Annotated in this window: 50 protein-coding genes and 1 pseudogene (1 of these 51 only partly in view); 29 read left to right on the top strand and 22 right to left on the bottom strand. The window is 70.9% G+C overall.

The annotated features are described in order from the left end of the window. The first annotated feature begins 38 nt into the window (after window positions 1–38). The 4 genes from EDD92_RS11110 (at window position 39) to EDD92_RS11095 (ending at window position 5,504) form a co-directional block, all read left to right on the top strand. Entirely contained in the window at window positions 39–1,385 is a 1,347-nt protein-coding gene (locus EDD92_RS11110; protein WP_123964141.1) for an ABC transporter ATP-binding protein, read from the top strand. Window positions 1,386–1,573: 188 nt separating this feature from the next. Beyond that, entirely contained in the window at window positions 1,574–2,962 is a 1,389-nt protein-coding gene (locus EDD92_RS11105) for an aldehyde dehydrogenase family protein (RefSeq protein WP_123964140.1), read from the top strand. Between the two features lie 11 nt (window positions 2,963–2,973). Beyond that, window positions 2,974–4,056, top strand: coding sequence for a Zn-dependent alcohol dehydrogenase (locus tag EDD92_RS11100; protein WP_123964139.1), 1,083 nt, complete (start codon window positions 2,974–2,976; stop codon window positions 4,054–4,056). A gap of 125 nt (window positions 4,057–4,181) precedes the next feature. Then, window positions 4,182–5,504, top strand: coding sequence for an MFS transporter (locus EDD92_RS11095; RefSeq protein ID WP_123964138.1), 1,323 nt, complete (start codon window positions 4,182–4,184; stop codon window positions 5,502–5,504). On the opposite strand, the gene EDD92_RS11090 is transcribed toward EDD92_RS11095, so the two are convergent. The 3 genes from EDD92_RS11090 to EDD92_RS11080 form a co-directional block, all read right to left on the bottom strand. Continuing rightward, entirely contained in the window at window positions 5,496–6,464 is a 969-nt protein-coding gene (locus tag EDD92_RS11090) for a DMT family transporter (RefSeq protein WP_399182525.1), read from the bottom strand. The genes EDD92_RS11095 and EDD92_RS11090 overlap by 9 nt on opposite strands. A gap of 146 nt (window positions 6,465–6,610) precedes the next feature. Further along, on the bottom strand, window positions 6,611–7,333 hold the full coding sequence (locus tag EDD92_RS11085; protein WP_185123988.1) for a helix-turn-helix transcriptional regulator: 723 nt from the start codon (window positions 7,331–7,333) through the stop codon (window positions 6,611–6,613). Window positions 7,334–7,368: 35 nt separating this feature from the next. Next, complete coding sequence (locus EDD92_RS11080; protein WP_123964136.1) at window positions 7,369–8,010, bottom strand: TetR/AcrR family transcriptional regulator; 642 nt, start codon at window positions 8,008–8,010, stop codon at window positions 7,369–7,371. A gap of 79 nt (window positions 8,011–8,089) precedes the next feature. Here EDD92_RS11080 and EDD92_RS11075 point away from each other — a divergent pair, with 79 nt between their 5' ends. The 3 genes from EDD92_RS11075 to EDD92_RS11065 all read left to right on the top strand — a co-directional run bounded on the left by EDD92_RS11075 (window position 8,090) and on the right by EDD92_RS11065 (window position 10,285). Next, complete coding sequence (locus EDD92_RS11075) at window positions 8,090–9,241, top strand: acyl-CoA dehydrogenase family protein (protein WP_123964135.1); 1,152 nt, start codon at window positions 8,090–8,092, stop codon at window positions 9,239–9,241. Window positions 9,242–9,302: 61 nt separating this feature from the next. Then, window positions 9,303–9,590: a YiaA/YiaB family inner membrane protein gene (locus EDD92_RS11070; RefSeq protein WP_123964134.1), complete on the top strand. Its 288-nt coding sequence runs from the start codon at window positions 9,303–9,305 to the stop codon at window positions 9,588–9,590. A gap of 71 nt (window positions 9,591–9,661) precedes the next feature. After that, a complete protein-coding gene (locus EDD92_RS11065; protein WP_123964133.1) occupies window positions 9,662–10,285 on the top strand; it encodes a TetR/AcrR family transcriptional regulator in 624 nt (207 codons plus the stop codon). Window positions 10,286–10,301: 16 nt separating this feature from the next. Here EDD92_RS11065 and EDD92_RS11060 read toward each other — a convergent pair whose 3' ends face one another. After that, a complete protein-coding gene (locus EDD92_RS11060; protein ID WP_123964132.1) occupies window positions 10,302–10,763 on the bottom strand; it encodes a MaoC family dehydratase in 462 nt (153 codons plus the stop codon). Between the two features lie 123 nt (window positions 10,764–10,886). Between EDD92_RS11060 and soxR the strand changes: the two genes are divergently transcribed. Next, the gene (soxR, locus tag EDD92_RS11055; protein WP_123964131.1) at window positions 10,887–11,357 is read left to right on the top strand and encodes a redox-sensitive transcriptional activator SoxR; all 471 of its coding nucleotides are present in this window, start codon (window positions 10,887–10,889) and stop codon (window positions 11,355–11,357) included. A gap of 301 nt (window positions 11,358–11,658) precedes the next feature. On the opposite strand, the gene EDD92_RS11050 is transcribed toward soxR, so the two are convergent. Beyond that, the gene (locus tag EDD92_RS11050; RefSeq protein ID WP_123964130.1) at window positions 11,659–12,726 is read right to left on the bottom strand and encodes an RNA ligase (ATP); all 1,068 of its coding nucleotides are present in this window, start codon (window positions 12,724–12,726) and stop codon (window positions 11,659–11,661) included. 384 nt (window positions 12,727–13,110) lie between these two features. On the opposite strand from EDD92_RS11050, the gene EDD92_RS11045 reads away from it, so the two are divergent. Beyond that, a complete protein-coding gene (locus tag EDD92_RS11045) occupies window positions 13,111–13,641 on the top strand; it encodes a hypothetical protein (RefSeq protein ID WP_260326487.1) in 531 nt (176 codons plus the stop codon). On the opposite strand, the gene EDD92_RS11040 is transcribed toward EDD92_RS11045, so the two are convergent. Together EDD92_RS11040 and EDD92_RS11035 are read right to left on the bottom strand one after the other, a co-directional pair. After that, window positions 13,587–14,324: a 3-keto-5-aminohexanoate cleavage protein gene (locus EDD92_RS11040; protein WP_123964129.1), complete on the bottom strand. Its 738-nt coding sequence runs from the start codon at window positions 14,322–14,324 to the stop codon at window positions 13,587–13,589. The genes EDD92_RS11045 and EDD92_RS11040 overlap by 55 nt on opposite strands. A gap of 128 nt (window positions 14,325–14,452) precedes the next feature. After that, entirely contained in the window at window positions 14,453–15,055 is a 603-nt protein-coding gene (locus EDD92_RS11035) for a hypothetical protein (protein ID WP_123964128.1), read from the bottom strand. Between the two features lie 221 nt (window positions 15,056–15,276). On the opposite strand from EDD92_RS11035, the gene EDD92_RS11025 reads away from it, so the two are divergent. Then, entirely contained in the window at window positions 15,277–18,057 is a 2,781-nt protein-coding gene (locus EDD92_RS11025) for a penicillin acylase family protein (protein ID WP_123964127.1), read from the top strand. A gap of 94 nt (window positions 18,058–18,151) precedes the next feature. Here EDD92_RS11025 and EDD92_RS11020 read toward each other — a convergent pair whose 3' ends face one another. Then, window positions 18,152–19,486, bottom strand: coding sequence for a serine-threonine protein kinase (locus EDD92_RS11020; RefSeq protein WP_123964126.1), 1,335 nt, complete (start codon window positions 19,484–19,486; stop codon window positions 18,152–18,154). Between the two features lie 81 nt (window positions 19,487–19,567). Beyond that, window positions 19,568–20,806: an exo-beta-N-acetylmuramidase NamZ domain-containing protein gene (locus EDD92_RS11015; protein ID WP_123964125.1), complete on the bottom strand. Its 1,239-nt coding sequence runs from the start codon at window positions 20,804–20,806 to the stop codon at window positions 19,568–19,570. Between the two features lie 187 nt (window positions 20,807–20,993). On the opposite strand from EDD92_RS11015, the gene EDD92_RS11010 reads away from it, so the two are divergent. From EDD92_RS11010 to EDD92_RS11000, 3 genes are read left to right on the top strand one after another with little or no spacing between them, the layout of a single operon-like run. Next, window positions 20,994–21,767, top strand: a complete 774-nt coding sequence (locus EDD92_RS11010) for an SDR family oxidoreductase (RefSeq protein WP_123964124.1) — start codon at window positions 20,994–20,996, stop codon at window positions 21,765–21,767. Continuing rightward, complete coding sequence (locus EDD92_RS11005) at window positions 21,764–23,431, top strand: class I adenylate-forming enzyme family protein (RefSeq protein WP_123964123.1); 1,668 nt, start codon at window positions 21,764–21,766, stop codon at window positions 23,429–23,431. The genes EDD92_RS11010 and EDD92_RS11005 overlap by 4 nt, the downstream gene beginning before the upstream one ends. A gap of 47 nt (window positions 23,432–23,478) precedes the next feature. Then, window positions 23,479–24,072 carry a TetR/AcrR family transcriptional regulator gene (locus tag EDD92_RS11000; RefSeq protein WP_123964122.1) on the top strand — a complete coding sequence of 198 codons (594 nt, stop codon included), beginning with the start codon at window positions 23,479–23,481 and terminating at the stop codon, window positions 24,070–24,072. A 67-nt stretch (window positions 24,073–24,139) separates the two neighbouring features. On the opposite strand, the gene EDD92_RS10995 is transcribed toward EDD92_RS11000, so the two are convergent. The 3 genes from EDD92_RS10995 to EDD92_RS10985 all read right to left on the bottom strand — a co-directional run bounded on the left by EDD92_RS10995 (window position 24,140) and on the right by EDD92_RS10985 (window position 26,837). After that, entirely contained in the window at window positions 24,140–25,354 is a 1,215-nt protein-coding gene (locus EDD92_RS10995; protein WP_123964121.1) for an acyl-CoA dehydrogenase, read from the bottom strand. Between the two features lie 6 nt (window positions 25,355–25,360). Beyond that, window positions 25,361–26,383, bottom strand: coding sequence for a phosphotransferase family protein (locus EDD92_RS10990; protein ID WP_123964120.1), 1,023 nt, complete (start codon window positions 26,381–26,383; stop codon window positions 25,361–25,363). Window positions 26,384–26,540: 157 nt separating this feature from the next. Continuing rightward, complete coding sequence (locus EDD92_RS10985; protein ID WP_123964119.1) at window positions 26,541–26,837, bottom strand: hypothetical protein; 297 nt, start codon at window positions 26,835–26,837, stop codon at window positions 26,541–26,543. Window positions 26,838–26,952: 115 nt separating this feature from the next. On the opposite strand from EDD92_RS10985, the pseudogene EDD92_RS52400 reads away from it, so the two are divergent. Beyond that, a pseudogene (locus tag EDD92_RS52400) lies at window positions 26,953–27,613 on the top strand (zinc-binding dehydrogenase). A 28-nt stretch (window positions 27,614–27,641) separates the two neighbouring features. On the opposite strand, the gene EDD92_RS10970 reads toward EDD92_RS52400, so the two are convergent. From EDD92_RS10970 to EDD92_RS10955, 4 genes are all read right to left on the bottom strand, one after another. Continuing rightward, window positions 27,642–27,965, bottom strand: a complete 324-nt coding sequence (locus EDD92_RS10970; RefSeq protein WP_123964118.1) for a DUF202 domain-containing protein — start codon at window positions 27,963–27,965, stop codon at window positions 27,642–27,644. Next, window positions 27,962–28,354, bottom strand: a complete 393-nt coding sequence (locus tag EDD92_RS10965) for a YidH family protein (RefSeq protein ID WP_123964117.1) — start codon at window positions 28,352–28,354, stop codon at window positions 27,962–27,964. The genes EDD92_RS10970 and EDD92_RS10965 overlap by 4 nt, the downstream gene beginning before the upstream one ends. Before the next feature lie 73 nt (window positions 28,355–28,427). Next, window positions 28,428–28,961, bottom strand: a complete 534-nt coding sequence (locus EDD92_RS10960; RefSeq protein ID WP_123964116.1) for an NUDIX hydrolase — start codon at window positions 28,959–28,961, stop codon at window positions 28,428–28,430. A 23-nt stretch (window positions 28,962–28,984) separates the two neighbouring features. Next, window positions 28,985–29,878, bottom strand: a complete 894-nt coding sequence (locus tag EDD92_RS10955) for a DMT family transporter (RefSeq protein WP_123964115.1) — start codon at window positions 29,876–29,878, stop codon at window positions 28,985–28,987. 407 nt (window positions 29,879–30,285) lie between these two features. On the opposite strand from EDD92_RS10955, the gene EDD92_RS10950 reads away from it, so the two are divergent. The 4 genes from EDD92_RS10950 to EDD92_RS10935 all read left to right on the top strand — a co-directional run bounded on the left by EDD92_RS10950 (window position 30,286) and on the right by EDD92_RS10935 (window position 34,287). Then, window positions 30,286–31,236: a hypothetical protein gene (locus EDD92_RS10950; RefSeq protein ID WP_185123986.1), complete on the top strand. Its 951-nt coding sequence runs from the start codon at window positions 30,286–30,288 to the stop codon at window positions 31,234–31,236. A gap of 34 nt (window positions 31,237–31,270) precedes the next feature. Continuing rightward, entirely contained in the window at window positions 31,271–32,812 is a 1,542-nt protein-coding gene (locus EDD92_RS10945) for an APC family permease (protein WP_123964114.1), read from the top strand. Window positions 32,813–32,924: 112 nt separating this feature from the next. Continuing rightward, window positions 32,925–33,677 (top strand): molybdopterin-dependent oxidoreductase, encoded by a 753-nt coding sequence (locus EDD92_RS10940; RefSeq protein ID WP_123964113.1) that lies wholly within the window; start codon window positions 32,925–32,927, stop codon window positions 33,675–33,677. Then, window positions 33,661–34,287 carry a cytochrome b/b6 domain-containing protein gene (locus EDD92_RS10935; protein ID WP_123964112.1) on the top strand — a complete coding sequence of 209 codons (627 nt, stop codon included), beginning with the start codon at window positions 33,661–33,663 and terminating at the stop codon, window positions 34,285–34,287. The genes EDD92_RS10940 and EDD92_RS10935 overlap by 17 nt, the downstream gene beginning before the upstream one ends. Here EDD92_RS10935 and EDD92_RS10930 read toward each other — a convergent pair. From EDD92_RS10930 to EDD92_RS10910, 5 genes are all read right to left on the bottom strand, one after another. Next, window positions 34,225–35,400 (bottom strand): hypothetical protein, encoded by a 1,176-nt coding sequence (locus EDD92_RS10930; RefSeq protein ID WP_123964111.1) that lies wholly within the window; start codon window positions 35,398–35,400, stop codon window positions 34,225–34,227. The two genes, EDD92_RS10935 and EDD92_RS10930, sit on opposite strands and share 63 nt — an antisense overlap. A gap of 109 nt (window positions 35,401–35,509) precedes the next feature. Further along, window positions 35,510–36,538 carry an L-idonate 5-dehydrogenase gene (locus EDD92_RS10925; RefSeq protein ID WP_123964110.1) on the bottom strand — a complete coding sequence of 343 codons (1,029 nt, stop codon included), beginning with the start codon at window positions 36,536–36,538 and terminating at the stop codon, window positions 35,510–35,512. A gap of 14 nt (window positions 36,539–36,552) precedes the next feature. Then, window positions 36,553–37,311 carry an SDR family oxidoreductase gene (locus EDD92_RS10920; protein ID WP_123964109.1) on the bottom strand — a complete coding sequence of 253 codons (759 nt, stop codon included), beginning with the start codon at window positions 37,309–37,311 and terminating at the stop codon, window positions 36,553–36,555. Between the two features lie 10 nt (window positions 37,312–37,321). Beyond that, a complete protein-coding gene (locus EDD92_RS10915; RefSeq protein ID WP_123964108.1) occupies window positions 37,322–38,719 on the bottom strand; it encodes a GntP family permease in 1,398 nt (465 codons plus the stop codon). Window positions 38,720–38,784: 65 nt separating this feature from the next. Next, entirely contained in the window at window positions 38,785–39,312 is a 528-nt protein-coding gene (locus tag EDD92_RS10910) for a gluconokinase (protein ID WP_123964107.1), read from the bottom strand. A 149-nt stretch (window positions 39,313–39,461) separates the two neighbouring features. Here EDD92_RS10910 and EDD92_RS10905 point away from each other — a divergent pair, with 149 nt between their 5' ends. Next, window positions 39,462–40,163 carry a FadR/GntR family transcriptional regulator gene (locus EDD92_RS10905; RefSeq protein ID WP_123964106.1) on the top strand — a complete coding sequence of 234 codons (702 nt, stop codon included), beginning with the start codon at window positions 39,462–39,464 and terminating at the stop codon, window positions 40,161–40,163. Between the two features lie 9 nt (window positions 40,164–40,172). On the opposite strand, the gene EDD92_RS10900 is transcribed toward EDD92_RS10905, so the two are convergent. Next, complete coding sequence (locus tag EDD92_RS10900; protein ID WP_123964105.1) at window positions 40,173–40,634, bottom strand: YchJ family protein; 462 nt, start codon at window positions 40,632–40,634, stop codon at window positions 40,173–40,175. Between the two features lie 374 nt (window positions 40,635–41,008). Here EDD92_RS10900 and EDD92_RS10895 point away from each other — a divergent pair, with 374 nt between their 5' ends. The 10 genes in view from EDD92_RS10895 to EDD92_RS10850 are tightly spaced (at most 49 nt apart) and all read left to right on the top strand, a layout consistent with a single transcriptional unit that may run on beyond the window. Beyond that, complete coding sequence (locus tag EDD92_RS10895; RefSeq protein ID WP_123964104.1) at window positions 41,009–42,871, top strand: phage tail sheath subtilisin-like domain-containing protein; 1,863 nt, start codon at window positions 41,009–41,011, stop codon at window positions 42,869–42,871. 34 nt (window positions 42,872–42,905) lie between these two features. Beyond that, window positions 42,906–43,430, top strand: coding sequence for a phage tail protein (locus tag EDD92_RS10890; protein ID WP_004003113.1), 525 nt, complete (start codon window positions 42,906–42,908; stop codon window positions 43,428–43,430). Window positions 43,431–43,462: 32 nt separating this feature from the next. Further along, the gene (locus tag EDD92_RS10885; RefSeq protein WP_123964103.1) at window positions 43,463–44,191 is read left to right on the top strand and encodes a hypothetical protein; all 729 of its coding nucleotides are present in this window, start codon (window positions 43,463–43,465) and stop codon (window positions 44,189–44,191) included. Then, a complete protein-coding gene (locus tag EDD92_RS10880) occupies window positions 44,184–44,912 on the top strand; it encodes a hypothetical protein (RefSeq protein WP_123964102.1) in 729 nt (242 codons plus the stop codon). The genes EDD92_RS10885 and EDD92_RS10880 overlap by 8 nt, the downstream gene beginning before the upstream one ends. Before the next feature lie 49 nt (window positions 44,913–44,961). Then, the gene (locus tag EDD92_RS10875; RefSeq protein ID WP_123964101.1) at window positions 44,962–45,849 is read left to right on the top strand and encodes a DUF4255 domain-containing protein; all 888 of its coding nucleotides are present in this window, start codon (window positions 44,962–44,964) and stop codon (window positions 45,847–45,849) included. Window positions 45,850–45,881: 32 nt separating this feature from the next. After that, window positions 45,882–48,233, top strand: a complete 2,352-nt coding sequence (locus tag EDD92_RS10870) for an ATP-binding protein (RefSeq protein WP_260326482.1) — start codon at window positions 45,882–45,884, stop codon at window positions 48,231–48,233. Continuing rightward, a complete protein-coding gene (locus EDD92_RS10865; protein WP_123964100.1) occupies window positions 48,224–48,544 on the top strand; it encodes a hypothetical protein in 321 nt (106 codons plus the stop codon). Before EDD92_RS10870 ends, EDD92_RS10865 begins: the two co-directional genes overlap by 10 nt. After that, window positions 48,541–54,990: a DUF4157 domain-containing protein gene (locus tag EDD92_RS10860; protein ID WP_123964099.1), complete on the top strand. Its 6,450-nt coding sequence runs from the start codon at window positions 48,541–48,543 to the stop codon at window positions 54,988–54,990. Before EDD92_RS10865 ends, EDD92_RS10860 begins: the two co-directional genes overlap by 4 nt. Continuing rightward, window positions 54,987–56,210, top strand: coding sequence for a hypothetical protein (locus EDD92_RS10855; protein WP_123964098.1), 1,224 nt, complete (start codon window positions 54,987–54,989; stop codon window positions 56,208–56,210). The genes EDD92_RS10860 and EDD92_RS10855 overlap by 4 nt, the downstream gene beginning before the upstream one ends. A gap of 32 nt (window positions 56,211–56,242) precedes the next feature. Beyond that, window positions 56,243–56,340 carry the 5' portion of a hypothetical protein gene (locus EDD92_RS10850; RefSeq protein WP_123964097.1) on the top strand. It continues 589 nt past the right edge of the window, so 98 of the gene's 687 nt are visible here — the first part of the coding sequence; the start codon lies at window positions 56,243–56,245; its stop codon lies off the right edge, out of view.

The following is a 56,340-nucleotide window of genomic DNA, read 5'->3' as shown; positions in this document are numbered from 1 at the left end:
CATCAGGACTCGCTCAGTACGCCCCCGGGGGCAGTGCCATGACACGCGCCATCTCTCTGCACGACGTGAGCAAGACCTATACGCGAGGCGTTCGCGTGGTGGACCGGCTGTCGCTGGACATCCACCCCGGCGAATTCCTCGTCCTGCTCGGGCCGTCCGGCTGCGGCAAGTCCACCGTGCTCCGGATGATCGCCGGGCTGGAGGAGATCACGGAGGGCCGGCTGCTGCTGGACGGCGAGCACTCCAACGAACTGCTCCCGTCCGAGCGGAACATGGCGATGGTGTTCCAGAACTTCGCCCTGTACCCGAACATGACGAGCCGCGGCAACATCGGCTTCCCGCTGCGCGTCGAGAACCCCGGTGAGGACCCGCGCCCGCGCGTCGACGCCACCGCCCGCATGCTCGGCATCGAGGACCTCCTCGACCGCTTCCCCAGCCAGCTCTCCGGCGGCGAACGCCAGCGCGTCGCCATGGGCCGCGCCATCGCCCGCCATCCCTCCGCCTTCCTGATGGACGAGCCGCTGTCCAACCTCGACGCCAAGCTCCGCAACCACCTGCGGGCCGAGATCTCCAAGCTCACCCGGGAACTGGGCGTCACCACGGTCTACGTCACCCACGACCAGGCCGAGGCCATGTCGCTCGGCGACCGGGTCGCCGTCCTGCGCGGCGGCGTCCTGCAGCAGCTGGACACCCCGCGCGTGGTGTACGCCCTGCCCCGCAACGTCTTCGTCGCCGCCTTCATCGGCACCCCGCGCATCAACCTGCTGCGCGGCCTGGTCCGCGCCCCGCTCGACGGCGCGATGACCATCAGCCTCGGCAAGCAGTACCTGCGGCTGCCCGAACCCCTCTCCCTGGACCACCAGTTGCTGCGGGTGCAGCAGGGCCGGGAGGTGATCGTCGGGCTGCGCTCGGAGGCCATCCGCATCGCCAAGCCCGCCTCCGCCCGCCCCGGCGAGGTGGCGCTCACCGGTCTCGTGGAACATGTGGAGTTCCAGGGCCACGAGGTCCTCGTCCACTTCAACACCGGCTCCCAGCCCGCCGTCGTACCGGACCTGGAGGCCCCGCGTCTTGCTTCCCGCCCGTCCCGGCGCCGCCGCCGGGAGGGCGGCCCGACCGTCCTGGAGCGCCTGCGGGACCGCGCGGGGGCCCTGCGGGCCGGGCCTGTGGTGGTCATGGACGACCCGGCGGACGCCAACCCGGCCGAGCCGGTGTCCGCCGAGGCCCGCCTCCCGGGTGATCTGGTGGTTCGGACCACGCCCGACATTGAGCTTCGGCATGGCATGCAGGTGCCACTGCTTGTCGACATCGCCCATCTGTTCGTCTTTGACCAGCATGGGGAGCGGATCTGTCCGGCGCCCGCGCGGTTGCCTGACCTCGATGAGTGAGAGGTGCTCCGCAGGGGGTGCCGGCTTGGGTTGTTCGGAGTCTGCTACTCCGTTGTGGCTGGGCGCGCAGTTCCCCGCGCCCCTTTGGGGGCGCTGTGGTGGCTGGCGGGTGAAAACTATCGGCGCTAGTTTATATGCCTGTCGGTAGGTTTTGACGCGGACGACGCATCCCGCCTCGGAGGAGCACCATGAAGGCACACGACGGCATGTACATCGACGGCGCCTGGCGGCCCGCCGCGAGCGGGGAGGGCATCGATGTCGTGAACCCCGTCGACGAGCAGGTCATCGGCCGGGTGCCGGCCGGTACCGCCGTGGATGTCGATCACGCCGTACCGGCCGCCCGTGCCGCCTTCCCGGCCTGGGCTGCGACCTCGCCAACCGAGCGGGCCGCTCGCCTGGCCGCCCTGAGGGACGTCCTCGTGGCCCGCAAGGACGAGATCGCCGAGACGGTCACCGCCGAACTCGGCTCACCCCTGCCGTTCTCGCAGAACGTCCACGCCGCCGTGCCGATCGCGGTCGCGGGCTCCTACGCCGAGCTGGCGGGGACGTACTCCTTCGAGGAGAAGGCCGGAAACTCGACCGTCTACCTGGAGCCGGTCGGCGTGGTCGGTGCGATCACCCCCTGGAACTACCCTCTGCACCAGATCGTCGCCAAGGTCGCCCCGGCCCTCGCGGCGGGCTGCACCGTGGTCCTGAAGCCCGCCGAGGACACCCCGCTCACCGCCCAGCTCTTCGCCGAGGCGGTCCACGAGGCGGGCGTCCCCGCGGGCGTCTTCAACCTGGTCACCGGGCTCGGGCCGGTCGCGGGCCAGGCCCTCGCCGAGCACCCGGGCGTCGACCTGGTCTCCTTCACCGGCTCCACGGCCGTCGGCCGGCAGATCGGCGCGACGGCGGGCGCCGCGATCAAGAAGGTCGCCCTGGAGCTGGGCGGCAAGTCCGCCAACGTCATCCTGCCGAGCGCCGACCTCGCCAAGGCGGTCAATGTCGGCGTCGCCAACGTCATGTCCAACTCCGGGCAGACGTGCAGCGCCTGGACCCGCATGCTCGTCCACCGGGACCAGTACGAGGAGGCGGTCGGGTTGGCCGCCACCGCCGCCGCCAAGTACGGCGACCGCATCGGCCCGGTGGTCAACGCCAAGCAGCGGGCGCGGGTGCTCAGTTACATCGACAAGGGTCTGGCAGAGGGCGCGCGGCTGGTCGCCGGCGGCACCGAATCCCCGCACGAGCAGGGCTACTTCATCTCCCCGACGGTCTTCGCCGAGGTCACCCCCGAGATGACCATCGCCCAGGAGGAGATCTTCGGCCCGGTCCTGTCCATCCTCCGCTACGAGGACGAGGAGGACGCCCTGCGCATCGCCAACGGCACGGTCTACGGCCTCGCGGGCGCCGTCTGGGCGGGCGACGAGACCGAGGCGGTCGCCTTCGCGCGGCGCCTGGAGACCGGCCAGGTCGACATCAACGGCGGCCGCTTCAACCCCCTTGCCCCCTTCGGCGGTTACAAGCAGTCGGGCGTCGGCCGGGAGCTCGGCACGCACGGGCTGTCCGAGTACCTCCAGACCAAGTCCCTGCAGTTCTGAGGAGCGTATCCATGGTTCGCGCAGCAGTCCTTCCCGCCGTGGGCGCCCCGCTGGAGATCACCGGCATCGACCTCCCGGACCCCGGCCCCGGCCAGGTCCGCGTCCGTCTCGCCGCCGCCGGGGTGTGCCACTCCGACCTCTCCCTGTCCAACGGCACCATGCGGGTGCCGGTCCCCGCCGTCCTCGGCCACGAGGGCGCCGGCACGGTCGTCGCCGTCGGCGAAGGCGTCACCCACGTCTCGCCCGGAGCCGAGGTCGTCCTCAACTGGGCGCCGTCCTGCGGCAGTTGCCACGCCTGCACGCTCGGCGAGGTGTGGCTGTGCGCCAACGCCCTGAACGGCGCCGCGGACGTGTACGCCCACCGCTCCTCCGACGGCTCCGACCTCCACCCCGGCCTGAACGTCGCCGCCTTCGCCGAGGAGACGGTCGTCTCGGCGGGCTGTGTCCTGCCCCTCCCGGAGGGGATCCCCCTCACGGACGCCGCCCTCCTGGGCTGCGCGGTCCTCACCGGCTACGGCGCCGTCCACCACTCGGCGCAGGTCCGGCCGGGCGAGACGGTGGCGGTGTACGGCGTCGGGGGAGTGGGCCTGGCCGCGCTCCAGGCGGCCCGGATCGCGGGCGCCGCACGCATCGTGGCCGTCGACGTCTCCCCGGAGAAGGAGGAGCTGGCGCGCAGCGCAGGCGCCACGGACTACGTCGTCGCGTCCGAGACGACGGCCCGGGAGATCCGTGGACTGACGGACAAGCAAGGCGTCGACGTGGCGATCGAATGCGTGGGTCGTGCGTCGACGATCCGCACGGCCTGGGACTCCACCCGCCGCGGCGGCCGCACGACGGTGGTCGGCATCGGCGGCAAGGACCAGCAGGTCACCTTCAACGCCCTCGAGATCTTCCACTGGGGCAGGACCCTCGCGGGATGCGTGTACGGCAACTCGGACCCGGCGAAGGACCTCCCGGTGCTGGCCGAGCACGTCCGGGCGGGCCGTCTGGACCTGGGCGCACTCGTGACGGAACGGATCGGCCTGGACGGCATCCCGGCGGCGTTCGAGAACATGCTGGCGGGCAAGGGCGGCAGGGCGCTGATCGTCTTCTGATGCAGGAAGGTTGCCCGGAACCCTGGGTGCTCCGGGCAACCTTCGCGCACGACCGTTGACCCCATACCGTCCGGTCAGTATGTTCGCCGCCAACGTCCCCACCGCACCCACCGGAGTGTGCACGCATGGACATGGCCCCCTCCGCTCAATCCGCTCCCACGACCGCCCTCCCCACGGTCAACCGCCGCCGCGTCGCCACGGCCGCCGCTCTCGCCTCCGCTGTCGAGTGGTACGACTACTTCATCTTCGGCATCGCGGCCGCCCTCGTCCTCGGCGATCTGTACTTCCCGGCGGCCAGCCCCACCGCCGGAGTCCTCGCGGCCTTCGCCACCTTCGCCGTCGGCTTCCTGGCCCGTCCGATCGGCGGCATCGTCGCAGGACAGCTCGGCGACAAGCGGGGCCGCAAGCCGATGCTCGTCCTGGCGCTGACCCTCATGGGCGTGGCGACCACCGGCATCGGCCTGCTCCCCACCTACGACACGATCGGCGTCGCCGCCCCGATCCTGCTGGTCCTGCTCCGCGTCGTGCAGGGCGTGGCGGTCGGCGCGCAGTGGGGCGGCGCGATGCTGCTGGCCACGGAGTACGCCCCCGAGGGCAAGCGCGGTGTCTACGGCAGCGTCGTCCAACTCGGCGTCCCGATCGGCGTGGTGACCGCCAACACGGTCTTCCTGCTCGCCGGCGCGTTCACCGCCGGCTCGGCGTTCGCGGCCTGGGGCTGGCGACTGCCGTTCCTGGTCGGCCTGTTCGTACTCGCGCTCGCCTGGTACATCCACCGGCACGTGGAGGAGACACCCGAATTCCGCGAGGCCGAACGGGAGTTGGCCAAGAAGGAGAAAGCAGAGCAGAACTCGCCCCTGCGCACGATCCTGCGCAACCACCTCGGCACGGTCCTCCTCGCCGGCGGATCCTTCGCCGTGAACACCGCGACCTTCTACATCCTCATCACCGGGGTCCTCGACTACACGACCCGCGACCTCGGCATGAAGCGCGACGCGGTGCTCACCGTCTCCCTCTGTGTCAGCCTCACCCAACTCGTCCTGATCCCGGCCGCGGCCGCCCTCTCCGACCGCATCGGCCGCATCCGGATCTACGCGTTCGGCGCGGCCGGCATCGCCCTGTGGGCCGTACCGATGTTCCTGCTGATCGACACGGGCTCACTGCTGTGGCTGGCGGTCGGCACCTTCGTCGCCGGCTGTTTCCTCAGCATCATGTACGGCCCCCAGGCCGCCCTGTTCGCCGAACTGTTCACGCCCGAGATGCGCTACACGGGCGCCTCCCTCGGCTACCAGATCGCGGCCGTGCTCGGCGGCGGTCTCGCGCCCTTCGTCATGGTCCTGCTGCTGGAGGCTACGGGCACCTCGATGGCGGTGTCCGGCTACATCATCGCCCTGTCCGTGATCGCCCTGCTGTCCATCAAGGTCCTTGCGGGCAGGGTGCGTTCAAGCTGATTCCGAGGCGCCCTCGGGCTGCGGTTCCGGAGTGCTCTCCGGCGCCGTAGCCCGCACGGCCGCAGCCCTCGGCCGCGAGCGGGAAACCGCGACGCCCGCCAGGCACAGCACACCGCCGCCCAGCGTGAGCAGCCCCGGCACCTCACCGAGCGCCAGCCACGACATCAGCACGACCAGCGCGGGCACCGCGTACGTGGTCGCCCCCATCCGGCTGGCGGTCGTACGAGCCAGGGCGTACGCCCAGGTGGTGAAGGCGAGAGCGGTCGGGAACACGCCCAGATACACCATGTTGAGCGTCGCCGACAGCGGCGCGTCGGCCGCCTCGCCCACCAGCTGCCCGGCGAACGGCAGACACCCCACCGCCCCGACGAGACACCCGAACGTCGTCACCTGCAGGGCACTGGCCTTCGCCAGAGCGGGCTTCTGCGCGACGACACCCCCCGCATAACCGACCGCCGCAAGCAGACACAGCACCACCCCGAGCACCGACGACCCACCGCCCCCCGACATCGACAGCCCGACCGCCACCGCCCCCGCGAACGACACCGCCATCCCCGCCAGCAGCCGCGGTGGCATCGGATCCCCGAGCAGCCGCGCACCGAGCAGGGCGATGAGGATGGGCCCGATGTTCACCACCAGCGCCGCCGTACCGGCGTCGACCTGCTGCTCCCCCCAGTTCAGCACCACCATGTAGAACCCGAACCAGAGCACCCCGGATATCGCGATCCCCCGCCAGGCGCTTCGCGGCGGCAGTCCCTCCCGCCGGAGCAGACAGATCACCCCGAGCGAAACGGCTCCGGCGGACAACCGCCCGAGCGCCAGCGCCCCCGGCGAATACGCATCTCCCGCACTACGGATCGCTACAAAGGCGGAGGCCCACAGAACGACGGTGACGACTGCGGCTGCGGCGGCGAACAACTCTGCACGGCGAGCGGTTCGGGCAGGGGAGATGTTCATCATGCTCCAGAGGCTAGATGGGAAGCGAGACATGGGCTCGCGGATTTCAGACGGGGTACTGCAGTGCCCCTTAAGGGGCGCGGGGCTGTATCGAAATGCGGCTCCGCCGCGTGGGCGCGACCAGCCACAACCCACCCGCAGGTGCACAACTAGCGCAGTGAATCGGCGTTGATGCCCAGCAGTTCATGCAGCGCCAGCCGACCCGACGGAGTCACCTTGACCGCCCGCTCGGACCCGATCCGCACACACCACCCGGCAGTCAGGGCATGTCGGCACAACGCCGCACCCGCGACCCCCGCGAGGTGCGGCCGCCGCTCGGTCCAGTCAAGGCACGCTCGGGCCAACGGCCGCCGCCCCTTGCGGTCGAGGGAGATATCGGTGGCGTCGAACCACCGAACCCCCGCATCCGTCAGTGCAAACCCCGTGTCCTGCCGCAAGAGCCCACGCAGCGTCATCGCATCGGTGATCGCGATCCCGAGCCGCCCCGCCAGGTGGTCGTAACAAGTCCGCCCCCGCGCCATCGCCGACCCGGCACTCGACTCCCGGAGCCCCCGCGGCCGTACGGCATCCCCCGGCCCCACCTGCGCGGCCAGGTCCTCCACCAGTTGTGCCACCCGCGCGTCGGCAAGGCGCACATACCGGTGCCGGCCCTGTCGCTCCTCCGCGAGCAGGCCGCCCGCGACGAGCTTGCCCAGATGTTCGCTCAGCGTCGACGCGGCGACCCCCGCATGCCGCGCCAGCTCACTCGCGGTCCACGTCCGCCCGTCCAGCAGCGCCAGCAGGCAGGTGGCCCGCGTCTCGTCGGCGATCAGCCCGGCGAGCCGGGCCAGCTGAGGTGCCTGGGGTTCCCTGGTGGTCATGCACCCCAGCATGGGACACGGACAGTTCGGCGGACGCCGAACTGTCGCTAGACGGCTCGCTTCACCTGCTCGTACTGCTGCACCAGGCCGTCGAGGAGAGCCGTGAGGCCCGTCTCGAAGGCCCGCTCGTCGATCTTCTCCTGCTGCTCGGCGAGCAGATGCGCCTGGCCGAGGTGCGGATAGTCGGCGGGGTCGTACGCGCTCTGGTCGTCCACGAAACCCCCGGCGAAGGAGCCGAGCGCGGAGCCCATGATGAAGTACCGCATCAGCGCGCCGATGGAGGTGGCCTGCGCCGGCGGCCAGCCCGCGTGGACCATCGCGCCGTAGACGGCGTCCGCGAGGCGCAGCCCGGCGGGACGGCGCCCCGGCCCCTGGGCGAGCACCGGGACGATGTTGGGGTGGTCGCGCAGTGCGGCCCGGTAGGAGACGGCCCAGTCGTGCAGCGCGGTCCGCCACTCGCGGCCGTCCTCGAACATCGACAGGTCGACCTGCGCGCTCACCGAGTCGGCGACCGCCTCCAGGATCTCGTCCTTGGTACGGAAGTGGTTGTAGAGCGAGGGCCCGCTCACCCCCAGTTCCGCGGCGAGCCGACGCGTGGAGACGGCCGCGAGGCCCTCCGCGTCCACCAGTGCGCGTGCCGTCTCGACGATGCGGTCGGTGCTGAGCAGGGGCTTGCGCGGTCGGGCCATGGCGCACATAGTAGGGCTGCGCGAGCGAAACTAGCAGTGCTAATTTAAATGGGCAGTATCTCGAGTGGGGTGACCGGTCATGAATCTGGAGCTCAGTGACGAGCAGGAAGCCGTCCGGCGGCTCGCCAAGGACTTCGTGGACCGCGAGATCGCCCCGAACGTCATCGCCTGGGACCGGGCCGAGGAGGTCGACCGGTCCATCGTGAAGAAGCTCGGTGAGGTCGGCTTCCTCGGTCTGACCGTCGACGAGGAGTACGGCGGCTCGGGCGGCGACCACCTCGCGTACTGCTTGGTCACGGAGGAGCTCGGGCGCGGTGACTCCTCCGTGCGCGGCATTGTGTCCGTGTCGCTCGGGCTGGTCGCCAAGACGATCGCCGCCTGGGGGAGCGAGGATCAGAAGCGGCAGTGGCTGCCCGGCCTCACCTCCGGCGAGTACGTCGGCTGCTTCGGCCTCACCGAGCCGGGCACCGGCTCCGACGCCGGCAACCTCACCACGCGTGCGGTGCGCGACGGCGACGACTACGTCATCAACGGCGCCAAGATGTTCATCACCAACGGCACCTGGGCCGATGTGGTGCTGCTGTTCGCCCGTTCCACGGACGCCCCCGGCCACAAGGGTGTCTCGGCCTTCCTGGTGCCGACCGACACCCCGGGGCTGACCCGCCGCACCATCCACGGCAAGCTCGGCCTGCGCGGCCAGGCGACCGCCGAACTGATCCTGGAGGACGTCCGCGTGCCCGCCTCGGCGATGCTGGGGGACGAGGGCAAGGGCTTCTCGGTCGCCATGTCGGCCCTGGCCAAGGGGCGGATGTCGGTCGCGGCGGGCTGTGTGGGCATAGCCCAGGCCGCGCTGGACGCGGCGGTGAGGTACGCGGGCGAGCGCGAACAGTTCGGCAAGTCCATCGCGCACCACCAGCTCGTGCAGGAGCTGATCAGCGACATCGCCGTCGACGTGGACGCGGCCCGCCTGCTGACCTGGCGGGTCGCCGACCTGATCGACCGCGGGCAGTCCTTCGCCGTCGAGTCCTCCAAGGCCAAGCTCTTCGCCTCGGAGGCCGCCGTCCGCGCCGCCAACAACGCCCTCCAGGTCTTCGGCGGCTACGGCTACATCGACGAGTACCCGGCGGGCAAGCTGCTGCGCGACGCCCGCGTGATGACCCTCTACGAGGGCACCAGCCAGATCCAGAAACTGCTCATCGGGCGTGCGCTGACCGGGGTTTCGGCGTTCTGAGTACCTGAGCTGAGTATCTCGGCGGATGTGGCGCGGGCCACGCCCGGCGACCCTTGATCGCATGAGTGACACACCGGTCAAGCAGCAGAGCACGGCCGCCTTCTACGGCCAGGCCGTCGCCTCCTTCGCCCTCGCCATGATCGCCACGGCCGTCGGCATCTTCCGGCTGGACGCCAACGCCTGGGTGCGCGGCTTCCTCGCCATTGCCGTGCTGTACCTGGTCACCTCCGCCTTCACCCTCGCCAAGGTGATCCGGGACCGTCAGGAGGCAGGTCAGATCGTCAGCCGCGTGGACCAGGCGAGGCTGGAGAAGCTGCTCGCTGAGCACGACCCCTTCGAAAAGCTCTGAGCGGGCAGGCTAAGCGCTCGCTCACCTTCGGCGGTATGGTGGGGTTCTGTCGGCGAGAGGGGCAATGAGCGATGAGTACGGCGGAGGAGACGGCCGGCGGCGAGACGTCCGCGTGGGGCGAGGTCACGCCCGACGCGGCCCGACGGCTGCTGATCGCCGCGGTGGAGGCCTTCGCCGAGCGCGGGTACCACGCCACGACGACCCGTGACATCGCGGGCCGCGCCGGCATGAGCCCTGCCGCGCTCTACATCCACTACAAGACCAAGGAAGAGCTGCTCCACCGGATCAGCCGGATCGGCCACGAGAAGGCCCTGGAGATCCTGCAGACGGCTGCCCGGCGCGAGGGCACCGCGACCGAGCGGCTCGCCGACGCCGTGAGCTCCTTCGTCCGCTGGCACGCGGGCGGCCGGACGACCGCCAGGGTCGTGCAGTACGAACTGGACTCGCTCGGCCCGGACGCCCGCGAGGAGATCCTCGCGCTGCGCCGCCAGTGCGACGCCGAGGTGCGGGGGATCATCGAGGACGGCATCGCGTCCGGCGAGTTCGACGTGCTGGACGTCAAGGGCACCACCCTCGCCGTCATGTCCCTCTGCATCGACGTGGCCCGCTGGTTCAACGTCGACGGGCCCTGGACGCCCGACGAGGTCGGCGCGCTCGACGCCGACCTCGTGCTGCGCATGGTGGGGGTCAAGTAGCCCGCCGGGCCACTGCTCAGACGTAGAAGCGGGCCACCGACTCGGCCACGCAGACCGGCTTGTCCCCGCCCTCGCGCTCCACGGTGTAGGCGACGGCCAGCTGGACGCCGCCCGGGACGTCCTCGACGCTGCTGATCTTCCCGGTGGCGCGAAGGCGCGAGCCGACCGGCACGGGGGCGGGGAAACGGACCTTGTTGGTGCCGTAGTTGACGCCCATCTTCACGCCCTCGACGCTCATCAGCTGAGGGCCGAAGAGCGGCAGCAGGGACAGGGTGAGATAGCCGTGCGCGATCGTGGTCCCGAAGGGACCCGCCGCGGCCTTCTCCGGATCGACGTGGATCCACTGGTGGTCGCCGGTGGCCTCCGCGAAGAGGTCGATTCGCTTCTGGTCGATCTCCAGCCAGTCGGTGTGCCCCAGCTGCTCGCCCACCGCCGCCTTGAGCTCGTCGACGGACGTGAAGATCCTCGGCTCTGCCATGTCCCGGCCTCCCATGCCTCGCTCATGTCCTGAACATCATGTCTAAGCAACTGCTTAGCATGGTCGCCCGCGAACCCCATGTCAACGGACAACGGCCGGGTACGGATGGGTAGGCTTCGAGGGGTGCCCCAGATTCCAGAGAAGATTCACGAGCTCACGGTCGGCCAGCTCGCCGAGCGCAGCGGCGCCGCCGTCTCCGCCCTGCACTTCTACGAGTCCAAGGGTCTGATCAGCAGTCGGCGGACCGCGGGCAACCAACGCCGTTACCACCGCGACACGCTGCGCCGGGTCGCCTTCGTGCGGGCCGCACAGCGCGTCGGCATCCCCCTGGCCACCATCCGCGAGGCGCTCGCCGAGCTCCCCGAGGAACGCACCCCCACCCGGGAGGACTGGGCCCGCCTCTCCGAGGCCTGGCGCTCCGAACTCGACGAACGCATCAGCCAGCTCAACCGCCTCCGCGACCACCTGACGGACTGCATCGGCTGCGGCTGCCTCTCGCTCGACGGCTGCGTCCTGTCCAACCCGGACGACGTGTTCGGCGAACGGCTCACGGGGTCGCGCCTGATGGTAGAACGACGGCAAAAGCGCGCGTAGCAGCCTACGGCCACCGAGGCCCGGGCAGCCTGCGGGCGGCGAGGCTCGGGCAGCCTGTGGGCACCGAGACCCGGGCAGCCTGCGGTTGGCGAGGCCCGGGCAGCCTGTGGCCACCGAGGCCCGCGCAGACTGCGGCCGGCGAGGCCGGGGCAGACTGCGGCCATCGAGGCCCGCGCAGACTGCGGGCAGTCGTGCCGCTGGGGCGGCTCCCGACCCAAAGAAAGCGGACCCCCCGGGCGCGGGTGAGTGACACCCCCGCCCGCCCGCAGCAGCACCAGCACCGGTCACAAGCCACCCCCGTTCACTCGTACTCCGTGCCGCCCTTCCGCGTCAGATACGCCGGACTCACTGCTTTCGCGATCGCCCGACCCCCGGTCACGGGGCTGTACCGCTCCGCCGCGGGCCGGATCACGACCCCCTCCCGCAGATGCAGCCCCCGCCCCGACACGGTCTCCCGCCCGCTCGCAACCTCCAGCACGCGATCGATGTCGTACGCCCCCTCGAACAGCCGCGGCACCAACGGCAGCTCCCCGCCCAGCAGTTCGGCCGCATCCAGCCACCGCACAGTGCCGTCGATCTCCGCGGAGACGTCGAACACGGCGTACCCCAGGCTCTCGCGCCGCCCGTCCGCGCCGTACGTCAGGTCCTGGACCCCCGCGCCGTACACCTCGCCGAAGATCCCGACCCGGCGTGCCCCCAGCCGCACGGCGAGCCGCGCGGCGATCTCCGTGACGCTGTGACCGTGCACCGCCCGCCAGTACAGATTGCGCGGGTCCTCCTTCAGGGCAAGGGACTTGGCGCCGAAGCCCTTGGAGGACACGTACAGCCGGTCCTCGTCGGCGACATACGTCAGCAGGCAGGCCGAGCCGTGCAGCTTCTCGGTCAGGACCACAGCCTCGCCCGGTGTGAAGATGTCCGGAAACCGCTGGATGTTCTCGATGTCGACCCAGGGCAGCAGTTCGGGCGCGGACTCGACCTCGCCGTCCATCGTGGGCGGGATCGGCGGCACCCACTTGGTGATGCCGAGCAGCTCCGCGAAGTCCGTCCCGTCCAGGGCCGCTCGCGCAAGGTCGACATCGGCCAGCGCCTTCGGCCGGCACACGATGCCCTGCGACAGCTCCCCGCGCAGCCGCACCGCCTTGACCCGGTCCGAATTGCTCCCCGCCAGCCGCCCGGTCAGCCCCAGCTCCTCGATCAGCCCGGTGGGCAGCACGGACTGCTCGGGGATGTACACGGCGGCGTCGCCGGTGCGGTACGCGCCCTTGGCGACGACGGCCCGGTACAGGCCCACCTGGGCCAGCTCGAGCGCATCGGCGTTCGGATGCTCGTGGACGGTCAGCACTTCGGCGGTGACGCGCAGCGTCGACATGGGGACTCCTGGGTTTCCGGGGTCGCTCGGTTCGGTTTCATTTCCTCCCAACTGTCCGGACCAGAAAGGGGTGGAGCGAGCGGATTAGCGGCTGGTAACGTCGCGATCTTCGGCCGGCACGACATGCCGCGCACGGAGTCCTGTCGGGATCAACTCCCATGTCTTCAGCTGCACTTGACGCCGCCCTCGCCGACATCGACACCGTCTTCGACGGGTTCGCCAGCTTCGACGAGACCGGCTGCGGTTACTGCCACGCGCCCGAGGAGACCGCATATCTGCGCACGCCGCATGTGGGGATACCCGTGGACGTGGTGCGCTACTACCTCTTCGAGGTGCCCGACCTCCCCCAGAGGGGGGACCCCCATCGACGACCATGCGGCCGCCATGCGGCGCCTGCTGCCGCAGGCCGCACGGGCGGTGGCCGACGGCTCCCTGGGCGTGATCGGCTACGGAGCCCATGGGCTGACCCGGGTGGACTGGCGCTCCTGGCCGGCCGAGCAGGCGGCCGCTGTCGAGGCGTTCCTGCACGCCTGGTGGCAGGACGCCGTCAGCAAGCCCGACCCGCCCTACGGCATCGACGACATCTTCGACACCTGCGCCACGATCGCCAGAACCGTGACCCCGTTCCTGGACGGTTGGGGCCGGGGCACGGTCGCCGACGCACACCTCGTCCACTGCGCCGAGGTCTGGCTCTACGACCTGCTGTCCGACCTCTCCCGTTCTCCTGGTGGTACGACGGCGGCGAGGACGCCGGCCTCGCAGACCTGCGCAGCTGGCTGGCTGGCCGGCCCCGGCGCCGCCCGCCTGCGTGCGCCGGGCGAGCCCGACCTGGCGATCCGTGCCGAGCTTCTCGCGCTGCCCTACGACGAGCGCTGGGCGCACCCGTACTGGGCCAGCGCTTCGGCGACCAACTGAGCGTTGGACAAGGCCCGTCCCCCGTCCGGCAGGAACAGGGTGTCCTCCAGGCCCGTCCGGGTCGCGAGCCCGAGCCGGCCCGCCAGCCGCAGCACCGGCCACGCGCCGCCGTCCTCGCCGTGCAGCAGCACGGGGCGGCCGGGCGCCGGGCGCAGGTCGGTCAGCAGCGCACGCGCGGTCTCCTCCGCCGTGTCCGCCGAGGTGTCCGTCACCTCGGCGAGCACGCGGAGCACTCTCGGGCCGAGCCGTGAGGCCGCGAACCGTACCGCCCCGTCCGTCCCGGACCAGATACCGGCCTCGACGCCCACGCCCAGGTCGAGCAGCGCGGCGGCGATCTCCTCGGCGCCCAGCTCATGCCAGTTGACCGAGGCGTGGTCGGGTCTGGAGGACAGGCCGGCCCAGCTCCGGATGCGCTCCAGCCGTGCCGCCGGATCCGGTTCCGCCCAGGCGCCCGTGGTCACACCGACCGGGACCGACACCCGCGCCCGTATCGCCTCGAGCACCGGACCGATCACGCGGGGCGACAACGAGTCGTGGCCGCACGGTGTCTTGGGGTGGACGTGGATGTCCGTGGCCCCGGCCGCGACGGCTTGCGCCGCGGACTCGGCCATCGCTTCCGGAGTCAGCGGCACCATCGCACCGTCGGCGGACCCCCGCACTCCGTTGAGACACACCTGCACCATGCCTCAAGCCTGCCGGCCCCCACTGACAACGGCCTCACCGGCAGACAGCCCGTGGACCAGCTCTTTGAAACAGATGGACAAGCTCGTTGAGACAGGGGGTGCGGCATCCCCGGCGCACCCCCGCCGTACTAGGCCGGCACCAGCAGCCTTCCGCGCCTTGCGTCCGCCAGGGCCTCGGGGCTGAGCACGGGCCGTGGCACGAGAATTCCGCAGTGAGTGCAGACCGGACCCGCAGAGGGTTCGTGGTCCAGGTCGTCCTTCCAGATCAGGCGCTCCGCGCCGCACACCGGGCAACCGGCGCCCGGCTCGTGCTCCAGGCCGGAGATCAGCCGGCGCAGCACCTCCGCCAGCGGTTCGCGGGGGTGCACCCGCGGGTCGTCGCACCAGGCGACACCGAAACCGCCCCAGGTCAGCCGGTGCCAGTCGTCCACAGTGCCCGGCCGGCGCAGCCCGTCGTGCTTCTCCTTCTTGCGCCGCTCGGCGAACCCGACCTCGTAGGCCAGCCAGACCGAGCGCGCTTCCTCCAGCTCCTCCAGTGCGGCCACGAGCCGCGCCGGGTCGGGAGAGCGGTCCTCGGGACCGAACCCTGCCCGGGAGCACAAATGGTCCCAGGTCGCCCTGTGCCCGTAAGGAGCAAACCTCTCAAGGCACTTGCGCAGTGAGTAGCGCCGCAGTGCCAGATCGCACCGCGGGTCGCGGACCTGTCTCGCCAGACTCCGGAAACCGGCCATCGCCCTGCACCTCCGTCACACCTGCACCTGTACTTCGGTCACTTCGGCGTCGTCGTACGGACGTCGCCGAATAGACGTATCGACAAGCGATTCGGCTCCATCCGATTTCCGATGACCTCCATAAGCCGTCCCGCCCACTCCAAAACTTGACGCATGTTCATCTTCACTCCCGGGGATACCGGCGGTAACGTCCCGGCTCACCCCCGTCGGTAGGAGCTGCCATGCCCTGGCGTACCTCTCGTAGCGCCCCAGACAGACTGAGAACTCCCGGCAGACTCGCCGGGTTCCTGAAGACCGCATCCATATGCGTCCTGATTGCTGGTCTTTTGTCCCCGCTCACCCAAGCGACGGCAGCCGCCGCGGCCCCGAACGACTACTGCGGCGGCCAGTGTTCCGACATCCTGCCGCCGGGCGAGAACGGCAACGCGACCCTCGCGCAGATCCTCCTCAACCAGGCGTTCGGCACCCAGCCCGACCACGCGGAGGACCAGCTCGGCCCGTACGCCAACCTGGCCAAGGGCTACTCCTCGCTCACCGACTCGAAGATCAACACGTTCTTCAACGACGCGTCGTTCGGGGTCTCTTCCGATCAAGTCGCCTCCACCGAGAAGCCTGCGGGCCGCAGTGACGTGACGATCGTCCGCGACAAGAAGGCGGGCGTTCCGCACATCACCGGTACCACCAGATACGGCACGGAGTTCGGCGCCGGGTATGCCGCGGCTGAGGACCGGCTGTGGCTCATGGACGTCTTCCGGCACGTGGGACGCGGCCAGCTGACGTCGTTCGCGGGCGGCGCGGCCTCCAACCAGGGCCTGGAGCAGGAGTTCTACCGCAACGCCCCCTACAGCGAGGCCGACCTGCAGGCCCAGATCGACAACGCCGTCGCCAAGAACGGCGCCCGCGGCCAGCAGGCCCTCGCCGACGCCAACGCCTACCTCGCGGGCATCAACGCCTACATCGACGCCTCCGACAGCGGCCGTTACTTCCCCGGCGAGTACGTCCTGACCGGCCACAAGGACTCGGTCACCAACGCCGGCACCATCGACCACTTCAAGATCACCGACCTGGTGGCGCTGGGCTCGGTCATCGGCTCGCTCTTCGGCGCCGGCGGTGGCGGCGAGGTCAACAACGCGATCTCGCTGATCGCCGCACAGTCCAAGTACGGCGTGGAGGAGGGCACCAAGGTCTGGGAGTCCTTCCGCGAGCGCAACGACCCCGAGGCCGTCCTCACCGTCCACAACGGCGAGAGCTTCCCGTACGCCTCCAAGCCGGACACCGCGGTGGGCGAGGCGCTGCCCGACTCCGGCTCGGTCGCGATCGAGCCGCTGGTCTACGACGCCACCGGCACGGGGGCGAGCCAGAGCGCGACCGCCGCCTCCAAGACGGCGACCGCGACCGCTCTCAGCTCGGCCAGGCGCGGCATGTCCAACGCCCTGGTGGTGAGCGGGAAATACACGGCCAGCGGTCACCCCATCGCCGTCTTCGGCCCGCAGACCGGCTACTTCGCCCCCCAGCTGCTCATGCTCCAGGAGATCCAGGGCCCGGGCATCAGCGCCCGCGGCGCCTCCTTCGCGGGCCTGAGCATGTACGTCGAACTCGGCCGCGGCCAGGACTACTCCTGGAGCGCGACCACCTCCGGCCAGGACATCATCGACACCTACGCCGTCGAGCTGTGCCAGGACGACAACCACTACCTGTACCACGGCACCTGCACGGCCATGGACAAGGTCGAGCAGACCAACTCCTGGAAGCCGACCACGGCCGACGGCACCGCGGCGGGCTCGTACACGATGAGAGTCTGGAAGACCAAGTACGGGCCCGTGGAGTACCGCGCGACCGTCGGCGGCAAGAAGGTCGCGTACACCACCCTGCGCTCGTCCTACATGCACGAGGCCGACTCGATCATCGGCTTCCAGATGCTGAACGACCCCGACTACGTCAAGGGCCCGGCCGACTTCCAGAGCGCGGCGCAGCACATCAACTACACCTTCAACTGGTTCTACGCCGACTCCCAGCACACCGCGTACTACAACAGCGGCAACAACCCGGTGCGCGCGAGCGGCGTCGACGCCGAGTTCCCGGTGTGGGGGCAGGCGGCGTACGAGTGGAAGAACTGGGACCCGACGACCAACACCGCCGACTACACGGCGGCCTCCGCACACCCCAACTCCGTCGACCAGGACTACTACATCTCCTGGAACAACAAGCAGGCCAAGGACTACACGACCGCGCCCTGGGGCGACGGGTCCGTGCACCGCGGCAACCTGCTGGAGGACCGGGTGAAGAAGCTGGTCGCGGCCGGCGGGGTCACCCGTACCAAGCTGGTGCAGGCCATGGCGGACGCGGCACTGGAGGACCTGCGGGCCGAGGACGTGCTGCCGAAGCTGCTCAAGGTCATCAACAGCAGCACGGTGACCGACTCCACGGCCGCGGCCGCGGTGAGCAAGCTGCAGGCCTGGGTGACGGCGGGCGCCAAGCGCACGGAGACGTCGGCGGGTTCGAAGAAGTACGCCGACGCCGACGCGATCCGCATCCTGGACGCCTGGTGGCCGCTGCTGGTCAAGGCCGAGTTCCAACCCGGCCTCGGCAGCGACCTGTACACCGCCTTCAGCAACAACCTGCCGGTCGACGAGTCCCCGTCGGCCGCGCACGGGCCGACCGGCTCGCACGCCGGCAGCTCCTTCCAGTACGGCTGGTGGAGCTACGTCGACAAGGACATCCGGTCGGTGCTCGGTGAGTCGGTGCAGGGGCCGCTGGCGGAGAAGTACTGCGGCGGCGGCAGCCTCAGCTCGTGCCGGGACACCCTGATCAGCACCCTGAAGACGGCGGCCGGCACGTCCGCGTCGACCGTCTACCCCGGCGACTCCCTGTGCTCGGCGGGCGATCAGTGGTGCGCCGACTCGATCGTCCAGCGGACGCTCGGCGGCATCAAGCACTACAACATCAGCTGGCAGAACCGGCCCACCTTCCAGCAGGTGGTGGAGTACACCTCCCATCGGTGAGATGTGACATGGCACTGAGGTGGAATGTCACACAGCACTGCGGTGGAATGTGAGATTGCCCTGCGGTGGCATGTGACATTGCACTGGCGGCGGGTCAGCGGATGCGGCCCGCCGCCAGCACCACCTGGGCCAGCTCCCGGTGCACGATGTCGCTGTGTGCACCGGCGGGCGGCCCGCCGCTCTTCACCACGGCCGCCGCATCGATGTTGACGCAACCCGAGGTCGGCAGAGTGCTCACGAGGGCGTCCGCGAGCTTGTACGCGCGCGTGCCCGGCACCGCCTGCACACCGTCGTGCCCCATCGCGCCCCACTTGGCGCCCAGCATCTCCCCGATGCCGAAGCCCTCTGTGGCCCCCTCGACGACGCCCTGTGCGTCGTCCGCCATGCGCGAGGCCAGCGGGTAGATCGTGCCGAGCGCCGCGTCGAAGTGGGAGTAGCAGCACACCAGAGGGCCGTCGACACGGTTCTGCTGGCCCTGCAGCACCCCGCCCGCGTGCGCGTCGAACGGCAGTCGGGCCGCGAACGCGTAGTGCGAGAACGCCCCTTGCAACAGTGTCACCGACTTCACCGTGTGCACGCCCTCGGGCAGCCCGCGCAGCGCGAACGACACCAGCCGGCCGCCGAAGCTGTGCCCCACGAGGTGCACGCGCACGGCGGGAGCGGAGGCGGCGAGCTGCCCGACCACGCGTCCGAGCCCGCGCTCGCCGACGGTGCCCGCGCGCCGCTTCATCGCGTAGTACGTCGCCTGCCGCAGCAGCTCCTTCGCGCCGTCCCAGGGGTTCGGCAACGAGAAGCCCTCCGTGTCGTCACCGGACCGGACGGCGGCCAGCGCCTGAGCGAACTCGTCGCAGAGTGCCGCCGTGTCCCCGGTGAACAGCACCGGCTCGCTCTGCGGGACACCCTCCGCGAGGGTGTCCGCCGCGAACAGCGGCTGCGGCCCGCCCGGTACGAGCTCCACCAGCAGCCGGACCAGCCGCCCGAACTCCTCCAGTTCGTTCTCGGGCCGCTGGTCCAGCATCCGTGCGATCTGGTCGACCACGGTGGCCCGACCGGGGAACGTCTCCAGCAGCGCGTGCCGGGTGTCCTTGTCGAGCGCGGGTGCCGGGGCGGCCTCCGCCTCCATGGCCACCACGGACTTCGGGAAGTCGGGGATCGGCTCGTCGCAGAACCGCATCGACGGCCAGATCACGCCCACGTACCCGATCTTCGCCTGTGCCGCGAGCTCCGGGACCGGCGCGAAGAACCGGCTGCAGAGGGCGGTCGCCCCCGAGCGGTCGTTGTTCCAGCCGTGCGCGAAGACGATCAGGTCACGGACTCCGCGTTTCGTGACTTCGGCGAGCAGCCGGTCCCGCTCCCGCCCGTCGACGTCCCCGTCCGCGTCGAAGGTCAGCTCCCAGTAAGGAGTCACGCTCATTGCCGGCTGTGCCATGGCAGGCCCCCTCGTCCCCCGTAGCGGTGCGATGTGGGCGCATCGTCCTGCTACCGGCCAGGGATGGCCATACGTCCCGACTCACTTGTAGAGGAGGTATTCCTTTCGAATCCGCCGGAACGCGGCCAGTTCCTCCTGCCAGCCCGCCACCACCTCGTCGGTGCCCGCGCCCGCGTCGATCGCCGTGCGCACCTGCGTGGAGCCCGTGAGCTTGTCGATCCAGTTGTCCGACCGCCAGCCGAAGCCGCTCCACACCTTCTTGGCGGTCACCAGCAGCGCGATCCCGGTACGCACGGGGTCGTAGGCGGCCCGGTCGTGCACGTGGATCTGGACGCCGCCGACGGTCCTCCCCTGGAACTTGGAGAAGGTCGGCGCGAAGTACGCCTCCCTGAAGTGCACACCGGGCAGGCCGAGTTCGTTCGCGGCGGCCGCCCACCTTCCGTCGATGCCCTCCGCGCCGAGCAGCTCGAAGGGGCGGGTGGTGCCGCGGCCCTCCGACAGGTTGGTGCCTTCGAACATGCACGTCCCCGAGTACACGAGTGCCGTGTCGGGCGTCGGCATGTTGGGGCTCGGCGGCACCCAGGGCAGCGACCAGGCGTCGTAGAACTCCGAGCGCTTCCATCCCGTCATCGGTACGGTCTGCAGGGGCACGGGGGTGGCGAGGAACTCCCCGTTGAACAGCCGGGCCAGCTCGGCGACCGTCATGCCGTGCGCCTGGGAGATCGGCTGCCGTCCCACGAAGGTCGCGAACTCCTTGTGGAGCACCGGGCCCTGGGCCGCGCGGCCCGTCACCGGGTTCGGCCGGTCGAGGACGACGAAGCGTTTGCCGGCGAGCTGGGCGGCCTCCATGCAGTCGTACAGCGTCCAGATGTACGTGTAGAAGCGGGCGCCGACGTCCTGGATGTCGAAGACCACGGTGTCGACGCCGGAGGCCGTGAAGACGTCGGCGAGGGGCCGGCCGCTCTTGAGGTACGTGTCGTAGACGGGGAGTCCGGTGGCGGGATCGTCGTAGCGGCCTTCGGAGCCGCCTGCTTGTGCGGTGCCGCGGAAGCCGTGTTCGGGGCCGAAGACGGCGACCAGGTTGACGCGGGTGTCCGCGTGCATGACGTCGACCATGTGGTGGACGTCTCGGGTCACGCCCGTGGGATTGGTGACGATTCCGACTCGTTGGCCGTCGAGGAGTGCGTAGCCTTCGGCGGAGAGGCGTTCGAAGCCGGTGCGTAGGTGTTTGCGGGGGTTGGCCGCCGAGGCCGGGGGTGCCGAGGTGAGGGACGCTGCTGCCGTTGTCGCTGCGAGTAAGGCTCGTCTGGATAGGCGCATGGGGTGCACGGTATTGCTACCGCAGGTTGTCGGGAAGCTGCGGGAAGTCCGTGGTTGCTCGCGCCCGCGCGGCGGAGCCGCAAATCGACACAGCCCGCGCCCGCAAGAGCCTTGCAGTCGGCCCTTTCCAGTTACATACCGACCGGTTAGTCTGGCCTCGCAGCAGAGCCGCAGTCGAAGGAGACCGATGGTGGAAGCCGTTCAGGGTGCTGGTGTGGTTGTCACGGGGGCCGGGGGTGGGATCGGGGCCGCGCTGGCCCGGCGGTTCGCCGCCGAAGGGGCCCGGGTCGTCGTCAATGACCTGGATGGTGAGCGGGCCAAGACGGTCGCTGACGAGATCGGCGGTATCGCCGTGCCCGGCGACGCCTCCGGGATCGTCGGCGATGCCCGCGACGCGCTCGGGGGGACCGTCGACGTCTACTGCGCCAATGCCGGTGTTGCCTTCGAGGACGCCGGGCCGGGGCAGCCGCTCGACGAGAAGGCCTGGGCCGTGTCCTGGGACGTCAATCTGATGGCCCACGTGCGTGCCGCCCATGAGCTGCTTCCCGAGTGGCTGGAGCGGGGCAGCGGCCGTTTCGTGTCCACCGTGTCCGCCGCCGGGCTGCTGACCATGATCGGGGCGCCCTCCTACAGCGTCACCAAGCACGGTGCGTACGCCTTCGCCGAGTGGCTGTCGCTCACGTACCGGCACCGGGGGCTCAAGGTGCACGCCATCTGTCCGCAGGGGGTACGGACCGACATGCTGGCCGCCACCGGCACCGCGGGCGACCTGGTGCTGCAGCCGACCGCCATCGAGCCGGCGGACGTCGCGGACGCCCTGTTCAAGGGCATCGAGGAGGACCGCTTCCTGATCCTGCCGCACCCCGAGGTCGCCGGGTACTACCAGGCCAGGGCCACCCACCCCGACCACTGGCTGACGAACATGAACCACCTCCAGCAGAAGTGGGAGGAGGCACGGTGACCGACTCCCGTTACGCCGCCCGGCCCTGGGTGGCCCTGCTCAACGATGCCCAGCGCGGCCCCATAGAGCCCGCCGACTCCCTGGTGCACGCGCTGCGCCGGTCCGTCGCCGCGGCCCCGGACCGCACCTTCCTCGCCTACTTCGACGGTCGGCTGAGCTACCGCGAGGTCGACGAGCTGAGCGACTCGGTCGCCGGGCATCTCGCCGCCCGCGGCCTGGAGCGCGGCGACCGGGTGGCGATCCTGCTGCAGAACTCCCCGCTCTTCGTCCTGGCGCTGCTGGGCGCCTGGAAGGCGGGGGCGATCGTCGTGCCCGTCAACCCCATGTACAAGTCGGGGGAGGTCGGGCACGTCCTGCGGGACGGCGAGGTCACGGCGCTGGTCTGCTCCGACCGGGCCTGGGAGTCGTATCTGCGGGACACGGCCGCAGAGTCGCCCGTGCAGATCGTGCTGACCGGCTGCGAACTGGACTTCCAGACGCGTGGCGACGCGCGGGTGCTGGGCTTCGAGCGGCTGCCGCAGGCCGCGGACGCCGCCGACCTGACGACCGTGGCCCGCGCCGGGTACGAGGCGCCCGAGGGCCGCCGGCTCACGCCGTCCGACATCGCGTTGATCAGCTACACCTCGGGCACCAGCGGCACCCCCAAGGGGGCCACCAACACGCACGGCAACATCATGCACAACGCGGAGCGGCAGCGGACGGGGCTGGCCCTGCCGGATGCGCCCGTGTACTACGCGCTGGCGCCGCTGTTCCACATCACCGGGATGGTCTGCCAGCTCGGCGCCTGTCTCAACAGCGCGGGCACGCTCGTGCTGACGTACCGCTTCGATGCGGGTGTCGTGCTGGAGGCGTTCGCCGAGCACCGGCCGCACTACACGGTCGGCCCGTCGACCGCCTTCATGGCGCTGGGCGCCCACCCGGACGCCACCCGGGACCACTTCTCGTCGTTCGTGAACATCTCCAGCGGGGGTGCGCCCGTGCCGCCCGCCCTGGTGGAGAAGTTCCGGGCGGGCTTCGGGCCCTACATCCGCAACGGCTACGGGCTGACCGAGTGCACCGCGCCCTGCGCCTCCGTACCGCCCGGCCTGGAGGCCCCGGTCGACCCGGCCTCCGGCACGCTGGCCGTGGGCCTGCCGGGCCCCGACACCGTCGTACGCATCGTCGACGAGCAGGGCAAGGAGGTGCCCTTCGGCGAGCAGGGCGAGATCGTCGTCCGCGGGCCGCAGGTCGTGCCCGGCTACTGGCGGCGGCCGGACGCGACCGCCGAGACCTTCCCGGACGGCGAGCTGCGCACCGGCGACATCGGTTTCATGGACGAGCAGGGGTGGCTGTACGTCGTCGACCGTAAGAAGGACATGATCAACGCGTCCGGTTTCAAGGTGTGGCCGCGCGAGGTCGAGGACGTCCTGTACACGCATCCCGCGGTCCGCGAGGCGGCCGTCGTCGGGGTGCCCGACGGGTATCGCGGGGAGACCGTCAAGGCGTACATCAGTCTGCGTCCGGGCGCCGACACGGACCCGGGTGAACTCGCGATGTACTGCAAGGAGAGACTGGCCGCCTACAAGTACCCGCGGCAGGTGGAGATCCTGCCCGACTTGCCGAAGACGGCGAGTGGGAAGATCCTCCGTCGGGAGCTTCGTTCCCGGCCGCAGGACAGCGAATAACAGCGCATCGATACAGGCAGAGAGCTTGGAAGGCAGGTGGCGGCACAGTGCCCAGAACGACGGACGGTGACGGTACTCCCGTCCCGCAGCGGCTGCTGGCCGCCGCCACCCGGCTCTTCGCCGAGCAGGGCTACGACCGCACCTCGGTACAGGAGATCGTCGAGGCGGCCGGCGTCACCAAGGGGGCGCTGTACCACTACTTCGGCTCCAAGGACGACCTGCTGCACGAGGTGTACGCGCGTGTGCTGCGCGTCCAGCAGGAGCGCCTTGACGCGTTCGCCGACGCGGACGAACCGATCGAGAAGCGGCTGCGGGGCGCGGCGGCCGACGTCGTCGTCACGACGATCGAGAACCTCGACGACGCGAACATCTTCTTCCGCTCCATGCACCATCTGAGCCCGGAGAAGAACAAGCAGGTGCGTGCCGAGCGCCGGCGCTACCACGAGCGCTTCCGTGCGCTGGTGGAGGAGGGCCAGGAGGCGGGGGTCTTCTCCAAGGCGACCCCGGCCGACCTGGTGGTCGACTACCACTTCGGGTCGGTCCACCACCTGTCGACCTGGTACCGGCCGGACGGGCCGATGAGCCCCCAGGAGGTCGCCGACCACCTGGCGGACCTGCTGCTGCGCGCCCTGCGTCCCTGAAGCGCTCAGGTACAAGGACATGGGTAAGGGGCGGTCGCCATTGCGGCCGCCCCTTACGCGCGTGGTGTCACAGGTACTTCTTCAGCTCCCGCCGCGCCAGCGACCGCTGGTGCACCTCGTCCGGGCCGTCCGCGATCATCAGCGTCCGGGCTCCGGCGTACAGCTCGGCCAGCGGGAAGTCCTGGCTGACTCCGCCCGCGCCGTGCAACTGGATCGCCCGGTCGATGATGTCGACGACCGCGCGGGGCGTGGCGATCTTGATGGCCTGGATCTCCGCGTGGGCGCCCCTGTTGCCGACCGTGTCCATCAGCCAGGCCGTCTTCAGCACGAGCAGCCGCAGCTGCTCCACCGTCACGCGCGCGTCGGCGATCCAGTTGTGCACCACACCCTGCTGGGCCAGCGCCTTGCCGAAGGCCGTACGGGACACCGCCCGCCGGCACATCAGCTCGATGGCCCGCTCCGCCATGCCGATCAGCCGCATGCAGTGGTGGATACGGCCCGGACCGAGGCGGGCCTGGGCGATGGCGAAGCCGCCGCCCTCCTCGCCGATCAGGTTGGACACCGGAACGCGCGCCTGGTCGAAGATCACCTCGGCGTGGCCGCCGTGGTAGTGGTCCTCGTAGCCGAAGACCTGCATCGCGCGCTTGACGGTGACGCCCGGGGTGTCGCGGGGGACCAGCACCATGGACTGCTGGCGGCGGATGTCCTCGCCGTCCGGGTTCGTCTTGCCCATCACGACGAAGATCTTGCAGTCCGGGTTCATCGCACCGGAGATGTACCACTTGCGGCCGGTGATGACGTATTCGTCGCCGTCCCGCTCGATGTGCGTGGTGATGTTGGTGGCGTCGGACGAGGCCACCTCCGGCTCGGTCATCGCGAACGCCGAGCGGATCTCGCCCGCCAGCAGCGGCTCCAGCCACTGCTTCTTCTGCTGCTCGTCGCCGAACTGCGCGAGCACTTCCATGTTGCCGGTGTCGGGCGCCGCGCAGTTCGTGGCCGTCGGCGCCAACTGCGGGCTGCGGCCGGTGATTTCGGCCAGCGGTGCGTACTGGAGGTTGGTCAGCCCGGCGCCGTGCTCGGCGTCCGGCAGGAAGAGGTTCCACAGGCCCTGCCTGCGCGCCTCCGCCTTGAGCTCCTCGACCACGGCCGGCGTGTCCCAGGGGGACGCGAGCGCGGCGCGCTGCTCCTCCGCCACCGCCTCGGCCGGGTAGACGTACTCGTCCATGAAGGCGAGCAGCTTGGCGCGCAGTTCCTCCGTGCGCGCGTCGAACGCGAAGTCCATGGTCTGTCAGCCTTCCTGAAGAGTGGTCAGGCCGTGCTCGATGAAGACGGGCACCAGGTCACCGATGCGGTCGAAGCCGCGGCCGACCGTCTGGCCCAGCGTGTAGCGGTAGTGGATGCCCTCGAGGATCACGGCGAGCTTGAACCAGGCGAACGCCGTGTACCAGGAGACGGCCGAGACGTCGCGCCCCGAGCGCGCGGCGTACCGCTCGATCAGCTCGGCCGGATCCGGGTGCCCGGGGGCCTCGGCGGTCGTGGAGACCGGGGAGTCGGGCATGCCCAGCGGCATGCTGTACATCACCAGCAGGCCCAGGTCGGTGAGCGGGTCGCCGAGCGTGGACATCTCCCAGTCGAGGATCGCCTTGATCTTGTCGTCCTCGCCGATCAGCACGTTGTCGAGCCGGTAGTCGCCGTGGACCACGGCCGGTGCGGGAGAGGCGGGCAGCTGCCGTCCCAGCGAGGCGTGCAGCTCGTCGATGCCGGCCAGGTCGCGGTTGCGGGAGGCGTCCAGCTGCTTGCCCCAGCGGCGCAACTGCCGGTCCAGGAAGCCCTCGGGGCGGCCGAAGTCGGCGAGGCCCACCTCGGCGGGGTCCACCGCGTGCAGCTCGACGAGCGTGTCCACCAGGGACAGCACCGCGCCCCGGGTGCGGTCCGGGCCGAGCGGGGCGAGCTGGTCGGCCGTGCGGTACGGCGTGCCCTCCACGAACTCCATGACGTAGAACGGCGACCCGAGCACGTCCTCGTCCTCGCACAGCAGCACAGGGCGCGGCACCGGCACGTCCGTCGGGTGCAGTGCGCTGATCACCCGGTGCTCGCGCTTCATGTCGTGCGCGGTGGCCAGGACATGGCCGAGCGGGGGCCGGCGCACGACCCACTTCGAGGTGCCGTCCGAGACCGTGTACGTGAGGTTCGACCGACCGCCCTCGATCAGCCGGCCGGTCAGGGGGCCGTGCACCAGGCCGGGCAGCTCCTGGTCGAGCAGGCCGCGCAGCCGGTCGAGATCGAGACCTGGCGGGTGGTCGGGGCTCATCGGTGCTCCTTACGGGCGTCAGAACGGTTCCCGACCATGATGCCGACCGGTCGGTATGTCGTCCAGTGTGTGCGGCGAACGTGATCTGAGCCACGATATGCCGACAGCTCCCGGCGCAGTGGCGCGGGAGCTGTCGGCCGACCGGTTCCGGCCGGTTTCAGTGGTCGTCCCAGTGGCCTTCGTGCGGGGCGTGCCGATGGCCGTCGTGCAGGTAGTCGACGTGGTCGCCGTGCAGGACGCTCTCGTGTCCGCAGCCCTCGCCGTGCCGGTGGTCATGGCCCTCGTGAGGTGCGTGTCCGTCCGGCTCGCACTCGTCCCAGTGGCCGCCGTGCTCGCGGTGCAGATGCCCGTCGTGCGCGTAGTCGACGTGATCCCCGTGCGGCACCTGCGTGTGTCCGCAGTCGGGGCCGTGGATGTGAGTGTGGGAGGTGTGTTCCAGGTGAAGGGTGGTCATGGGGGCTCACCTTCGGGGGATTGCGGGTGATGACGTCGGACAGGGTGCCACGCGAACCGCACATATCGGACCATTCGGCTTGCGTGGCGTCTGCGTGCGCCGGAGGGGCGAGCCCATGAAGGCCATCGGCTACGCCCGGTATGGCGGGCCCGAGGGGCTCGAGTACGGCGAGCTGCCCGACCCGTCGACTGAAAGCGCCGCGAGGGCCACCTCGACGGAATGCTCGACGCCCTCTTCCCGGTGGTGCCCGGCTGGGACGTCTCCGGTGTCGCGCCGAGTACGCCGCCGCCCCCGGTGCGCACCCTCGCCCGCAGGCCGCGCAACCTCTCCTTCGAGAAGGCGGCCGGGCTGCCCCTGGCGGGCCTCACCGCCTACCGGGTGCCAAGCGCTCCGCTGGAAGTGCCGCGACAGGCTGTGGTTCGGCGGCGGCATCGTGGCTGGTCGCGCCAGCGGCTGAGCCGCATATCGATGCGCCCCTGCAGGCGCGGTCGAACCGCAGCGGACTTTGCCCGACCAGCAGCCGAGAGTGGGGGAGGGCGCCTGGGCCGGCCCCCGGGGGACGCCTTGCGTCGATCGCCGACGGCGATGTCGTCGACTACGGCGGCCGCTACTGCTGGGTGCGCCCCGACACCGAGGACTTGCTCCGGCTGACCGAGCTGGTGGAGGAAGGGGCCCTGTCCGTGCACGTGTCGGAGACGTTCCCGCTGGAGCGCGCGGGGGACGCGCATCGCCTCCATCAGGAGGGGCGGACGTGGGTGGGGGGAAGATCGTGGTGACCATGGAGTGCCGGTGCGAAGGTCCTGGTCAGAAGACCAGTGCCACCCCGCACGCCGCCAGGGCCACCGTGCACAGAGCCGCCGCGGTGGCATGCCGGGGAGCGAGTGCCAGTGGGCTGTCGGAGGACGCCAGCGTGCTGATGCGGCGGTGGGCGACGAGGAGGAAGCCCAGCCAGAGGGCGCAGCACAGGGCGCATGCGATGATCCCGACCGGGGAGACGCTGCCGTGCAGCGCGGTCTTCGTGGCGAGGACGGCGGCCACGGTGCTCGCCAGCGTCGTACGCCGCCAGGCCAGCCGGGTCCGCTCCGGCTGAAGCCCGGGGTCGCGCCCCTGGCCCGCGTCGGCGTTCATCCCTCCCACCCGACGAGTACGACGACGACCATCGCCAGGGCCACGACGGCGACGACGATGCTCAGCAGCGCCGGGAACCGTGAGACCGGCAGATCCTCGCCGCGGCGCATGGCACGTTCGCAGCGCATCCAGTGGTTGACCGCGCGCAGGGAGCACAGCACGCCCGCGCCGAGCAGCGCGAGCGCCAGTCCCGCGCGCCAGGCCCAGCGCAGGTCCGGCAGGAACTGGTCCACCGCGAAGCCGCCGCCGATCAGGGCGAGGGCCGTGCGCAGCCAGGCCAGGAAGGTGCGTTCGTTCGCCAGCGAGAAGCGGTAGTCCGGCGTGCCGCCCTCCTGCCGGACCTGTGCCGGGGCGAACCAGAGCCGGACGTTCCGTGCGAATTCGATCACGCTTACGACTCTATCCAGCTTCAGTCGGCGTCGTCTGCCGGGGTCTGCCGCCCCCAGACCTCAGCTTCGGCGCTTAAGGGGCCTCGTCCTCAAACGCCGGACGGGCTGACATCAGCCGCTCGTACGCCGCGAGCCCGTCCGGCACCCACTCCCACTCGCTCAACAGGCGCTCGACCTCCGCCTCCGGCAGGAAGTCGTGCCAGGCCACCTCCTCGGCCTGGGGGCTGACCGGCAGTTCGCAGCGGACCTCGTACACCGCCGACCACCAGGTGCGGCCGGCGCCGTCGTCGTACAGGAACTTGAAGAGGAAGCGCGGGCTCGGGAGGCCGGAGACACCGAGTTCCTCCTCGGCCTCGCGCAGCGCGGCGTCGTCGTAGGACTCGCCCGCGCCGACCACTCCGCCGACCCACATGTCGTAGAGGGAGGGGAAGACCAGCTTGGTGGGGGTGCGGCGGTGGACGAAGAGGCGGCCCTCGGCATCCCGGGCCTGGATGAAGACGCAGCGGTGGCGCAGGCCCTTGGCGTAGGCCTCGCCGCGCGGGGACTGGCCGATGACCTGGTCGTTCTCGTCGACGATGTCGAGGATTTCGTCTGCGGGGGTCGTCATGCCGCCATCCAAGCAGGACGGCGTCAGCTGCGCTGCAGGGCCTGCACCCGCTCCGGCTTGACAGTGCCGCTCGGCATGCACGGGTGCAGACCGAGGAGGACGATGCCCCCGACGATCGCGGCGAGGCCCGCCGCCTCCCAGGCGAGGGCGCCGGTGTCGGTGCGCAGCCGGTCGCCCAGGAAGCCCACTCCGCACAGGATGCCGGCCAGCGGCTGGGCGGCGGTGAGCGCGGGCAGGGACATCCGCAGGGGCGCGGTCTCGAAGGCGCTCTGGACCAGGATCAGGCCGGCGACTCCGAGCGCCGCCACGCCGTACGGCTGCCACCCCGTCACCAGCTCGGTGAGCCCGCCCTGGGCGAAGCGCTCGCCGCTGACCCGGGTGAGGGCGTCCTGGACGCCGTAGAGGAGACCGGCGGCGAGGGCGAGGAGGACGGGGGCGGCGCTCAGGCGGGAGCGCTTTGCGTACGTCGTCAGGAGGAGGGCGAGGCCGACCATGGCGCCGATGATCAGCCAGTGCCGGAACGGGTCGCTGACGGCGGTGCCGCCGCGCGGCTCGCCCGCGACGATGAAGACGGTGACGCCGCCCGCGAGCAGCGCGAGGCCGGTCCAGCCCTGGCGGCCCAGCGGCTGTCTGGTCTGCTTGCGGGAGAGGGCCAGGGCGAACAGGAGGTTGGTGGCGAGGAGCGGTTCGACCAGGGAGATCTCGCCCTGGCTCAGCGCTATCGCCCCGAGGACCATCCCGGCCACCATCAGCGCGATGCCGCCCAGCCAGCGTGGCACCTGCATCAGGTCGAGGAGCAGACGTGGTGAGAGGAAGTCGCTGAGGGGTGCCCGCTGGGCCGCGTTCTGCTGGAGCACGAATCCGAAGCCCAGGCAGCAGGCAGCGCTCACGGCGAGAATCAGAACCAGAACGGACACGCTGCGTACCTCGAGTCAGATGGGCCGGGCCACGGGGTGCGTAGTGGGTGACTGTAGCGTCCCAGGGCCCGGCTTGCCCCTGGGAGTGCCCGGATCCGGGCCGTCGACCCGGTCACGTCGCCCCGACGATCAAGGGCGGTGCCGCGGTCGTCCCGCCATGGTGAGGTGCCGGGGCGTACGGCGCCATGGCGTACGCCACACGCACGAACTGGTACAGCGGCACGCACGACGCGGCAGGATCACAAATGCCTCTCCAGTAACGGAAGTTGACGCGTGTAACAACCGTCCCTCCCTTGACGCAAAGCGTTGGCTGGGGGTTTGCTGTGCGTGATCAGCTGACGGCACATCGATATCAGGCCGGACCGATACCAAGACGTCGAGCCGCGTCGCGTGAGGAAGATCCCGCGGTGTCCCCACCCCCGCCACCCTTCGGCCGGGGCCGCAAACGCGCGGCCCATGCTCTTGACGCGGCCCTCGACGACGCCGAACTCGGCGCCGCCCGTGCCGCGTTGGCGCAGGGGCGGTGGCAGGCGGCGCGGTCGTTGCTCGTTCGGACGGGGGACGACTGGGACCGCCGCGGACACCGGGTCGCCGTACTCGCGCTGGAGCCCTACAGCGCCGCCTGGGCCCGGGACTGGCTGCTTGCCGAGCCCGACTCCGCCGACGCCGCCGTGCTGCTCGCGCTCGCGCTCGTCCAGCGCGCCTTACGGGGCAAGGAGAAAGCGGAGCGCGCCCGCGAGGCCTGCCGTGATGCCGCCGCGCTCGTGCCCGCCGACCCCACCCCGTGGCTCGGGCTGCTCATGCTGGAGCGCGACCCGGGCCCGGCGGGGGACATCGAGCGGCTCTTCGCCGAGGTCCGCCGCCGGTACGCCGACCACCACCACGCCCACCACCTGATGGTCGCCCGCCTCGCCGAGCGGCACGCCGACGCCGGCCCGGACCCGCTGCACGAGGTCTACGACTTCGCCAACCGGTCCGCCCTGCACGCCCCCGCCGACTCTCCCCTCGCCATCCTGCCGGTCGTCGCGCACGCCGAGCGTTACCGCGTGCTGGCCGCCGCCGGGCACGAGCCCGCCGACCCCGCCGCCTCGGGCCACTGGAGCGGACGCCGGGCCCGGCAGGTGATGAAGGCCGCCTTCGACTGGTGGCTGGAATGGGAGCACGAGGGCCACCCACGCCGCCTGGTCGACCTCAACTTCCTCGCCCACGCCAAGGTCTGCGAGGGCCGCGGCGCCGAGGCCGCCGCCCTGTTCCACCGCATCGGCGAGCACGCCACCCCCGCCCCCTGGTCGTACCCGGACCGCGATCCGCACTCCGCCTTCCGTGCCGCGCGCGCTTCCGCGCTCGGCACGGCATGACACTCCCGACCCCGACATCACAAGGACGGTCTCCATGACCACGGGCAGTTCCAACGCGAGCAGAGCCGCCGCGGGCGGCATCAGTACCTATCTGGGGCAGGAGCGCGCCCTGCGCGCCGACCGCCTGGGCGCGGGGGGCCTGCTGCTCTCCGTGCTCGCCGCGACCGCCCCGCTCATGGTGGTCGCGGGTGTCATGCCCACCACATTCGCGGTGATGGGCATCGTCGGGCAGCCGCTGCTCTTCGTCGTCCTCGGTGTGGTGCTGGTCCTGTTCAGCGTCGGCTACGCCGAGATGAGCCGGCACGTCCACAACGCGGGCGCCTTCTACGCGTACATCTCCCGCGGACTCGGCGGCACCGCCGGCGCGAGCGCCGCCCTCGTCGCCCTCGCCGCCTACAGCGCGCTCCAGGTCGGCATCTACGGCATCTTCGGCTTCGAGGTCTCCAACCTGTTCGCCACCTACGCCGACGTCCAGGTGGCGTGGTGGATACCGGCGCTCGCGGCCGTGGCGGTCGTCGGGCTGCTGGGCTGGCTGAAGATCGACGTCAACGCGCGCGTGCTGGGCGTTCTGCTGGTCGTCGAGGTGATCCTCGTCGTCATCTTCGACGTCGCCTCGATCGCCGACCCGGCCAAGCAGGGCCTGTCGCTGCACGCCTTCAACCCGGACACCCTCACCGGCGCCGGTGTCGGCACGGCACTCTGCTTCTGCATCGCGGCCTTCACCGGCTTCGAGCAGGCTCCCGTCTATGCCGAGGAGACCAGCCGACCGCACGTCCTCGTCCCGCGCGTGATGCTGCTCGCCGTGGGTTTCGTCACCGTCTTCTTCGCGATCAGCTCCTGGGCGTACACCGTCGCCACCGGCCCCTCCGCGATCGTCGGCGCCGCGCAGAAGCAGAGCGCCGGACTGCTGTTCTCCCTCACCGAGTCCCGGCTCGGCTCCACCTTCACCGACGTCCTGCACGTCCTGTTCGTGACCGGCATGTTCGCCGCCCTGCTCAGCTTCCACAACGTCGTCGCCCGCTACGCCTTCGCCATGGGCCGCGAGGGACTGCTGCCGCGCACCTTCGGCCGTACGACGGGCACGAGCGGCGCACCCGGCACCGGCTCCCTGCTGCAGACGGTGGTGTCCGCGGTCGTCGTGATCGCCTTCGCTGTCGCCGACGACAAGCCGGCCGGCGACCCGACCGCGCCCGTCCTGCACCTGTTCACCTGGCTCGGCAACATCGGCGCGCTCGGTGTGATCCTGCTGATGGCGGCGGCCTCCGTCTCGGTGATCGTCTTCTTCGCCCGGCGTGGCGCGGCGGGCGCACAGGCCTGGCGGCTGGTCACCTCGGCGCTCGCCGCCGTCGCCCTGCTGGTGATCGCCGGCTACACGGTCAAGGACTTCGACGTCCTGGTCGGCGCCGGCCCGGACTCGGCCCTGAGCTGGGCGCTGCCCGGCATCATCGGCCTCGCCCTGGTCGTCGGCCTGGTCCAGGGCCTGCTCCTGCGCTCCCGCTCGCCCGAGGCGCATGCCCGCATCGGGCTCGGCAACGAGGCGTTCCAGCTGGACAAGGCGGCCCAGGAGGCGTCGTAGGCACGAGAGACAGCCGACGGTTTCTGAGAACGCCGTAAGAAGTGATTACGGAACCCTGACGAGCACCCGCGATTCCTGGTCCCGCCGGGGCCGCGGGTGTTCGAATGGATACGTGAACTCCGAACCACCCGAGGAGCCGGGCACACCGCAGCCGCCTCCGGAACGCGGCGCTCCGGTCGGCCGCCGTGTCCTGCTCGGCACCATCGGCCTGGGCGCCCTCGGCGTGGTCGCCGCGCCCACCCTGCAGCGCGCCCTGGAGGGCTTCCTCGGCGCGGCCGCCGACAAGGACCCCACCGGCCTGACCGGCCTGCTCCCCAACGGCGGCGGCTTCCGCTACTACTCGGTCGCCTCGTCCGTACCGCACAAGAACGCCACGAACTACCGCCTCACCGTCGACGGCCTTGTCGACCGCCCGAAGACCTACACCCTCGACGACCTGCGTGCCCTGCCGCAGACCCGGCTGGTCAAGGACGTCCAGTGCGTCACCGGCTGGCGGGTCCCGGGCACGCCCTTCGAGGGGGTGCGGCTGTCCCGGCTGCTGGACGCGGCGGGAGTGCGCTCCACGGCCGGGGCGGTCCGCTTCACCTGCTTCGACGGCACGTACACCGAGAGTCTCACCCTCGACCAGGCCCGCCGCTCCGACGTCCTCGTCGCGCTGCGCATGCAGGACAAGAACATCGGCCACAACCACGGCGGCCCGGTCCGCCTCTACGTGGCGCCCATGTACTTCTACAAGTCCGCCAAGTGGCTGTCCGGCATCACCGTCACCGAGCACGTGAAGCCGGGCTACTGGGAGGACCGCGGCTACGACGTCGACGCCTGGGTCGGCCACTCGAACGGGCGGGACGATGAGCCTACGAGCTGAGGCGCACACGCCGCCGGTCAACGAGATCCGCCGGTTCGGACCCGTCCAGCGCTGGGTGCACCGCACGACGGCCGCACTGATGGGCGTGTGCGTGGTGACCGCGGCCTTCCTCTACATCCCGCAGTTCGCCGAACTCGTCGGCCGCCGCGAGCTGGTGGTCCGCGTCCACGAGTGCGCCGGGCTGGCCCTGCCCGTGCCCGTCCTGGTGGGCCTGGTCTCCCGTCACTTCCGCGCCGACCTGGGGCACCTGAACCGCTTCGGCCCGCACGACAGGGTCTGGCTGCGGGCGGCTCTTCGCCGGGACAAGCGGCGGTCCTCGCGCCCCGCGGCGAAGTTCAACGCGGGGCAGAAGGTCTACGCGGCCTGGATCGCGGGGGCGTCCCTGGTGATGCTGGGCACGGGGCTGATCATGTGGTTCACCCATCTCACCCCGCTGATGTGGCGCACCAGCGCGACGTTCGTCCATGACTGGCTGGCCCTGACGATCGGGATCGTGCTCGCCGGGCACATCGGTATGGCGATCGCGGACCCGGAGGCCCGCGGCGGGCTACGGACCGGGAGGGTGAGCCGGGAGTGGGCCGAGCGGGAGCATCCCTTGTGGCGTCCCTGAGGGTGCGGGTGCCTCCGGCGGGGGCGAGGGGGGTGCCGCCGGCGTGAAGGCGTTCTTGAGGCGTGCTTCGGTGTTTTCGTAGCGGACGACTACGTCCACCGGGCGCTCCGCGGGGGGTGCGGCGATTGGTCGTGTGGCGTCTGCGGGTTCGTCGTGGCTGGTCGCGCAGTTCCCCGCGCCCCTGGAAGCCGCTGCCTGCCCGCACAGTGTGTCGCTGAGGCCAGCCAGGGAGGGCACCACGGCGGACAGTACGAGTTCATCGCCCTTCTGCGACTGCAGTACGGGTGGCCCGGCAGTCTGCCGACCCCCGACGAACACGCTCCCGAACCGCAGCAGTTCGGCGTGGTCGAAGAAGGTGCCCTGCAGCTCGATGGTGATCGTGTCGCCCGGTTGGGCCTTGCCGTCGCCGCCCGTGTCCACGCCGGCGATGCGGTAGGCGCAGGCGGGCGTGCCGCCCGAGGAGGCCTTCAACTGCACGGTGGTGCCCGGGTGTTGTCGGTGGAAGTCCACCAGCGCGCCGAGCACGGCGTAGGCGGCGCGGCCCTTGCAGGTGTCTGCCTTGCCTGCGAGGTCGGCGTACTCCTTGGCCGCCGTGGCCCAGCTGCCGCCCCTGCCCTGCACTGCGACACAGGCCGTGGCGAGGGCGTGCAGCAGCCGCCACTCCGGATCTGCGGAGACCGCTGGGGTCGTCTTGAGGACGGCCCGGCACCTGTCGGGGTCGCGGAGCCGGTCGTAGACGTTCGACGGGTCCGGTACGGCGTCGGCGTTCGGCGAGACGGGGCCCGGCGGGAGCCAAGCGGGGCTGAGGAGGGGCCTGTTGCCGGGGGAGGGGGTGCCGGAGACGCCGCTCGGCGACGGAGTGGCCGTACGGGTGTGGCTCCGGCCGCTCGGCAGTGCGGTGCCGCTCGCCTCCCCGGCAGGTGACTGCCGAGGAGTGGGGGAGCCCGGCGCAGCGGGGTGCCCGCCGTTTGACGGCCCGGCCGTCACGATCGAGCTGCCCCCGCGTCTGCTGTCCGGCACGCCACTTCCGTCACCGGTGAAGGCCGCGACGGCCACCGCCACCGCGCCGACCACGAGCAGCCCCGAGATACGCATCCCGAGGGAAACCGCCATGACGCCCCCCGACCCCCAATGCCCCTGGAGGCCGTGTCCAGGGATCCCCTCATCATCGGGCCGACTCCGGCGCCGGGGAAGCCGACTTGGGTTGATCCTTGGGGAAAATTCAGGATCGGAAGTCCAGCAGCACCTTGCAGGAACGGCTCCGGTCCGCGGCCAGCGCGAACGCCGACTCCGCCTCCCGGACGGGGACCACCGCGCTGACCAGCGCGTCGAAGGCGGGCTCGGCGGCGAGCAGCCGCAGCGCCTCGTCGAACTCCGTGTCGAAGCGGAACGCTCCCCGCAGCTCGATCTCCCGGCTCACGACCAGGTTCCCGGCAAACGGACTGGGCCCCGGCGGCAGCATCCCGAGCTGCACGACCACCCCGCCCCTCCGCACCAGACGCAGACAGGTGTCGAGCCCCGCGGCCACCCCGGACGCCTCCACGGCCACGTCCACCTCGGACGGCCAACCGGCATCTTCCGGATCGTCGGCCCGTACGAGGGTGTCGGCGCCCGCACGACGCGCGTACTCCAGGGCCGCCGGGAGGAGGTCGGTGACCGTCACCCGGGCTGCGCCCGCCGCCTTCGCCGCCGCCACCACGAGGCAGCCGATCGGCCCGGCGCCGGTGACCAGGACGTGCCTGCCGCGCACGTCTCCGGCCCGGCGCACCGCGTGCAGGGCGACGGAGAGCGGCTCGGCGAGGGCTGCCCGCCGCAGGTCGAGCCCCTCCGGCAGCGGCCTCAACTGCTCGGCCGGTACGACGACTTGGGCGGCGAACCCGCCCTGTACGTGCGGGAAGCGGGCCGCGCTGCCCAGGTAGCGGGTGTCCCGGCAGACGTTGCGGCGCCCCTCCACGCATTCCGGGCACACGTCGCACGGAGTCGCGGGGTGCACCGCAACCGCCGTGCCCGCTGCCGGGCCCGACGCGTCCGGGGAGCCGTATGCGACGACCGTCCCGACCACCTCGTGGCCCAGCAGCATCGGCTCCTTCAGGCGGAAGTCGCCGACCCCGCCGTGTTTCCAGTAGTGCAGGTCGGAGCCGCAGACGCCGCCGTAGCGGACGGCGACCAGCGCCTGGCCGGGGCCGGGCTCGGGGACCGGCAGCTCCTCGACGCGCAGGTCGTCCTGGCCGTGGATCACACAACCGAGCATCTCCGCAGCCCCCTTCACAGCACGCTCGTCATTCCACCGTCGACGTACAGCACCTGCCCGCTGACGAAGTCCGCGGCGGGCGAAGCGAGGAACAGCACGCCGCCCACCAGGTCCTCGGTACGGCCCCAGCGGCCGGCCGGGGTGCGGCGGCGCACCCAGGCGCTGAACTCCTGGTCCTCGACGAGGGGCCTGGTCAGTTCCGTCTCGATGTAGCCGGGGCCGAGGCCGTTGACCTGCACGCCGTGCGGGCCCCAGTCGGCGCACATGCCCTTGGTGAGCATCTTCAGGGCGCCCTTGGTGGCCGCGTAGGGCGCGATGCCGGGGCGGACCACCTCGCTCTGCAGCGAGCAGATGTTCACGATCTTGCCGTGGCCGCGTTCCGTCATCCGGCGGGCCGCCTCGCGGCCGACCAGGAACGCGCTGGTGAGGTTGGTGTTGAGGATGCGGTGCCAGTCGCTGTCCGTGAACTCCAGGAGCGGGGCGCGCAGTTGCATCCCGGCGTTGTTGACCAGGATGTCGAGCGGGCCGACCCGCTCCTCGACATCCGCTATGCCTGCGGCCACCGACGGGCCGTCGGTCACGTCGAACACGGCCGTGTGGACGTCGCCGGGCAGCTTCGCGGCCGCCTTGGTGAGGCGGTCCGCGTCGCGGCCGTTGAGGACCACCGTGCAGCCGGCCTCCGCGAGGCCCCGGGCCAGGGCGAGCCCGATGCCGCGGCTTGAGCCGGTGACCAGGGCCGTGCGGCCGCTGATGTCGAAGAGTGGGTGACTCATTCCCGTACCCCTAGATGACCAGCGAGAGGAGGAGGACCAGACCGCCCGCGACCACCGAGATGATCGTCTCCATGACGGACCAGGTCTTGAGGGTCTGGCCGACACTCAGGCCGAAGTACTCCTTGACCAGCCAGAATCCGGCGTCGTTGACATGGCTGAAGAAGAGCGAGCCGGCGCCGATGGCCAGGACCAGCAGGGCCGTGTGCGTGGTCGACATGTCGGCCGCGAGCGGCGCCACGAGGCCGGCCGCCGAGACCGTCGCCACCGTCGCCGAACCGGTCGCGAGGCGGATGCCCACCGCGATCAGCCAGGCCAGCAGCAGCGCGGGGATCGACCAGTCCTTGGAGATGTCCAGGATCATCTGGCCCACACCGGTGTCGATCAGCGTCTGCTTGAAGCCGCCGCCCGCGCCGACGATCAGCAGGATGCCGGCGATGGGCGCGAGGCCCTTCTCGACCAGCGGAGTCAGCCGCTCCCTGCCGAAGCCCGCGGGCCGCAGCAGCGTGAAAATGCCGAGCAGTACCGCGGCGAGCAGGGCGATCAGCGGGGAGCCGATGACGTCGAAGACGCGCTGGGTGAGGTTGGCGGGGTCGTCGATCACTATGTCGACCAGTGCCTTGGAGAGCATCAGGACGACCGGGAGGAGGATCGTGGCCAGCGTGGGGCCGAAGCCGGGACGCTTCTCCAGCTCCTCCGACGCCCGCTGCGGAATCATGCGGTCGGGCGCGGGGACATCCACCCAGCGGGCCGCGTACCGCGAGAACAGCGGGCCGGCGATGATCACCGTCGGGATGGCGATCAGGACGCCGAGCGCCAGCGTGACGCCCAGGTTTGCCTTGACCGCGTCGATCGCGACCAGCGGGCCGGGGTGCGGCGGGACCAGACCGTGCATCACGGAGAGGCCTGCGAGGGCCGGGATGCCGATGTGCATCAGGGAGTAGTTGCCGCGCTTGGCCACCATCAGCACGACCGGGATCAGCAGCACGACGCCGACCTCGAAGAACAGCGGCAGACCGATCACCGAGGCGATCAGCACCATCGCCCACGGCATGGCCCGCCCGCCGGCCTTCGCGAGGATCGTGTCGACGATCTGGTCGGCCCCGCCGGAGTCGGCGAGCATCTTGCCGAGGATCGCGCCGAGGGCGATCAGCACGCCCACGCCGGCGACCGTGGTGCCGAGCCCGGTGGTGAAGCTGGTGATGACCTTGTCGAGGGGTGCCCCGGCGATCGCACCGAGGGCCAGCGAGCCGATGGTCAGGGACAGGAAGGCGTGCAGCTTGAACTTGGTGATGAGCAGGACGATGACGGCAATGCCCGCCAGTACGGCGAGGCCCAGCTGAGCGTGGCCGGCCGAGGTGATCGGCGCGGGTGCGTCCGCTGCCAGCATCTCAACGCTGAGTCTGGTCACGGGAGTTCCCTTGCAGGTACGGGGATGGGGGAGTGGGTGCGGGGGGTGCGTGCGGGGCGTGGGTGTTACGCGGCCGGGTGAGGCAGAGCGTCCAGTGCCTTCACGGCCCGCTCGGTGATCTCCTCGGGGCTCCCGGTGACATCCACCGCGACACCCGCCTCGTCCGGCTGGAGCGGCTGGAGCGTGGCGAACTGGGAGTCGAGCAGCGCCGTGGGCATGAAGTGACCCTGCCGGTGCGACATCCGGTCCTCGATGAGGGCCCGGTCGCCCGTCAGGTGCACGAAGACGACACCGGGGGCGGCGGCCCTGAGCCGGTCGCGGTACGACCGCTTCAGCGCCGAGCTGCTGACGACCCCGCCGAGCCCGGCCCGCCCGTGCGCCCAGGCACCGATGGCGTCGAGCCAGGGCCACCGGTCCTCGTCGTCGAGCGGGACGCCGGCCGACATCTTGTCGATGTTGGCCTGCGGGTGGAAGTCGTCGCCCTCGGCGTACGGAACGCCGAGCCGGGCCGCGAGCAGGGGACCGATGGTGGTCTTACCGGTGCCCGCCACGCCCATGACCACGACGACATGGGGGGTGCGCAGCTGCTGCATGGTGCTCTCACTGTCTTCTTCGACATCTGGACGCCGACCGTTCAACCGACGCCGACGACACTGAAACCGATTAGGTACGACGAATTCAAGAGTCTGTGATGAATAAGTCTGACTTTTTGTTCCCGTGACCTGCCCCGTACGCTGAGTGCATGACCACTCCGGGCCGGGGTCTGCACGGCCATGTACTGGACTCCCTCGGCCCCGCGATCACCGCGGGCGAGTACCCGCCGGGCAGCGTTCTGCGCACCGACGAGCTCGCCCAGCGCTTCGACGTGTCACGCTCGGTGATGCGCGAGGCGGTCCGGGTGCTCGAATCCATGCACCTGGTCGAGTCGCGCCGGCGGGTCGGCGTCACCGTGCGCCCGAAGGCCGAGTGGAACGTCTACGACCCGCAGGTCATCCGCTGGCGGCTGGCCGGCGCCGACCGCCCCCACCAGCTGCGCTCGCTGACCGTCCTGCGCTCGGCCGTCGAGCCGGTCGCCGCGGGCCTCGCCGCCAGGAACGCGTCCGCCGAGCAGTGCGCCGAACTCACCGAGTGCGCGATCGGCATGGTCGCCAACTCCCGCGGCCACAAGCTGGAGGAGTACCTCGTCCACGACATGGCCTTCCACCGGGTGATCCTCGTGGCGTCCGGCAACGAGATGTTCGCCCGGCTCGGTGACGTCGTCGCCGAGGTCCTCGCGGGCCGCACTCACCACGAGGTCATGTTCGAGGACCCCGACCCTGCCGCCGTCACCCTGCACGTCCAGGTCGCCGAGGCGGTCCGCGAGGGCGATGCGGCCCGCGCGGAGAAACTGACCAGGGAGATCACGGTGGGCGCCCTGCAGGAACTCGACATCCTGGCGCCCTAGGCGTATCGCCTACGCCTCGGGGAAGTCCCCGTCGACGTACACCCACGCCCCGTCGACCCGCTCGAACCGGCTGCGTTCGTGCAGCGAACCGCCCTTGAACGAGGCGCGGAAGGTCACGGTGCCGGTGGTGTGGAAGGCCGTCCCGTCGGTCGTCTCCAGGATCTCCAGGCCGGTCCAGCGCATGCCCGGGTCGAAGTCGACCCGGGCCGGTCGCGTTCGCGGATGCCAGGTCCGCAACAGATAGGCCTCATCACGTTTCACGAAAGCGCTGTAGCGCGAACGCATCAGTGCCTCGGCGGTCGGGGCCGCCGCCTCACCCGTGGGGGTCCCCCCGGTCGAGGTTGTTCGAGACTGGGGGAGGAATCGGCCACAGCACTTTTCGTACGTCTCCGCAAGACCGCAAGGGCAGGAGGGGTTGTGAACTGGGGCGGAGCCGTGCTGCCGCCGGGATTGCGAGGTACGTCGGGACATGCGCTCCATTCTGCTGCACCACGGGCTGTGTGAAATCTGTGAAGCGCCTGTTCCGACACGCGCACATCCGGTGCGTGTTGTGCGCGCCCGCCTTCATCGAACCTCCTTTCGGACTGGCGTGAACACGCCTTGTTGACTCAACCCCCAACTCACCATGGTGGGCACAGCACTTGAGCATCAGGAGTCACAAGCGTGCGTGCTTGACCCGGGCGGCCGTCCGTCCGGGGCATTGACGGGGGAAGCTGAAACGGGGTGTGCGGACCGGCGCGGCAAGGGCGCGTCCGGGGACTGCTGCGCGCCGCCGTGCCCGAACCTCTCCCCTCTGCCGCCTCTTGGTGCCTTTCACCGGTGCCTGAGAAGGGATAGGAGGGGGAATGCCGACGAATGCCGCGGCCGCCAGGCCGACGTATCCGGGCGTCTACGTCGAAGAGCTTCCCAGCAGCACCCGCGCCATCTCCGCCGTGACCACTTCGGTGACCGCATTCGTGGGGCACACCCGGCGCGGCCCGTTGAACGAGCCGGTGCGCGTCACCGGATTCGCCGACTTCGAGCGGCGCTTCGGCGGGCTGAGCGCGCAGAGCCCGCTCGCCTACGCCGTCCACCAGTTCTTCGGCAACGGCGGCTCCGTCGCAGTGATCGTCCGGGTCGCCAAGGCCGGCAGCGGCAAGGCCGCCTGTGTCGTCCTGGAGTCCACCGAGGGCCACAGCGAGAGCCGTGTCCTGGAGGTCCACGCCAAGGAACCCGGCGTGTGGGGCAACGGCCTGCGCGTCGCCGTCGACTACGACACCCCGGACTGCGAAGCGACCTTCAACCTGCGCGTCTACGACGCCAAGGGCGACGCCCGCGAGAGCTTCACCGGCCTGTCCATGGACGCCGGAAGCGGGACCTACGCGCCCACCGTGATCAACGCGGGGTCGCGGCTGATCCGCGTCGAGGCCGTCGGCGAGGGCCGCCCCGACCCGTCCGGCACCGTCTCCAAGCCGTTCGGCCACGAACTGCCCGACCTGGCCGTCGACCTGACGGTGAAGATCGGTGACGTGGAGCGCGAGTTCAAGCTCTACGACCCCGAGTGCGACGGCGAAGCCCCGTCCTCCGTGGCCGAGTTGGCACTGCTCCTGGAGCGCAAGCTGCGGGCGCTGCCCGACGCGCCCGGCAAGCACGCCTTCGCGGGCGTCGAGGTCACCGCCTTCGGCCGCCGTATCCAGGTGGTCGCCGGTTCCACCGACCCCGAGGACGTCGTCCGCTTCCTCGGCGAGTGCGCCAACGACCTGGGCCTGGAGGCCTCGGTCAACCCGCCGGTGTTCCCGCTGGAGGGCGGCGAGGACGGCGAGGCCCCCGGTCCGCGCGACCTCATCGGCTCCGAGGCCGGCAAGACCGGCATCCAGGCGCTGCGCGGGGTGGCCGACGTCAACCTGCTCGCGCTGCCGGAGCTCGCCTCGTACGAGAAGACCGAGGACGCCCTCACCGTCGTATCGGCTGCTCAGCGGCTGTGCGAGGAGCGGCGGATCTTCCTGCTGGTCGACGCGCCCAGCACCTGGGTGAGCGTGGACAGCGCCCGCGCCGGGCTGTCCGCCTTCGACCCGGTGCGCGGCAACCACGCCGGCCTGTACTTCCCGCACATCCAGCTCACCGACCCGCTCACCGGGCGGCTGCGCGCCTTCCCGCCGTCCGGCGCGGTCGCCGGCGTCATCGCGCGCACCGACTCCGAGCGCGGGGTCTGGAAGGCACCGGCCGGCACGGAGGCGCAGCTCGTCGGAGTGCACTCGCTGACCGTCGACCTGACGGACCGTGAGACCGGGTTGCTCAACCCGCTCGGCGTCAACTGCCTGCGCACCTTCCCGGTCACCGGACCGCTGGTGTGGGGCGCGCGCACGCTGCAGGGCTCCGACGCCCTCGACAGCGCCTGGAAGTACGTGCCCGTGCGGCGGCTCGCGCTGCATGTGGAGGAGAGCCTCCAACGCGGCCTGCAGTGGGTCGTGTTCGAGCCCAACGACGAGAGCCTGTGGCAGCAGATCCGGCTGTCCGCCTCCTCGTATCTGCACACGCTGTTCCGCCAGGGCGCCTTCAAGGGCAGCACCCCGCGCGAGGCGTACTTCGTCAAGTGCGACAGCGAGACCACGACGGACGAGGACGTCGCCAACGGCGTCGTCAACGTGCTCGTCGGGATCGCGCCGGTGCGGCCGGCCGAGTTCGTGGTCGTCAGGATCCAGCAGACGTCCGGGCAGTTCGCTCTCTAGCGGCCCGTCAATCTCGGAGAGCTGAAGGAAATCGATGGCTGAGTTCACGGTCAACGCGCATCGCTTCGACCCCTACAAGAACTTCAAGTTCCTGGTCCTGTGGGACGGTCGGACGGTCGCCGGTATCAGCAAGATCAGTCCGCTGAAGCGGACCACGGAGGTCGTCAAGCACCGCCACGGCGGCGACCCCTCCTCCCCGCGCAAGTCGCCGGGCCGCTCCGAGTTCGAGGGCATCACCCTCGAGCGCGGGGTCACCCACGACCCCGAGTTCGACCGCTGGGCCAACAAGGTCTGGCAGGTCGGCGCGGGCCTCGGCTCCGAGGTGTCCCTCGCGGACTTCCGCAAGGACATCGTCATCCAGGTCCTCAACGAGGCCGGGCAGGTCGCCGTCTCGCACAAGCTCTACCGGACCTGGCCCAGCGAGTACCAGGTCCTCGGCGAGCTGGACGCCAACGCCAACGCGGTGGCCATCCAGTCGCTGAAGCTCGAGTGCGAGGGCTGGGAGCGGGACTACGAGGTGCCCGAGCCGGAGGAGCCTTCGTTCCTCAACCCAGCATGAACCGGGGGTAGTTGAGGGAAACGGGGAGGGACATGGCGATCACCGGGGCGGCCGAACTGCTGGCCGCCTGGGAGGCCGGGCTCGGGGAGGCACCGGTCGGACGGGCACTGCTGCTGCACCGCACGGCACGGCCCGACGTCGACACCGGGAGGCTTCCGCAGCTTCCGGTGGGCGAGCGCGAGGCGGACCTGTTCGCCCTGCGCCGGGCGCTGTTCGGCGAGCGGATGCAGGTACGGCTGGAGTGCGCGGCGTGCGGGGCGGACATGGAGTTCGACCTGGACGCCGGGCAGCTCGCCGGGTCGCTGGGCGGCCTGGGCGAGTCGGTCGTACGGGTCCAACAGGACGGCTGGGACGTCGAGTTCAGGCTGCCCGGGGTCGCCGACCTGCAGGCCGCGGCCCGGGCGGCCGACCCGCGTACGGCGCTGCTCGCCCGGTGCCTGGTCTCGGCGACCCGCGACGGGACGGCCGCAGCGGCGGGGGAGTTGCCCGTGCCGGTGCAGCGCCGGATCGCCGAGGCCGTCGAGGCGGCCGACCCGGGCGCCGACCTGGCGCTCAACGTCGCCTGCCCCGAGTGCGGCGAGGCCACCCGGGCCGAACTCGACATCGCCTCCTACCTGTGGACCGAACTGGACGCCTGGGCACGGGACGTGCTCCTCGACGTCCACCTGCTCGCCACCGCCTACGGCTGGAGCGAGCCGGAGATCCTGGCGCTCAGCCCGACGCGTCGCCGCTACTACCTGGAGCTGTGTGCCGATGTCTGACACCCAGGGGGCGCCGGACTTCCCCGACTTCTTCGACCGGCTGCTCGCACGGCACACAGCCCCGCGACCGGCCGCGATGCGGGTACGGCCCCGGCTGCCCGGCCCCTTCGAGCGGGTCGAGGCGGTACGGGCCGCCGCACCCGCACCGGAGGAGGACACGCTGCTGTGGCCCGCCACCACGCCGGCCGCCGTCGCACCGCCGGATGCCCCGCGTCCGCCGGCCACTCGGACGCGCACGCACACGGAACGGGAGCGGACCGTCGTACGCACCGAACGGGAGCCCGTAGCACCGGCCCCGCGGTCGTCCGAGCCGGCCCGCGCCGAGGCACCCCTGCTGCGTCCCGTCGCGCCCGTCGCGCCGGGGCTGCGGCCGCTGCCCGAGGCCGGGCGGCGCGCGGCCGGGTGGGGGCGTGCAGAGCCAGGAGCGTCACAGACCGCGGTGTCCGTGCCCATCCCCCCGGGCACGGAAGCCGCCCCCCAAGCCGTGTCGGCGGCGCTGCGACCCAGCGCCGCCGACACGGCGGCAGCACGCGACGCCGTACGGCAGGCAGCGGCCCGCCGGCCGTCCAAGCCCACCGAGCAGGTGGTGCAGGTGCAGATCGGACGGCTGGAGGTGACCGCCGCCAGTGCCGCGGAAGGCGCCGGGCAGCGGCGGAAGGCGGCGGAGCGGCCCGGGACGGCCCTGAGCCTCGCGGACTACCTGGCACGGGGGCGCGAGTGAGCCGCCACGCACACAGCAGCAGGACGAGAGGAACCGAGGAACTGACGTCATGAGCAACGCACTTGCCATCGCCCATGTCACCCAGGCTCTCGCCCTGCTGATCGAGAACAACGTGGGGCCCGAGTTCGGCGAGGCCGTCAAGGTCGAGCCGCGCAAGCCGCCCGCCGACCCGCAGCTGGAACAGCCCACCATCTCCGTGTTCCTCTACCAGGTCACGCCCAACACCTCGCAGCGCAACAACGACCTGCCGACCCGCGCTGCCGACGGCACGTTGGTCAAGCGGCCCGCCGCGGCGCTCGACCTGCACTACCTGATCAGCGCGTACGGCGACGAGCGAGAGCTGGTCGGACAGCGGCTGATCGGCTCCGTGGTGCGCACCCTGCACGAGATCCCCGTCCTCCCGAAGGACGTCATCGAGCAGGCCGGAGAGCGGCCGTACCTGGCGGGCAGCGACCTTGCCGGGGCGGCGCAGCGGGTGCGGTTCACACCGACGGTGATGGACGTCGACGAGACGTCGAAGCTGTGGGGGATGCTCTACCAGACCCCGTACACGCTGTCGGTGGTCTACCAGGCGACGCTCGTCCTCATCGACGGCCGCGAGAGCCCGGTGCCGGGCCGGCCGGTCGAACGGCCCGAGGTGCGGGTGCTGCCGTTCGGGGCGCCGGGGGCTCCGGTCCCTCCGGGGGCGGAGCCGCAGGGTGACGGACCGTCAAGTGGCGTTCTGACACAGCAAGTTGTGCAGACGGAGACCGAGAACCAGGCCGCTCCTCCCGCCAAGAAGACGGCGAAGGCCCTGGCAAAGGCCCCGGCGAAGGCCGTCACCAAAACCGCCGCCAAGGCTCCCGCCCGTACGCGGAAGGCGGCGCCCCGTGCAACCAAGCCGGCGCAGCCCGAAACCCGGAACGCGGACCGCGGCGACGACGGCACGGAGAACTGAACGACATGGAAGCGGCGGGGGCAGGTGACGACATGGGGATGACCGAGCAGGGCGCACAGGCGGGCAGGACGACGCTGACCGCGGAGATCCGACGCGTCCTGTCCCGCGTCGACGCGCACGCGGCGCGCGCCGCGGCGGGGGCTCGGGGTGCCGCCGGGGCTGTCGCGGGCCCGGATGGGTCTGGCGCCGGGACTTTCGGCTCCCCGGGCGAGGCTGCCGCTGCCGCCGGTGGGTCCGCTGCCGAGGAGTCGGTGCGCGCGGCGCGCGCCGCGGCGGGGGCTCGGGGTGCCGCCGGGGCTGTCGCGGGCCCGGATGGGTCTGGCGCCGGGGCTTTCGCGTCCCCGGACGGGTCTGGCGCCGGGGCTTTTGCGCCCACGGGTGAGGCTGCCGGTGCCCCCGGTGGGTCCGTCGCCGAGGAGTCCGCGCGCCCCGCGGCCGGGGCTCGGGGTGCCGTCGGGGCTTCCGCGGGCCCGGACGGGTCCGGCGCCGGGGCTTTCGCGCCCACGGGCGGGGCTGCTGCCGAGGCGGTCGTGGTCCCCGGTGAGTCCGCCGCTCCGTCCGCCGATGCCGCCCTCGCCTCCCTCCCCGGCCCCGGAACCGCCCCCCTCGACGCCCTCGTCGCCTGCTTCAGCCTCACCTCCTTCGAGCGCGACCTCGTACTCCTCGCCGCCGCCCACGAGTTGGAGCCCACGGCCGCCGCCCGGTGTGCCGCGGCCTGCGGCGACCCGGAGCGGGCGTACCCGACCTTCTCCCTCGCCCTGGCCGCCCTCGCGGAGCCGCACTGGAGCGCGCTCACGCCGGTCGCGCCGCTGAGGCGGTGGCGGATCGTCGAGCTGGACGACGAGTCACGGCTGACGACGTCCCGGTTGCGGCTGGACGAGCGGATCCTGCACTTCCTGCTGGGCTCGCCCTATCTGGATGCCCGGCTGCACGGGCAGTTGCGCCGCACCCCGGTGCCGAAGACGCTGACACCGTCGTACGACCTGGCGGCCACCCGGCTCGCCGAGGGCTGGACGAACGCGACCGAGGCGCCGCTGGTCGAGATCACCGGCGGCGATCTGCGCAGCCGGGCCGACATCTCCGCGGCCGCGGCAGCCCGGGCGGGCCTTGGCCTGTATTCCATGAGCGCCGAGGACATCCCGTCCGACCCGGCCGAACGCGACCGGCTGGCCCGGCTGTGGCAGCGCGAGGCGATCCTGCTGCCCGCCGTGCTGCTCGTCGAGGCGGGCGAACTGGACCGCGACCAGCGGGCGGCGACGGAGTCGTTCCTGGCCGGGGCCGCCGTACCGGTGGTGGTGTCGAGCGAGGATCCGCTGCGCTCGGAGCGCTCGTACGGGGCCCGGGTGGCCGTTCCGCGGCTGGACGACGACGAGCAACTCGGCCTGTGGGCAGGCGCTTTCGAGGAGATCGGCCTGGGCGAGGGTGAACTCCGCTCTCTCGTCGCCCAGTTCCAGCTGCCCCCGCACGTCGTGCGGACCGCGGCCGCGGCCGTGCACCGTCGGCTGCCGCACGAGGACGAGCTGGACGCCGGTGAACTCGCCTGGCAGGCCGGGCTCGACGAGGCGCGGATCGGCATGGACGAACTCGGGCGGCGTATCGCGCCGCAGGCCGGCTGGGACGACCTGGTGCTGCACGAGCGGCAGACCAGCGTGCTGCGCGAGATCGTCGCGCATGTCCGTCAGCGGGCAACCGTCCACCAGGAGTGGGGATTCGCCGCCACCCTGCGCCGCGGGCTCGGCGTCACCGCGATGTTCGCGGGTGGCTCCGGCACCGGCAAGACCCTTGCCGCCGAGGTCATGGCGAAGGAACTCGGCCTCGACCTGTTCGTCATCGACCTCTCGCAGGTCGTCAGCAAGTACATCGGCGAGACCGAGAAGAACCTCCGCCGGGTCTTCGACGCCGCCGAACGCGGCGGCGCGCTGCTCCTGTTCGACGAAGCCGATGCCCTGTTCGGCAAGCGCAGCGAGGTCAAGGACAGCCACGACCGGTACGCCAACCTCGAGGTCAGCTATCTGCTGATGCGCATGGAGGCCTACCGGGGCCTGGCCATCCTCACCACCAACATGAAGAACGCCCTCGACACGGCCTTCCTGCGGCGCATCCGCTTCGTCGTCGACTTCCCCTTCCCCGCCGAGCACGAACGCGCCGAGATCTGGCGACGGGTGCTGCCGGCGCAGGCCCCGGTCAAGGACATCGACCCCGCGCTGCTCGCCCAGCTCACCGTCGCCGGCGGCTCGATCCGCAACATCGCCCTGTCCGGAGCCTTCCTCGCCGCCGAGGAGGGCGACCGGCTGCAGATGCGGCACATGCTCGCCGCCGCCCGCACCGAGTACCTGAAGCTGGAGCGCTCGCTGACGCCCACGGAGGTCCGCGGATGGGTGTGACGTCCTCGCGCGACTTCTCCCGGGACCCTTCGCGGGACCGGGAGCCCTCGGCGATCCGGATCGAGGTCGGCGAGCTGGTGCTCGACGGCTTCCGGGCCGACCCCGAACGCGTGTCGGCCGCGTTCGAGAGCGAGCTGACGCGCCTCGTACGGCAGCACGGTGTGCCGCTGGCCGCAGAAGGCCCCCTCGCCGTGGACGCGCTGTCCGGTCTGCCGCCGCTGCCCGCAGGGCTCTCCGCGCGGCGCCTGGGCCAGGAGCTGGCGCGTGCCGTGCACGAGGGACTGAGCGGGCACGGGGAGGTGAGCCGATGAGTTCCCAGACGCAGGACTCCCGTTCGGAACAGGCCGCCGAACAGCGGCGCCGCAAGCGCAAGGAGAAGGCCGCCAAGTCCCGTACGCCCGAGCCGAAGAACATCGTCAGCGGCGCCGGACAGCCCCTCGACCCCGGTCTCAGACGCGAGCTGGAGGAGCAGCTCGGGCACGACCTCGGCCGGGTACGGCTGCACACAGGCCGGGACGCCGGGCAGCTGACCGAGCTGCTGGGCGCGGACGCGGTCGCCGTTGGCCAGGACGTCTTCTTCCGCGAGGGTGCCTTCAAGCCCGGCACCGACGAGGGCCGCCGGCTGCTCACCCACGAACTCCAGCACACGGTGCAGAACCCGCACGGCCTCGGCGCCCTGCGGGCCGGCCGCGAGCTCGGCGCCGTGAGCCTGCCGCAGCAGGCCATCGAGCGGGAGGCGGAGCAGACCGCGCAGCAACTCGCGGGGCCCGAACCGGAGTCCGCGCCGCAGGTCGAGGAGGGACAGGCCACCCCCGGCTGGCTGCGCTACGCCACCGTCGACGCCGACCGGATGCGAGCCGAGGCCGTCGACCCGGCGACCCTCGTGGACCGCCTCGCGGGCAACGTACTGCGCTCCCTGCGCGGCGACCCCACCGACGCCTCCGGCCGCGTACGACTCCAACTGGCGCGAATGTCCGAGGAGTTGGAGGACGCTGTCGTCGAGCGGCTGGAGAACCGGCTGCTGACACCCGAGTACGACCGCCTGCTGGAGATCGCCGACCAGGCCCGCCCCGGCCCGGTCGAACTCCAGCCCACCGAGGCACCGTTGCCCGAGGTCGACCTCTTCGAGGAACTCGGCGTCGAGCGCGTCCAGTGGCAGAAGAAGCAGGAGTCCGAGCGCGGTTCGCGTGACAAGCGTGCCGCCGACGCCCGTGAGGAGCAGAAGGACGGCAGGGCCCGCGACGAGAAGAGCGGCAGCGACCGCAGCCGGGCCCGCGCGGACGCCGCCACCGAGGAGCAGGACGCCGCGCAGCGTACCGAGCAGGAGGACGAGCGCAACGCCTCCCGGCAGCAGGCCAAGGAGGAGGAACAGCAGAAGGACGAACAGGGCGCCGCCGACCGCAAGCGCACCGACCAGGCCGCCGACCGGCGCACCCAGGGACAGCAGCAGGGCGCCGAACAGGCCAAGGAGGAGCGCAAGGAACAGCGCGAACGCGAGGAGGCCGACCCGCAGCAGGCGAGTGCGCCCGGCGCCGACAAGCGCAAGCAGCGGGACGACCAGACGCAGCCGGGCGCCGGTTCCAGGAACGAGCAGCCGGACCCGAAGCAGAAGGCCCAGCCCGGACCCGTACGCCCCGAGAAGGTCGACGAACGCGCCGAACAGCCCGACTCCGCGCTGTCCGAGCACGGCCTCAACGAGAAGGACGAGGACGGCGGCGCCGAGGCCGAACCCCGCGAGGAGGAGCGGCCGCTCGGCCTCGAAGCGGGCGCCGACCAGGAGGTCGCGGGCGGCGAGGACGAGGGCGGCCGGGCGCCGGGCGCGGAGCAGGAGCCGGCGCTCAGGCCGGAGGACTACCTGCCCGAGGCCGACCTCGACCTGTCCGCCGTACCGACCGCGGACAAACTCGAACCGGGCGCCGCCGAGCCGTCGTTGCCCTCCTTCCCGGCCCCGCCGCCGACGAAGGCCGAGAAGACCGAGCAGGAGCGGGAGAAGCGGGACCAGGAGGAGGACGAGGACGGCGCCGGACCCGAGCCGAAGGCGCCCGGCCAGGACGAGGGCCCGGTCGAGGGCGAGGCCCCGCAGCCCGAGAACGGGCCCGCCGCGCAGGCCCAGGACCGCGGTACCAAGGACCTCCAGGAGACCGAGAAGCCCCTCGACCAGGAGGTCGGCCAGGACCCCGCGACCCAGGACAAGGAACGGCCCGAGCCCGAGGCCGAGAAGCCCGACCCGGAGCAGCAGCAGGAGAAGGAGCAGAACAAGGACCCGGAGTCCGGCGAGGGATCGCAGGCCGACGAGGACGAGAAACCGGACGCCGAGGACGCGGAGGCGGAGCGGAGCCAGCAGCGGGAGCGTACGGCTGCGGATTCCCGTACGGCCGCCGGGTCCCCGTCGGCCGCGGCGCCCACTGTGGTGAGCCCGGTGGCGGCGGCCGTGTCCAGGCCCGCGGGTGCGCAGACGCCCAAGACCCCCGTCGAGGACCGTGAACCCTCGCCCGCTGCCCGGCGCGGTGCCGAACCGCCGCGGTCCGAGCGCGAGGCGCCGGCGGCCAAGAGCAGGGTGCCCAAGGAGACCGGGCCCGGCGCCGCGCCGCGCGGTCCCGTGGGTGCCGCCGAGAAGACCGGTCCGACGACCGCAGCCGGACCCGGTGCCGCGCCCTCCGTCACGCAGGCGGCGGTGAGCCCGGCCGCCGAGCAGACCGACGGGCCCGGCCAGACCGCGGCGACGGATGCGCCCCGGCCCGAGGCGTCGCTGGAGAAGGACGGCGGCGGCTGCGCGCCCCCCGCACCCGCGCCCGAGAAGGACGAGGGCGGACAGGGCAGTTGTGGTGGCGGCGGCGAGGCCGCGCCCGAAGAGAAGCAGCAGGACCCGCCGGACGTCTCGGGGCAGGACCCCAAGGCCGCCGTACAGACCGTCAGCAAGCTGGCGCCGGACCAGGCGGCCGCCGCCATGCCCGGGGTCGACAAGGCCGCGGACAAGAAGATCGGCGAGGAGCAGAAGCGGCTCGATGCGGCCCCGCCGACACGGGAACGGCCTTCGGGGGCGCCGCAGACGCGTTCGGCGCCGCCCGAGGCGGCCCCCGAAGCGGCCCAGGTCACCGGCAAGGTGGAGCGGATCGGCCCGGAGGACCAGGGCGACAAGCAGAAGGCCAAGGGCGGCGACAAGGCCGACGGGAAGCAGCCCGCTGCGGACGTGCCTCCGCCGCCGCCTCCTGCCGTGCCCGACAAGGGACTGAGCGAGGCCGAGGCGAAGAGCGTCGAGGCCGCGGCCGATGCGGTCCCGACCACCGACCCCGCACTCGAGAACAAGACGGTCGGCCCTGCGCCCAAGATCCGCCTTGAGGGCGCCAGCGACCCGACCCGCACCGACGACCAGGCCAAGGCGCTCAAGGACAAGCAGTCCGACCTGCAGTCGACGGGCCGCGAGGACGCGGCCAAGCCACTCGGCGAGGACCAGATCTTCCCGAACGCGCCCCGCGAACAGCTCCGCGGCAAGGCCTCCGGCGGCGCGGGCGGCGGGAAGGCGGGCGGCCTGGAGGCCACGCCCGCGCCGAAGGCAGGCGTCGGCGCCGTCGCCAAGCAGGAGAAGGGCACCGAGATCACCGGTGCGGCGGGCAAGGCGCAGGGCGACCTGGCCGCGAAGGACAAGGAACACCAGCAGAGCGAGCAGCAGGCCAAGCAGGACAAGCAGGCCGAGATCGACCGCGAGGTCGATCAGAACACGCAGCAGCAGACGGCCGAACGCGGCCGGGTCGCCCGGGAGACGCAGAAGCAACGGCAGGACTGGCGGGCGGAGCAGGACAAGAAGATCGAGGACGCGGACAAGCAGTCCGACGACGAACACGGCAAGAAGAACAAGGAGATCGTCAAGGCACGCGACGACAAGGACAAGGAGGTCGGCGAGCGCAAGGACAAGGACAACGCGCAGATCGACACCGAGCGCGAGAACGCCGAGAAGGAGGCCCAGAAGAAGAAAGAGGAGAAGAAACCCTCCGGAGGCCTCCTCGGCTGGATCGCCGACAAGGTCGCCGACTTCTTCAAGGGCCTGCTCGCCGCCGTCACCGCGGTCTTCGACGCCGCCCGTAAGGCCGTCAACGGGATCATCGACAAGTTCAAGGAGTGGGCCAACCAGGCCATCGACTTCGTACGGGACTTGGCGATCAAGGCGATCAACGCGCTCGCGGACGTCCTGATCGCAATCGGCGACACGCTGCTGGCGGCCTTTCCGGAACTCCGGGACAAGTTCCGCAAGGCGATCGAGGGCTTGCGGGACGCGGCGATAGCAACGGTCAACAAGCTGGCGGACGGCCTGAAGAAGGCGGTCAACAGCCTGCTGGACGCCCTTGCCGCCGGCCTGAACAAGCTCCTGGACGTGCTCGAAGCCGGGGTCAAGGCGGTGATCAAGGCCTATCAGGCGATCATCGTGGGTGCGATCAAGTTCGCGCAGGCGGCGATCGAAGCGCTCGGAAAGTTCGCGGCGCTGGTGGCGGACATCGCGCCGGACCCGGGCGGCTGGATCTCCAAGGCGGGCAGCGCGGCGAAAACCGGCATCACGGACCACCTCTGGGGTGCCATCAAGGTGGCGGTCAAGGGCTGGTTCGACACGAAGGTCGAGGGCATCCTAGGCCTGGGCAAGGCCGTCATCGACGTCCTGGTCAAGGGCTGTGTGTCGATCAAACAGATCGGCAAGATGGCGTGGGACGCGATCATCGCGTCGCTCCCGATGATGATCGCGACGCTCGTCATCGAAAAGGTCGTCTCGATGATCGTCCCGGCGGCGGGCGCGATCCTCACCATCATCCAGGGCCTGATGGCGGCATGGTCGACGGTCAGCTCGATCCTGTCGGCGTTCGGGAAGTTCTGGGCGTACCTGAAGGCGGTCAAGGCGGGCCCGGCGGCATGTCTGTTCGCGGAGGCGGTCGCCGCGGGTGTCGTCGCGCTGCTGGACTTCATCACCAATTTCCTTTTGCAGAAGCTGTCTTCGGCGACGAAGGGCGTAGGTAAACGCCTCAAGGGCATGGCCCAGAAGATCATGGACGGCCTGAAGAAGGTCGGGGGCGGCGCGAAGAAGGCGGCGGGGTCGGCGGTCAACTCGGCGCGGGGGGCGATGCGGAAGGCCAAGCAGGCGTTGTCCAAGCCCGGCACCGAGGCGAAGCCGAAGGGCAGGCCTTCGCCGGAACCGAAATCACCGGTCAAGTCGAAGGATTCGGCCACGCCGAAGAGACCCACGAAGGCGGACGAGGCCGCCGACAGGCCAGACAGGGAGCAGAGGCCGGACCAGGACCGGAACCCCGAATCCGTGAAGGACAGATTGTCCGACAAGGACCGGACGCCCGGCGAGGACAAGGCGTCAGGCAAGGACAAGGCGCCCGACAGGGACCGGACGCCGGAGAGGGACCGGAGCCGGGAAAGCGACCAGGCTCCCGCCAGGGACAAGACCTCCGATGTCACCCCGAAAAAGAAGCAGAAGGAGATCGAGGGACCGAAGCCGACCAAGCCCAAGAAGCCCAAGTCCCCCTCCGGAAAATCGCTTGCGAAGGCCAAGGGCGCGGTCAGGTCGGCCTTGAAGAAGGTTGGCAACGCGGCCAGGGCACTCGGCAGGAAGCTGAAGAAGTCCAAGGTCGGAAAAGCACTCAAGAACGGTGCTTCGAAACTGCGGAACTTCTTCAGGAAGAAGAAGGAAAGGCTGCGCGAGGACAAGAGTCGTCGGCACGAGCAGAAGCGGCACAACCAGGACCGGCGGCGCAAGCAGGAGAAGTCCAAGGAGTCGAAGGAGGCACGTCTCCAGAAGATACTCGCGCGCCTGCGACCCCAGTTGCGGCGGCTCTTCGACCGAGGCGTGTTCCGTTCGCTGATGCCGGCGGCATTGATGGGAATGCGCCGCTGGTATCGGCTCACCGGCCTCGATCTGCGCGGGTCCGAAACGGTGGACGTCATGGCCCGGCTCAACCCGGAGGGGAATGCGGGACGGGCGCAAGAGGTCACCGTGGTTCCGCTCGAGCAGGGCGACCCGGGGCGCACCGGTGGCGATCAGGCGCGGCGGCCGGACCAGGCGCAGAACTCCGGCCGGACAGAGGACCAGAACCAGACAGGGAATGCCGGCCAGACGCAGAATGCCGGTCAGCCAACCGTGAAGCTTCCGCCCGAACTCGAGGCTCTGATCGATCTCGCCCCCACGGCTGCGGGACCGAACGCGCCCATCCAGGTGGGCGAGTCGATCCAGTACAAGGAGGACCGCCCCGGCAAGGGAGGGCGCGGCGTGGTCGGCGACAAGATGACGCCCGATCACATTCCCTCGAACAAAGCGCTCCAGATCGCCGAGCAGAACAGGCGGTTCGCCGCGGAGGAGGCACGGCTGCGCCGCCCGCTGCGGGAGCGTGAGAAGAAGAAGCTTCTGCTCACCAAGGCGGAGATCGATCAAATCAACGACGAAGGCTGGGCGATCTTCATCTCGGACGCATTCCACAAGGAGCACAGCCGAACGTACGGCGGCCGACAGTCGGGGCGTGACGACCCAGCCGAGGAAAAGCGCAAGGAGCAGGACGCAAAGGATCTCAACGAGGCCGTGCGAAGGGACTTCCAGGCTCATTTGCAGGCATTCGATCCGAATGCGCCGGAGTCTGATCCCAAACGCCTGACCAAGGCGATAGTGGCTCGCTATGTCAAGCACTACGAGAACCTGGTCCCCGGAGTGATCAACTACTCTGTGGGGATCAACGAGCTGCTGCTGCAGTATCTGAGAAAGGCGAATGACCGATGAACCTCGAACTCGTTTCCCGGGAACTCGTCGACGACGACTCCATCCCGGTCTCCGAGATCACCGACCGTATCGCCTCCTGGCTGCAGGACCAGCCGGACCGGGGCGTTGGCGAGGCGGTGGACTGCCTGCTGGCCACGCAGGACGAGCGAGTCGCGGAATTCGCCGCCCAGTACCTGGCCCTGCTCCCCGGACTCCACACGCAGAAGACCCGCGTCACCGAACGCCTGCGTATCGACGAGGACTTGGTGCCCGTGGCCGGACGGCTGGTTCCCTGGCTGCCGACGCAGCTCCTCGAAGGGATGGTGCGGAACTACGTCGAAGGGGACGACCCGGACGCGCCGCTGGTCGATGTCGTCTACGAGGTGGGGCTGTACCACCCCGGTTTGCTGCGGCCCCACTTGAGCCGGATCGAGGACCCCGACATCCGGCTCGCGATGATGTCGGGAGCGCCGGACGCGTATGTACCCGCATTTGTGGAGAGGTGGCGTCAGGAGGGCAAGATCGGTGCGCTGGACCTCCTTGCCCGTATGCGCACCGAAGCGGCGGCACGCGCCCTGCTCGACCTGCGTGACGAACTCTCCGACTCCGCCCAGTGGGAGACCTTCGTCGAGATGGCCGGCAGGCTACCCGATTCGGCGGAGCGGTCCGGATACCGGCCCGCGTTCCTCGGATCGATCGCGGACCGGGGAGAGAGCCCGCATGTCATGGGCGGGGTTCAGCCGGGCGAGGTCCCGCTCTGTCCCCTCTGCGGTCGGGCCACCGCACGAGTCCTCACGCTCAGCGCGGCCGATCTGCCGTTCTCCTTGGGAGGCGGCGATCCCGTCTTCTTCTGGTTCACCTGCCGCTGCTACGTAGTGGACTCGGTAGCCGTGAAGATCACCCCGGACGGCCTCCAGGTCTTCGAGGGACCGCGAGGAGCCGCGGAAGCCGACGCGCAAGTGGTACCCGGAGAACGGTCCCTGGTTCTCGAACCGCATCCCAACCAGCTCGGGATCAGCCTCGACGCCACCGGTGGCAACGCCCGCCACCAGGTTGGAGGGCTGCCCAGGTGGATCACTCCGGCACCGCACCCCCGTTGTCCCGAATGCGCTTCCGTCATGCGCTTCGTGGCTTCGATCGACAGCGGTCCGACCCCGTTCGGACGCCTGAACCTCGACGGCACGCTCTACGGCTTCTGGTGCGACCCCTGCCATGTGTCGAGCGTCCTGCACCAGGCCTAGACATCCGACTTCGCAGAGGGCGAGGAGCCGTCATGACCCGCTACGCAGACATCCCCAAACCCATCCGCTCCGGAATAGTCGTCGTCAACCCCGACACCGGCACCCCCCAGCGGATCATCGTGCTGCAGTT

Source organism: Streptomyces sp. TLI_185 (assembly GCF_003814765.1).
Classification (GTDB): Bacteria; Actinomycetota; Actinomycetes; order Streptomycetales; family Streptomycetaceae; genus Streptomyces.
Note: the sequence above shows the minus strand (reverse complement) of the source record. Positions and strands in the feature narration are given on the sequence as shown.

What these genes read in the sequence shown, in the direction of transcription:
- EDD92_RS11110 (WP_123964141.1), top strand. Translation starts at nt 39, where the DNA reads ATGACACGCGCCATCTCTCTGCACGACGTGAGCAAGACCTATACGCGA.
- EDD92_RS11105 (WP_123964140.1), top strand. Translation starts at nt 1,574, where the DNA reads ATGAAGGCACACGACGGCATGTACATCGACGGCGCCTGGCGGCCCGCC.
- EDD92_RS11100 (WP_123964139.1), top strand. Translation starts at nt 2,974, where the DNA reads ATGGTTCGCGCAGCAGTCCTTCCCGCCGTGGGCGCCCCGCTGGAGATC.
- EDD92_RS11095 (WP_123964138.1), top strand. Translation starts at nt 4,182, where the DNA reads ATGGACATGGCCCCCTCCGCTCAATCCGCTCCCACGACCGCCCTCCCC.
- EDD92_RS11090 (WP_399182525.1), bottom strand. Translation starts at nt 6,464, where the DNA reads ATGATGAACATCTCCCCTGCCCGAACCGCTCGCCGTGCAGAGTTGTTC.
- EDD92_RS11085 (WP_185123988.1), bottom strand. Translation starts at nt 7,333, where the DNA reads ATGCTGGGGTGCATGACCACCAGGGAACCCCAGGCACCTCAGCTGGCC.
- EDD92_RS11080 (WP_123964136.1), bottom strand. Translation starts at nt 8,010, where the DNA reads ATGGCCCGACCGCGCAAGCCCCTGCTCAGCACCGACCGCATCGTCGAG.
- EDD92_RS11075 (WP_123964135.1), top strand. Translation starts at nt 8,090, where the DNA reads ATGAATCTGGAGCTCAGTGACGAGCAGGAAGCCGTCCGGCGGCTCGCC.
- EDD92_RS11070 (WP_123964134.1), top strand. Translation starts at nt 9,303, where the DNA reads ATGAGTGACACACCGGTCAAGCAGCAGAGCACGGCCGCCTTCTACGGC.
- EDD92_RS11065 (WP_123964133.1), top strand. Translation starts at nt 9,662, where the DNA reads ATGAGTACGGCGGAGGAGACGGCCGGCGGCGAGACGTCCGCGTGGGGC.
- EDD92_RS11060 (WP_123964132.1), bottom strand. Translation starts at nt 10,763, where the DNA reads ATGGCAGAGCCGAGGATCTTCACGTCCGTCGACGAGCTCAAGGCGGCG.
- EDD92_RS11050 (WP_123964130.1), bottom strand. Translation starts at nt 12,726, where the DNA reads ATGTCGACGCTGCGCGTCACCGCCGAAGTGCTGACCGTCCACGAGCAT.
- EDD92_RS11045 (WP_260326487.1), top strand. Translation starts at nt 13,111, where the DNA reads ATGCGGCGCCTGCTGCCGCAGGCCGCACGGGCGGTGGCCGACGGCTCC.
- EDD92_RS11040 (WP_123964129.1), bottom strand. Translation starts at nt 14,324, where the DNA reads ATGGTGCAGGTGTGTCTCAACGGAGTGCGGGGGTCCGCCGACGGTGCG.
- EDD92_RS11035 (WP_123964128.1), bottom strand. Translation starts at nt 15,055, where the DNA reads ATGGCCGGTTTCCGGAGTCTGGCGAGACAGGTCCGCGACCCGCGGTGC.
- EDD92_RS11025 (WP_123964127.1), top strand. Translation starts at nt 15,277, where the DNA reads ATGCCCTGGCGTACCTCTCGTAGCGCCCCAGACAGACTGAGAACTCCC.
- EDD92_RS11020 (WP_123964126.1), bottom strand. Translation starts at nt 19,486, where the DNA reads ATGGCACAGCCGGCAATGAGCGTGACTCCTTACTGGGAGCTGACCTTC.
- EDD92_RS11015 (WP_123964125.1), bottom strand. Translation starts at nt 20,806, where the DNA reads ATGCGCCTATCCAGACGAGCCTTACTCGCAGCGACAACGGCAGCAGCG.
- EDD92_RS11010 (WP_123964124.1), top strand. Translation starts at nt 20,994, where the DNA reads ATGGTGGAAGCCGTTCAGGGTGCTGGTGTGGTTGTCACGGGGGCCGGG.
- EDD92_RS10995 (WP_123964121.1), bottom strand. Translation starts at nt 25,354, where the DNA reads ATGGACTTCGCGTTCGACGCGCGCACGGAGGAACTGCGCGCCAAGCTG.
- EDD92_RS10990 (WP_123964120.1), bottom strand. Translation starts at nt 26,383, where the DNA reads ATGAGCCCCGACCACCCGCCAGGTCTCGATCTCGACCGGCTGCGCGGC.
- EDD92_RS10985 (WP_123964119.1), bottom strand. Translation starts at nt 26,837, where the DNA reads ATGACCACCCTTCACCTGGAACACACCTCCCACACTCACATCCACGGC.
- EDD92_RS10970 (WP_123964118.1), bottom strand. Translation starts at nt 27,965, where the DNA reads ATGAACGCCGACGCGGGCCAGGGGCGCGACCCCGGGCTTCAGCCGGAG.
- EDD92_RS10960 (WP_123964116.1), bottom strand. Translation starts at nt 28,961, where the DNA reads ATGACGACCCCCGCAGACGAAATCCTCGACATCGTCGACGAGAACGAC.
- EDD92_RS10945 (WP_123964114.1), top strand. Translation starts at nt 31,271, where the DNA reads ATGACCACGGGCAGTTCCAACGCGAGCAGAGCCGCCGCGGGCGGCATC.
- EDD92_RS10935 (WP_123964112.1), top strand. Translation starts at nt 33,661, where the DNA reads ATGAGCCTACGAGCTGAGGCGCACACGCCGCCGGTCAACGAGATCCGC.
- EDD92_RS10930 (WP_123964111.1), bottom strand. Translation starts at nt 35,400, where the DNA reads ATGGCGGTTTCCCTCGGGATGCGTATCTCGGGGCTGCTCGTGGTCGGC.
- EDD92_RS10925 (WP_123964110.1), bottom strand. Translation starts at nt 36,538, where the DNA reads ATGCTCGGTTGTGTGATCCACGGCCAGGACGACCTGCGCGTCGAGGAG.
- EDD92_RS10920 (WP_123964109.1), bottom strand. Translation starts at nt 37,311, where the DNA reads ATGAGTCACCCACTCTTCGACATCAGCGGCCGCACGGCCCTGGTCACC.
- EDD92_RS10910 (WP_123964107.1), bottom strand. Translation starts at nt 39,312, where the DNA reads ATGCAGCAGCTGCGCACCCCCCATGTCGTCGTGGTCATGGGCGTGGCG.
- EDD92_RS10905 (WP_123964106.1), top strand. Translation starts at nt 39,462, where the DNA reads ATGACCACTCCGGGCCGGGGTCTGCACGGCCATGTACTGGACTCCCTC.
- EDD92_RS10900 (WP_123964105.1), bottom strand. Translation starts at nt 40,634, where the DNA reads ATGTCCCGACGTACCTCGCAATCCCGGCGGCAGCACGGCTCCGCCCCA.
- EDD92_RS10895 (WP_123964104.1), top strand. Translation starts at nt 41,009, where the DNA reads ATGCCGACGAATGCCGCGGCCGCCAGGCCGACGTATCCGGGCGTCTAC.
- EDD92_RS10890 (WP_004003113.1), top strand. Translation starts at nt 42,906, where the DNA reads ATGGCTGAGTTCACGGTCAACGCGCATCGCTTCGACCCCTACAAGAAC.
- EDD92_RS10885 (WP_123964103.1), top strand. Translation starts at nt 43,463, where the DNA reads ATGGCGATCACCGGGGCGGCCGAACTGCTGGCCGCCTGGGAGGCCGGG.
- EDD92_RS10880 (WP_123964102.1), top strand. Translation starts at nt 44,184, where the DNA reads ATGTCTGACACCCAGGGGGCGCCGGACTTCCCCGACTTCTTCGACCGG.
- EDD92_RS10875 (WP_123964101.1), top strand. Translation starts at nt 44,962, where the DNA reads ATGAGCAACGCACTTGCCATCGCCCATGTCACCCAGGCTCTCGCCCTG.
- EDD92_RS10870 (WP_260326482.1), top strand. Translation starts at nt 45,882, where the DNA reads ATGGGGATGACCGAGCAGGGCGCACAGGCGGGCAGGACGACGCTGACC.
- EDD92_RS10865 (WP_123964100.1), top strand. Translation starts at nt 48,224, where the DNA reads ATGGGTGTGACGTCCTCGCGCGACTTCTCCCGGGACCCTTCGCGGGAC.
- EDD92_RS10860 (WP_123964099.1), top strand. Translation starts at nt 48,541, where the DNA reads ATGAGTTCCCAGACGCAGGACTCCCGTTCGGAACAGGCCGCCGAACAG.
- EDD92_RS10855 (WP_123964098.1), top strand. Translation starts at nt 54,987, where the DNA reads ATGAACCTCGAACTCGTTTCCCGGGAACTCGTCGACGACGACTCCATC.